We start from the raw sequence: 47,428 nt of genomic DNA on the forward strand, positions 1-47,428 counted from the left end.
TCCTTCACGGAGTAAACGAGACGCAACGACGCTGTGGCGTCTGCAGCCACGTGCGCGCGCACCATGGCGATCAGTGGCACAATTCCTGATCCACCGGCGATCAGTTGCACCGGCGAGGGGTCGGTGGCGTCCCAGACGAAGTACTGACCGAGGGGACCCTTCACCTCCATCTGATCACCGACGCGCACGTCTTCGACGAGGTAGGGGGAAACCTCCCCGTCCTCGACTTCATCGACGCCGAGCTCGACGGCTGTGCCCGAACCGAACGATGCGATCGAGTACGACCGCACCGCCTGATAACCGTCCTCGGCAGTCAGGCGAAGATCGAGATGCTGCCCTGGCAGGTTCCCCGGCCAGTCCGGAACGTCAAGGACGAGAGCGCGGGCCCCCAACGCGGCGGGGCGAACCTCCAGCACGGATGCTGCCAGCCAGGCTCCGACGCTCACCAATACCGTTCCTCGCGCCAGGGGTCGCCGTGCATGTTGTAGCCGTTTTGCTCCCAGAAACCCGGTTCGTCGCGGCGCAGGAGCGACAGTCCGCGGACCCATTTGGCGCTCTTCCAGAAGTAGAGGTGCGGCACCAGCAACCGCGCCGGACCGCCGTGCTCGGGGTCGATCGGCGCGCCGTCGAACTCCGTGACGACCCACGCCTTGCCGCCGAGAAGATCTGCGATCGGCACGTTGGTTGTGTACCCGCCGTAGCAGTGCGCCATCGCGGCCTCGGCATCCGTCTCGATGCCCGCCATGAGTGTGTCGACCGAGACGCCCCGCCACCTGGTGTCGAGCTTCGACCACCGTGTCACGCAGTGGATGTCGGTGTGGATGTCTTCGAACGGCAGTGCGTGGAACTCGTCCCAGGTCCAGGACCGAGACTCGCCCCGCTCGTCGCGGATCGCAAAACGCCACTCGACCGTGTCGAGGCGCGGTGTCGGCCCTGCCGAGAGCACCGGGAAGTCCGTCGTCAGATACTGCCCCGGTGGCAGCCTGTCGTTCGTTTCACGCCGACGAGCGCCGAATCCGCGGGAAACAGGCGCCATGAGCATCCTCCGATCCACCACCGATGCTCGCATCTTACGGATCACGCGGAGTCGGCGAAACAGCGCGGCCCTCGGGGGCGACAGATGTCGAGGATAGGCTCAGGAGGAAGCAGGCGGACGCCCGTGGACCCACGAGGAGTGAGCATGGCTGAGAGAACCGACCCGCGCGTGGCGGTGTATCTGGACTTCGACAACATCGTCATGTCCTGGTACGACACGGTGCATGGCCGCAACGCCTACGGCAGGGACCGGCAACGCATCGCGGCCGACCCGACCGAGCCCGAGATCGCCGAACGCCTCGCCGCCGCAACAGTGGATCTCGGCGCGATCATCGACTATGCGGCATCCTTCGGCACTCTCGTGCTCACGAGGGCCTACGCCGACTGGTCATCTCCCGTGAACGCGGAGTACCGCACCCAGCTCGTCGCGCGCGCCGTCGATCTCGTGCAGCTGTTTCCCGCTGCTGCCTATGCGAAGAACGGCGCCGACATCCGACTCGCCGTAGATGCCGTCGAAGACATGTTTCGCCTTCCCGACCTCTCGCACGTCGTGATCGTGGCGGGCGACTCCGATTACGTGCCGCTCGCGCAGCGCTGCAAGCGCCTCGGCCGGTTCGTCGTGGGCGTCGGGGTGGCTGGCTCCAGCGCGAGGTCGCTCGCCGCGGCCTGCGACCGGTTCGACACCTACGATGCCCTGCCCGGGATTGAACGGGAGCCCGTCAAGGATGCCGAGACCGCCGTCGCCGCCAAGACCCGCCGCAGCCGCAAGAAGGCCGCAGATCCCGGCGCCGAATTGCTCGAGCGCGCCCTGCGGCTCGAGGGCGACCGCGAAGGCACCGAGTGGCAGCACGCGAATGTGGTGAAGAGTCTCATCACGCGGCTCGATCCGGGCTTCAGCGAGCGAGCCTTGGGGTTCCGGAGCTTCACAGACTTCATCAAGGCCCACCCCAAGGTCGCCGAGATCGACGAAACCGAGAACATCGTGCAGATCCGGCTTGCCGCCGGGACGCGCTGAGCACCAGGCTGGCCCCACGGTGCGCTTGCGTCCCACGCCGACGGTGGCATACTGGGGGCGCACTCCTGCAGCATCCGCTGCTCGTGAGAGGGAGTGAACGGCAAGGAACAGACATGACAGGTTCGGGCTTCAGCATCCCCTGCTGACCGGCCCCCCTGCCCTTTCTGCGGACCCGTGTCAGCGTCCACCCTGACCTCGTCAGGAACCGACACGTTCTGGAGTTCCGCATGCCTGCCCCCATTCCTTCCGTCGTTCTTCACGACCTCACCTTCACCTGGCCCGACGGCCACCGTGTTCTCGACGCCGTGTCGGGTGCGTTCCCATCCGGCTCGACGGGTCTTGTCGGCCTCAACGGCGTCGGCAAGTCGACGCTGCTGCGTCTGATCGCCGGCGACCTCACGCCGACATCGGGTTCCGTGCAGGCTGCGGGTGTCGTCGACTATCTACCACAGCGAACGGATGCCGAACCCGGCCATACGCTGGTCGATCTTCTCGGCATCCGCTCGATCGTCGACGCGATCGCCGCCGTCGAGCGGGGCGAGATCGACCTCGCCCTCTTCGACGCGATCGGCGCAGACTGGGACGTCGAGGAGCGGGCAATTGCCGCTCTGAGCGCGGCTGGCGTCGACATCGACGACCTCGACCGCCCCGTCACGACGATCTCGGGCGGGGAAGCGACGGTTGCGGCACTCGTCGGCATACGGATGCGCGGAGCCGACATCGCCCTGCTCGACGAGCCGACCAACAACCTCGACGGCCACGGGCGGGCACGGGTCCACGACCTCATCGGCGCGTGGGACGGTCCCGTGATCGTCGTCAGCCACGATCTGGAGTTGCTGGAGCGCATGCAGAACACGGCTGAATTACGGGCCGGCGCGCTGATGCTCTTCGGCGGACCGTACTCAGAGTTCCGAGAGCAGGTTGCACGCGAACAGGAAGCAGCCGAGCGCGCGGCGCGGTCCGCAGAGCACGCTGTCCGCGTCGAGAAGCGGCAGCGGATCGCGGCAGCCGAGCGTATCGCGCACAGCGAGCGGCAAGGCAAGAAGGATGCCGCCAATCGCAAGTACATCGGGGCCGTCGTCAACGACCGGCGAAACTCGGCCGAGAAGACCCACGGAAGGCAGCGCGGACTGCTCGATGATCGGATGCAGGCGGCGCAGCGTTCACTGCAGGACGCCGAGTCACGCATCCGTGATGACGACCGGGTCAGCATTGACCTCCCCGACCCCGCCGTACCTCCGGGCAAGCGGATCGCCGAGTTCACGGGGAGCGACGGGCGAACGGTCATCGTCCAGGGACCGGAACGCGTCGCAATCACCGGCCCGAACGGGGTCGGCAAGAGCACGCTGCTGGAGGGGCTGGTTTCCGGCGTGGCTGCCGGCCCCGGCCGGGCGGTAGCCGTCGCGGACATTCATCGCATCGGCACGCTCTCCCAACGCCTCGACACCCTCGACGACGCGGCATCCGTTATCGAGAACGTGAGCCGAGTCTCGCCGCGCATTCCGCGAACGGAGCTTCGCAACCGGCTCGCGCGACTCCTCGTGCGCGGGGCCATGGTGGATCGGCCCGTCGGTGTTCTCTCGGGCGGCGAGCGGTTCCGGGTCGCCCTCGCGCAGGTGCTCCTCACCGATCCGCCACCTCAACTGATCGTGCTCGATGAACCAACCAACAACCTCGATCTCCAGACCACGGAGCAACTCATCGAGGCGCTCGGCGCCTACCGCGGCGCGATGATCGTGGTCAGCCACGACCGAGGATTCCTGGATCGCCTCGCGCTGGACGCTGAGGTCGCGTTGGATGCCGCGGGAGTGCTGACCGCGATGCGGTAGGCACCGAGCAGACGATGCGCTAGCGGCGTGCGATCGGCATCCAGAGCTCGGTCGTCGCCGTGCTGAAGTCGTCGGCGCGATCGAGTACGGCGACGATCGAGGGGCCAGGACGCAACTGCCAGAGGTTGGAGGGGAACCAGTCCGATGCGGATGCCGCGTAGGCCTCCTGGAGCGCTGCGGGGTAGGGGCCTGACGTGCGGAACACCGCCCACTCCCCCGCCTCGACTTCGATCACGTCGAGATCTGCGGGCACGGATGCCGCGGCATCCAGAGCGACGCCGTGCAGGTAGGTGAGCTCGGTTCCTTCTCGGTAATCCGGGTCGACGCCGTCGCTCACCTGCAGCAGCCCACCCGGCTCGGTGCTGCTGAGCTCCTTGAGGCGGGCGTGTTCGCGCGCGGGAAGTGCGGCGACGAACTGCTGGACGTGCGGATTGATTCCTTCGTGGATCAGCGGCACGCGAGCAGCGTGTCCGACGAGACGGAACGCGGGGCGTTCGGCGATGCGCGTGTCCATAGTGGTGTTCCCTTCGACGGTCAGGCGAAGCCTGAGTTTCGGTTGCGTGCGAAGGGGACCACCATTTACCCGCACCTCGGCGGGCGACGAACCGTGGACCGCGCGAAAAGCTCGGCCAAAGGCTTCGGTCGAGCCGTATCCGAACCGCACCGCGATATCGAGGAGCGGGTCGCCAGCGACCACGGCGGCGGCTGCGACCGTCATCCGTCGCCGGCGTATGTACTCCGACAGCGGCATCCCGACCAGCGACGAGAACATCCGCCGCAGGTGATACTCGGTCACGCCCGCCTCCCGCGCCAGCGCCCCGATGTCGAGGTCTTCGGACAGGTCGTCGTCGATGACATCGATCAGTCGATTGAGCTCCGCGATCATGGGGCCTCCTTCGACATCCAGCCTGCGAGATCCACGCCGCGCGTACCCGATCGTTCCGGTCCGGTTCGATCGCCCTACGCGGGTTCGGTCGTGCGTACCAGCCCGCATCTGACGCACGACCAGGCGACGAGGAATCGCTCATCGTCGAGGATCTCGTACCGTAGCCGATCACCGCACGTCGGGCACTCCCACGCCTGCGACTCGCGACTCGTCACAGCCTCAGCCTAGGCGCCCCCGATAGGGGCGGTCCGGGTACGGGACCTCTGGCCGGTGCCGTCGCGTCGCGCCCCGGCGACGATGGAGCCGTGGATGCCGAGCGCACCGATCGTGCGGATTTCTGGCGGCTTCCGGTCGGCGCCGGAGGAGTGATTGTGGCGCACACGAGCCGGTGGTGGGAGCTGCTGTCGGCGCGTCGCGACTGCCGCGCGCCGCAACAGCTCGTGCACGCGGCACTCGAGGTTTTCACGGGCGGCGAACGATACGTCATCGAGATGACGCCACAGTGGGGGCAGCCGCGCACGGCATCCGGGGTCGTGGCGATCGGGCCAGTGGGTCCGCCACCGCTCGGACGATTCCGGATGTTCCGCTATGTCGTTCGCGCCTGGCCGAACGGAGTACTCCCCGATCGGGCGTACGCCGTTGCAGCTCCGACCTCGATCCCGCTAGGCAGGACACAGGCGCAGGGGCTGCTCGACACCCTGCCCGACGTTCCTCTCCACACCTGGGGGCGCGCAGTTCCGCCGAGTACCGACATGTGGAACAGCAATTCGCTCATCGCGTGGGCGCTCCGTCGCGCAGGGGTCGACGCGGGTACGCTCGCTCCGCCCGCAGGTTGCAGGGCACCAGGGTGGGCAGCGGGCCTCGCGGCAGGGACGCGTCAGCGTCGTGGGTGTCGAGAGGTAGCGACGCGCAACCTGCGGCGCACAGCTCACGCGACAGATTCAGCCGCGCGCCACTGACGTTGGAGATCTCCGGCCGCGGGATTCCAGGAACGTCTCGATCTGCTGGCGCGTGTCGCTGAGTTTGGTGATCCGCTGCGTGAGTTCGTCGAGAACCACCTCAAGCTGGTCGGCAAGCGCGTCGTGGGTTGCCGCGGATGCCGGGCCGGCGCATGCGAGGACGGACTGCACGACGTCTCGAGGAAAGTCCATTCCGAACAGCATGTGGATGGTGCGCGCCTGTTCCACGGTCGACTCGTCGTAGTCGCGATACCCGTTGGGCTCACGATGCGCCGAGATCAAGCCTCGCTCCTCGTAGTACCGGAGCGACCTCTGGCTCACGCCGCTGCGCGCGCTCAGTTCACCGATCTTCATCGCCTTGACCTTGACATGATGTCAGACTATAGCGTCGTCCTCGAGGCAAGCGAGAGTCGCTCGCTCGGCGAAGGAATGACAATGCACGCAACGATCACGGTCGGCGCCCGCGCCCGCACGTACACGGTGGTCGGCGACCTCGACGGCCCCGAAGGCCGAGCGCTCGTTCTCGTCTTCCACGGCTCACGCCAGGACGGAGCGACGCACCGCGAGTTCACCGGCCACGTCCTGGACGACCTCGCGCACGATGGCCGCGCGGTCGTCGCGTATCTCGATGGGCACCGGGGCAACTGGAACGATGCGCGAGCCGAGAGCGCCTTCCCCGCGCGCAGAGACCAGGTGGACGACGTCGCGTTCGCGCGGGCACTTGTCGACGAACTCCAGCGCACCCACCACATCGACCGCGGCAGAGTCATCGGTCTCGGCTTCTCCAACGGCGGCCAGATGATCTTCCGACTGCTGCACGAGGCATCCGATCTGCTCGCTGGCGGTGTGATCGTGTCGGCAACGATGCCGGTCCGCGAGTCTTTCCTGAGCGGCTACGCAGAGACCGCCGAGCGCTCCGTGCCGATCACCCTCATTCATGGCACGACGGATCCGATCATCCCGTTCCAGGGCGGTCGGATGCCGTGGTGGGCGCGCAAGGTGTTCAAGGTCGACGGGGTGAGTCTTTCTGCGCCGGCAACCGCCGAGTACTTCGCTAGACGCAATGGCATCAGCGCCACACCCGAGGTCACCGCCCTCCCGCACCGCGGAGCAAAGCGGCGCCCCACCCGCGTCGAACGCGCCACGTACAGCGAGCCGAACAAATCCCCCGTGACCATCTACACGGTCATCGACGGCGGACACACGGTTCCCTCACCGAAGGCCGGGCCCGCGATCGTCGGCCGCACCGCGACCGACATCAGTATCGACGAGGTCGTGAGCGACCTGATCGACCTCATCTGAGTCGGGGTCACGCCACGCCGTTGCGTGTCGAGCGGCGCTCGATCACGACGGTGTCGCGCCACTGGCCGGCATGCGGTCCGAGCTGCGAGCGTGCGATTCGTTCGCGCCGGCCGACGACGCGGAACCCGTACTTCTCGTGGAGGCGCAGGCTCGCGGTGTTCTCGGGGAAGATGCTCGACTGGATTGTCCAGTAGCCGGCGGCGTCGGCATCCGTCACGAATCGACTCAGCAGCGCGCGCCCGACCTCTCGCCCCTGATGCTCGGGCGCCACATAGACCGAGTGCTCGATGACCCCGCGGTAGGCTGCCCGACTCGACACGGGCGAAGCAGCCGCACAACCGATGACCTCACCCGCGGAGCTGACGGCAACCAAGCGCGGCTCGGGGAGCTTGGCGACGTCGAACTCCGCCCAGCTCGGGGTCGCGACCTCGAACGTGGCTTCGCCTCCAGCGATGCCGTCGGCGAAGATGAGCTCGACTTGTCCCCAGTCCTGCGCGGTCATCGAGCGAACCGTGGCGCTCAACAGCACGATCCTGTGCCCGCGGCATCCGTCGAACACACACCCGTCGCGGGGAGGGTCAGCTGCACCGCGGATGCCGACGCGAGGTCACCCGAGAGCCACGCTGCGATCGAGCGCACCTGCTCGTACCCCGTCGCCAGCAGGAACGTCGGCGCCCGCCCGTACGACTTCATGCCGACGATGAAGAAGCCGCGCTCCGGATGCTGCAGCTCGGCGAATCCGTGCGGAGGCACCGTGCCGCAGGAGTGGATGTTGGGATCGATGAGGGGCGCGAGCCTGCGGGGCGCCTCCACGACATCGTCGAGCTCGAGACGGATCTCACGCAGCATCGCCAGGTCGGGGCGGAAGCCGGTGGCACTGACGACGTGATCAGTCTCGTGCACGGCAGGCTCGCCGTCTCGGGTGCCGATCAGTCGCACCCCGCTCTCGGTGCGCTCGGCGCGGGCGATCCGGAAGGAATCGACAAGCTGGATGCGGCCGGATGCAACGAGTTCGTCAGTTCGAGCCCCCAACCGCGCGCGGCCGGGGAGTTCGTCGGCCTCCGATGCCGTGACGCGGGTGGCCGAAGGTGTGCGCAACAGCCAGGTGACGCGGGTGCCGGGCACCTGGTCGGCAAGGTCGGCGAGAGCCAGCAGAGTGTTCGCCGCAGAGTGTCCCGCACCGACCACGGTGGTGTGCCGCCCGGCGAAGAGGTGACGATCCGCACCCGCGACGTCGGGAAGCGCGTGCGAAACCCGGTCGGCGATACTCGCGCCGCCCGGGAGGTCGAGCCCTGAGGAGGCAAGCGGATTGGGGGTCTCGTAGGTTCCTGATGCATCGATCACGGCTCGGGCCCGTAGCTCGACAGTCATCCCCTCGGCATCCTCGATCTGTAGGAGGAACGGGGTGTTCGCGCGTCCCTCCGTGCGGGTGCGATCGATGCCGTCCTTACCCACGGCAGCAACGCGCGTCGACAGTCGAATCCGCGAAGCGAGGGGATCGAGCGTGGCAAGCGGCTCGAGGTACTCGTCGATGAGTTCCTGGCCTGTCGGCATCCGGTCGAGATCAACCGGGTCGGTCCACCCTCCGGCCTCGAGCAGACGCCGCGCCGCGGGGTCTATCAGGTGCCGCCACGACGAGAAGAGCCGGGTGTGGCCCCACCGGCGGATCGAGGAAGCGACCTGCTCCCCCGCCTCGAGTACGACGACGTCGATGCCGCGCTCGAGCAGGTGAGCGGCGGCGGCGAGCCCGACGGGACCTGCACCGATGATGACCACGGGCAGAGTCGCGAGGCGGGCGTCGCTGGTTGGGCGGGCAGTGAGGTCGAGCAGTGTCACGGGAGTCTCCGGTCAACTTAGGCGAGTGTGGAGAGCCAGTATGCGACGCTATATCGATATCTGTCAATATTCACTATTATCGATGTATGACCTCCCTCGACATCCTTCCCCAGGCGGACCCCGCGGCGTGCTGCGCACCTCTCGCGCAGGCTCCGCTCTCTCGCACGGATGCCGAGGAGCTCGCATCCGCACTCAAGGCGCTTGCTGACCCGGCCAGGTTGCAACTTCTATCGATCGTCGCTGCCAGCGAGGACGGAGAAGCATGCGTGTGCGACCTGACCGAACCCGTGGGGCTGGCCCAGCCGACGGTGTCACATCACCTCAAGGTGCTGACGGACGCGGGATTCCTGACACGATCCAAGCGGGGCACCTGGGCGTACTACCGGCTCGTTCCGAGCGCCCTTGAGCGCGTAGCGCAGGTCGTTCGACCGAGCTAAGACGCCTCAGCCAGGTCGGCGAGCATACCCACGAGATCGTCACCACTGACGCCCCACTTCTCGGTGTCGAGTTGCCCGGCACGCTCCATCCCTGCCACACCGAGGGTGCCGCTCAGTAGCAGCGCTCCCATCCCGCGCGCCCGCGAGTCACCCACGACAGCGGCAACGATCGCGAGGAACTCGTCTTGCGAGGCGACAGCCGCGCGTGCCAGTGACTCCGGATCACGCTGCGGCGGCGTAAACATCAGTGCGTGAAGATGCGGCTGACGACGCGCAATGGTGAGCATGGCGGCGAGCGCAGACTCCAGACGCGAACGGGCGGAAAGCTCCTCTCGCGCCCGCAGCTGAGCCAAGTCATCCGCCAGGCGATTCCATCGCTCGATCGCGACAGCTGCCAGCAGCTCCTCCTTGTCGGCGAAGTGACCGTAAGGAGCTCCCCTCGACACCCCGGCACGAGCGCCGACGGCCCGCAGGGTCACGGCATCGACCCCACCCTCGTCCAAGAGTTCGGCGGTGGCCTCTAACAGGGCGCGACGTGTTGCCGCCGCGGACTCGATTCGAGCGATCATCGTCCGATTCTATTTGACAATGTCATCCGAAGTGCTATCGTCGCCCGCATGACACTGTCACATGAAAGTTCACAGCTTGCCGTCGTCAGCGGAGCCTCGACCGGCATGGGGCGGGCAACCGCTGTCGAACTCTCCCGGCGAGGATTCGACGTGCTCGCCGGAGTCAGGCGAGCTTCCGATGGCAAAGCCCTCCGACAGGCTGGCATCGAACCCGTCATCCTCGACATCACCGAACCCGACACGATCGCTGCTCTCCGCGATCGCATCGACTCGCACCACGACGAGCGCCCGCTACGTGTGCTGGTCAATAACGCGGGAATTGCGGCCAACGCACCCGTCGAAGCCCTGCCGCTCGAGGTATGGCGTCGCGTGTTCGAGGTCAACGTGTTCGGGCAGATCGCTCTCACACAAGCGCTCTTACCGGCGCTGCACCGAAGCGGCGGACGCGTCGTGGACATCAGCTCGACGGGCGGACGTATCGCGATGCCGGCGTATGGCGCCTATTCGGGCAGCAAGTTCGCGATCGAAGCCATCAGTGACGCGATGCGGCAAGAGCTCGCGCCTCAGGGCGTCCAGGTCGTCATCGTGGAACCGGGCGGCGTGCGCACGGCGATGGGAGACCGCGGCTCCGCCGTCGCCAGAGACCTCCACTCGCAGATGACCGTCGAACAGCACGACAGGTACGACCGGCTCATGGCAGCGTTCCTCAGCCACTCCGCGACGTTCGCAAGCGAGGGAGTGTCTGCAGAAGAGGCAGCCAAGGTCATCGCGCGAGCCGCAACGGACCGTCGCCCGCGGACCCGTTACACGATCGGGCGCGACGCCGCCCTTCTCACTCGCCTCGCCCGAATCCTCCCCGACCGCATGATGGACCGGGCGATCGCCCGCACGCTGCGGCCGCATTACCCGAAGGGCTGAGCCAGTCGTTCCTGCCGCACACTCATCGCTACGCCTCGGCGAGATTCGAGCCATTGCTTGCGCGGGTCGAGGCGGATCCCCTATGTTCCTGGTCAAGCGTCCAACTCTCACGCCCGCCATGCCCTCCCCGACCCGACGGCACCAGGAAAGGCATCCGATGTCGGCTAGGCACCACCCCACCGGCTCCATCCCGACGATCGATCTCAACGCTCAGCATGAGTGCTGACACCCCGGCGACCTCGGCGCCTACTCCCGAGATCCTCACCCGCGTAACACCCCGGTGGATCGTAGCCTTCGTGCTGGCCATGGTCGGCGTGGCTGCCGGGTGGTTCGGCCCCTTGCAGATCCTGCTTCCCGCGCAAGCCGCGGCGCTCGAATCGGCCGGAGTGCCCAAGGAGGCGATCCTGGCGGTTGTCACCGGTATCGGCGCCGCAGCTTCAATGGTCGCGAACCCACTCTGGGGCGCAATCTCGGACCGTACTCGGTCACGGTGGGGCAGGCGCCGCCCGATCCTCGTCGTCGGCACGGTGATGGGCTCGCTCGGCATGGTCATCCTTGCCGTGGCCCCCGACCCGGTCTGGATGGCTGTCGGGTGGGTCACTGTGCAGATCGGCCTGAACGGTCCTTTCGCCGCCCTCGCCGCTGTCATCGCCGATCGCGTCCCCGACGCTCAGCGCGGCCTTGTCGGCGCGTTGTTCGGCGTGGCCCAGACGATCGGCGTCGTTCTGGGCACCGCGATCGCCGTGCTCCTGGGCGAAGGAAGTCTCGGCTATGCGGCGCTCGCTCTCGCCGTACCGGCGCTCGTGCTCTCGTTCGCGATCGTCCATCACGAACCGCCCACCACCGATACCGTCACGAGCAGCAGCGGACGGCCGATGCGCACCTTCGTGGCGGGACTTCGCCCGACCGCGCACTTCAGCTGGATGTGGGCCATCCGCTTCCTCATGAATCTCGCCAACGCCCTGGTGCTGCTGTACATGTACTACTACCTGACCGACGGTGTCGGTCTCGTCGACGCCGGTGAATGGGTACTCATCATCACCCTCGTGAACGTGGTGGTAACCGTAGCCGTCGCAAGCGTCTTCGGTCCCCTGTCTGATCGCTGGGGGCGCCGCCTGCCCTTCGTCGCGAGCGCGGCGATCATCGTCGCGGCGGGCTCCCTCCTGCTGGCGTTCTTCCCAGCATTGCCCGTCGTGCTGCTCGCAGCCTCGCTCATCGGCATCGGCTGGGGACTGTACATCGCGGTCGAGCTCGCGATCATCACCTCGACCCTGCGCGCCGACAGCACGTACGCCACGATGCTCGGCCTGTCCAACATCGCCGCATCCCTCCCCCAGGTGCTCGCCCCCGTCGTCGCAGCTCCCATCGTGCTGCTCTGGGGTGGCTACACCGGACTCTACGGAGCAGCCGCGATCGCCTCCCTCCTCGCACTGGCTTGCGTTCCCGCGCTCCGCTCCCGCCCCTGAAAGGACTCCATGCCCAGCTCACTCGTCTTCCCCCCGGGCTTCCGCTTCGGAACCTCGACCTCGGCCTTCCAGATCGAAGGGGCAACGGATGCCGATGGCCGAGGAGTCAGCATCTGGGACGTCTTTGCGGCGGAGCCCGGACGTGTGCTTGGCGGCGACTCCCCTGCCGTGGGGATCGACCATTACCACCGCTACGCCGAAGACGTCGCGCTGCTGGCACAGCTCGGCGTGCAGGACTACCGCTTCTCGTTCGCCTGGCCTCGCATCCTGCCGACCGGTCGCGGCACGGTCGAAAAGCGAGGGCTCGACTTCTACGACCGGCTGATCGACGCGCTGCTCACGGCAGGCATCAACCCCGTGCCCACGCTCTATCACTGGGATCTTCCGCTGGCACTACAAGAAGCCGGTGGGTGGATGGCGCGAGAGACCGCCGAGGCATTCGCTGACTATGCCTCCCTCCTCGGCGAGCACTTCGCCGACCGCGTCACCGATTGGCTCACCCTCAACGAGATGAGCGTCCACACGCTGTACGGCCATGGTCTGAGCGAGCACGCGCCCGGTCTCGGGCTGGAACTTGCCGCACTGCCCGCGGCGCACTACCAATTGCTCGCACACGGCTTGGCTGTGCAGCGCTTGCGGGCTGCCGGGGCACAACGCATCGGCGTGGCCAACCAGCACTTCCCCGTCATCCCCGCCAGCGACGACGACGCCGACCTGATTGCCGCCCACGTCTTCGCCGACCTCACCAACTGGACTTTCGCCGACCCGATTCTGCGCGGCGTCTACCCGAGCGACGAGATCGCGGGAGGCATCCTGCAGCTGACCGGGGTGTCGCCGGAACAGCTGGCAGCCGACCTACGTGTGATCTCCGAACCGCTGGACGTCTACGGGGTGAACTACTACGAGCCGACCCGCATCGGGGCTCCCCAAGCCGATCGGGACTCGTCCGGCGTGCTCGAGGTCGACATCCCCGAGGGGCTGCCGTTTGCCGCCGTGCCCATCGAGGGTGTGGAGCGCACGGACTTCGGCTGGTCGATCGTGCCGTCTGGGCTGGGCGACATCCTCCGGCAACTGCGCGAGCGCTACCCAGAGCTGCCCCCGATCATCATCACCGAGAACGGGGCGTCCTTCTCGGATGGGCCGGGTGCGGATGGGCGCGTGCGCGACGAGCGACGCATTAGGTTCCTGGACGCGCATCTGCGGGCGCTCTCCGACGAGATGGCCGCTGGCGCGAACGTCGTGGGCTATTACGTCTGGTCGATCCTCGACAACTTCGAGTGGGCTGCCGGCTTCAGCGAGCGGTTCGGGCTCGTCCATGTGGATCTCGACACGCTCGCGCGCACTCCGAAAGACTCGTACTACTGGTACCGGGATCTCATCGAGGCCCAGAACCCAGCGCGGTCAGTCTGAGATCGATCGCGCGTGCGCGGCGAGTCCTGACGCCGCGAACTCGGCAGTGCGGCGCGCGGCGGCGCTGTCGCGGTCAGCCAGCCATGCCAGCGTGATCCCGTCGAGCAGCGCGACGAGCAGGCGGGCAAGCTCGTCCAGAGGCGAGGTCCACTCGGACCCCGTGAGCTCGGCCGCGTACGAGAGCATCTCGGCGGCAGATTCGAAGTACGTTGACCACTGGTCGCGCATCCCGTCCGCGGAATGACGTCGGGAGAACAACGCGAGCTCCATGAGCACGAGCTCACGCTCGGGATTTGCCTCCAGGAGACCGATGTAGGTCTCGAAGCCGCTGCGGAGGGCGCTCTCCAATGAACGGGCGTCCCATGACCCCGCTTGGGCAGCGAAGCGCTCCTGCTCGGTGACGGTGTCAACGACGGCGCGCATGAGCTCATCCTGCGTCGCGAAGGCGTAATGGAAAGCACCCAGCGGCATCTCTGCCTCAGCAACGATTCGTCGTGTGGTCGCTTTCGCTACGCCGTCACGAGAGATCACGCGGATCGCGGCTGCCACGAGCTCCTCGCGACGCTGCTCGAGCGGGATCCGACGGACCATCGTTGCCCTCCCCGCCACATTCCCGTAGACGCCGAAACCCGCGGAACTCCGCGGGTTTCTGTTGGCTGGGGTACCTGGACTCGAACCAAGAACAACTGAACCAGAATCAGCCGTGTTGCCAATTACACCATACCCCAAGGGTTCCCGCCGGAACGGGCGCCAAGGGTCAAGTCTAGACGACGCGAAACGCCCCGCCAAACCAGACCCGACAGCGGCGCGTCTCAGTTTGCGGCGAGGTGATCGACCAGCGCTCCAAAGCGGCGAACCGACGCATCCTTGCCCAGAAGCTCCATGGACTCGAACAGCGGCGGTGAGACGCGGCGGCCACTGAGCGCTACCCGCAGCGGCCCGTAGGCGACGCGCGGCTTGAGGCCGAGCACCTCGATGAGCGCCGCGGCGAGAGCCTCCTGAATCGCGGCGGCGGTGAACTCCGCCTCCGGAATCAGCTCGATCGCGCCCACACCGGCGACGAGGACCTCGCCGGCGTTCGCGGGCAGAGACGTCAGTGCATCGTCCTCGTAGGCGACGGTGTCCGTGAACAAGAAGCCGAGGAGGCCGGGGGCGTCACCGAGCAGCTGCATCCGCTCCTGCACGAGCGGGGCGGATGCAGCGAGCATCTGCGCCTGTGCGTCAGTCATCGGATCCGACACGACCCCGGCGGCGACCAGGTACGGAACGAGACGGGAAGCGAAATCCTCGGCCCCCAGCATCCGGATGTGGTCGCCGTTGATCGACTCCGCCTTCTTCTGGTCGAAGCGGGCCGGGTTCGGGTTCACGTCGGCGATGTCGAACGCAGCCACGAGCTCATCGAGCGAGAAGACATCGCGGTCGGGAGCGATCGACCAGCCCAGCAGAGCGAGGTAGTTCAGCAGCCCCTCGTGGATGAAACCCTTCTCGCGCTGCAAGAAGAGGTCGGCCTTCGGGTCACGCTTGGAGAGCTTCTTGTTGCCCTCCTCCCCCAGCACGAGCGGCATGTGGCCGAAGCGTGGCACGAATTCGGTGACACCGGCGGTCACGAGCGCGTCATAGAGCGCGAGCTGGCGCGCCGTGGACGGCATGAGGTCTTCCCCGCGGATGACGTGAGTGATGCCCATGAGAGCGTCATCGACCGGGTTCACGAACGTGTACAGCGGAACTCCGCCGGCGCGCACGATGACGAAGTCGGGGAAGGATCCCGCCGGGAAGGTCACCTCGCCGCGGATCAGATCCACGTAGGTGAGGTCGTGGTCGGGTACCCGCAGGCGCCAGGCGGGCTCGCGACCCTCGGCACGGAACGCTGCCTTCTGCTCATCCGTAAGGTCGCGGTCGTAGTTGTCGTAGCCGAGCTGCTTCGCGCGCCCCGCGGCCTCGTTTCGGGCATCGATCTCTTCGGCAGTCGAGTAGCTCTCGTACACGACACCGGCATCGATGAGCTTCTCGAGCACGCCTCGGTAGATCTCGTGGCGCTGCGACTGTCGGTACGGCGCGTGCGGACCGCCGACCTCCACACCCTCGTCCCAGTCGATCTTGAGCCACCGCAGCGCATCGAGCAGCTGGTGGTAGCTCTCCTCGGAGTCGCGGGCGGCATCCGTGTCTTCGATGCGGAAGACGAGCTTGCCGCCGTTGTGCCGCGCGTAGGCCCAGTTGAACAGCACGGTGCGCATCAGCCCGACGTGAGGCAGACCCGTCGGTGACGGGCAGAAGCGGACCCGAACGTCGGATCCGGTGGCGGTCGTGGTGGCGGGATGCGGCGTTCCGGGCATAGATACCGAGTCTAGTTGCGACGCGGACGCCACAACGCGGGGGTCGGGACGACTACGCCACCTGACGGATGCGACCGTACGGCGCGAGAAGCACCGTCGCGATCACGGCTACACCAACGACCAGCGCAAGCCCCGTGAACCCGATCCAGCCGAGGACGACGCCTGACGTGATCGCACCAATAGCGCCCACGAGACTCATCGAGAGGTCGTTGCGCCCCTGCCGTGTCGTGCGGCGCTCCTCCGACGACGATTCGGTCAGTAGCGCTGATCCAGCAACGGTGGCGGCACTCCAGCCCAGGCCGAGCAGAATGAGCGCGACGGTGACCGCCGTGTTGGACTCGGCGCCGAAGAAGACCGTGACAAGGGATGCCGCGAGCAGCGCCTGACCGACCATGATCGTGGGAATTCGGCCCACACGGTCGGCCAGGATGCCGAAGACGGGCGAGAGCGCGTACATCCCGGCGATATGCAGACTGATCGTCAGACCGATGATGGTCAGACTCGCCCCGTGATGCAGCATGTGCACGGGTGTCATCGCCATGATCGAGACCATGACGCCGTGCGCTGCGGCGTTCGCGAAGATCGCGTAGCGAGCAGAGACCGGCCGATCGGGCTTGACGATCTGCTCGACCACACGATCGCGGCGGCGCTGCGCCACCGCCTGGGCAACCAGGAGCGGATCCGGTCGCAGCGCGAACAGGTACACGACGATGCTCAGCGCCTGTGCCGCGATCGTGAAGACGTACGGTCCCGTCAGGGGCGGCATCCCCAGGGCATCGCCGATCGCCTGCCCCGGCTGTACGAGATTCGGTCCGAGAACGGCACCGATGGTTGTCGCCCACACGACGATCGAGAGGTCGCGGCCACGCGTGGCATCCGTCGCGAGATCAGCGGCAGCAAATCGGGACTGCAGGTTCGCGGTCTGCCCGGCCCCGACGAGCCCGAAGGCCAGCAGAAGCAGCGGAAACGACCGCAACGCCGCCGCGACCACGACCAGCGACACACCCACGAGCGCGATGGCCATTCCCGACGCCAGCGAGATTCGTCGGCCGCGCCGACGCGCGAGCGCAGCCAGCGGCACGGCCAGCGCGGCGGTGCCGAGGGTGACACCCGCAGCGGCCAGTCCCGAGAGGGACTCGTCACCGGCGATGTCTGCCGCAAGCACAGCGCCGAGGGAGACTGTCGCGCCGAACCCGAGCCCACCGAGCACCTGACCAGCCGAGAGAACCCAGACGGTGCGCCGCTGGATGCCGGCGAGCTCACTCGCCTCGTGATGGTCGTCGACCCAGTCCTCAGAGAGTGTCACTGACGCGGCTCCGCATCCCGCGCAGTGTTGCGCAGGATGCCGAGCCCGTCGATCTCGACCTCGACGACATCCCCAGCCACGAAGGGGCCAACGCCCGCCGGGGTTCCGGTGAGGATCACATCGCCCGGCAGCAGCGTGAACGCCGCCGACACGTACTCGATGATCGCTGGCACCGAATGGATCATGTCGCTGATCGCCCCGCGTTGACGGACCTCGCCGTTGACGCGCGTTGTCAGCTTTGCGCCGCCCGCGAGGTCGAACTCCGTCTCGATGACGGGGCCGAGCGGGCAGAACGTGTCGAACCCCTTCGCACGCGACCACTGGCCATCCGAGCGCTGCAGATCCCGCGCCGTCACGTCGTTGCCGATCGTGTAACCGAAAACGTAGTCCAGCGCAGCATCCGCCGTCACGTTCTTCGCGATGCGGCCGATGACAACGGCGAGTTCACCCTCGTAGTCGGTGCGCTCCGACTGCCACGGGCGCACAATCGGTTCGTCTGGCCCGATGACCGCCGTGTTGGGCTTCAGGAACAGCAGCGGCTCGCCAGGAGCGTCGCTTCCCATCTCCGCGGCGTGATCGAGGTAGTTCTTGCCGACGCACACGACCTTCGAGCGGGGAATGACCGGGGCGAGCAGCGTCACCTCACCGACCGGCACGCGCTCCCCCGTCGTCTCGTAGCCGGCGAACATCGGGTCGCCCGCGAGCACCACGAGTTCGCCCTCGTCGAGGATGCCGTAGGCGATCGCGTCCTCGTGCCGGAACCGCGCGATTCTCATGCCTGGGCGGGGGCGTCGAGGCGGTGCATCCAGCCGTGGCGGTCTTCGGCGTGGCCGTACTGGATGTCGGTGAGTTCCTGTCGCAGCTCGAGCGCGAGTGAGCCGACGGGCTGCTGGTCGACGAAATCGCGTCCCTTGAGCACACCAATCGGAGTCACAACGGCGGCGGTGCCGCATGCGAAGACCTCGACAATGTCACCGGATGCCACACCCTCGCGCCACTCGCGCAGCGTGATGTTGCGACCCTGCACGTGAAGACCGCGGTCGGCTGCCAGCTGCAGGATCGAGTCGCGGGTGACTCCCTCGAGGATCGAGTCCGACTGCGGCGTCACGACGGTGCCGTCCTTGAAGACGAACACGATGTTCATTCCGCCGAGTTCTTCGACGTTGCCGTCCTGATCGAGGAAGACCACCTGGTCGCACTCGTTCTCGTAGGCCTCTGACTGGGGAAGCAGGCTCGACGCGTAGTTGCCGCCGGTCTTGGCAGCCCCGGTGCCTCCCTTGCCGGCGCGCGAGTAGTCCTCGCTCAGCCAGATCGATACGGGGGTGACGCCACCCTTGAAGTAGGCACCCGCGGGGCTGGCGATGACGTAGTAGCCGACCTTGTTGGCAGGACGCACACCGAGGAAGGCCTCTTTGGCGAACATGAACGGACGCAGGTAGAGGCTCTGGTTCTCACCCGAGGGTACCCAGGCGCCGTCGACCGCGATGAGCTCCTCGAGCGACTGGATGAAGTACGACACCGGCAGCTCGGGAAGGGCCAGCCGCCGCGCCGAGCGCTGCAGCCTGCGTCCGTTCTGGTCAGGACGGAAGGTGTGGACCGAACCGTCGGCGTGACGGTAGGCCTTGATGCCCTCGAAGACCTCTTGCGCGTAGTGCAGAACTGCCGCCGCCGGGTCGAGCGAAAGCGGACCGTAGGGCTTCACCTGCGGGCGGTGCCACCCGCCGCCGACCGACCAGCAAATGTCGACCATGTGGTCGGTGAAGTGCTGACCGAAGCCGGGGTTGGCGAGAACCGCCTCACGCTCGGCATCCGTCTTGGCCTGCAGGTTCCGCATCACCTGGAACTGCAGGGGTGCAAGGCCGGCGTCGGGGTCGGTGTCAAGAAGTGTCATGTCGAAATCCAGTCGTTCGTGCGCGGCGGTGGCGGGTCCGTCCGGCGCGGCAAGGAGCCGAGTGGTTCCAGGCTACGCCTGCAGGCGGGCGACGATCGCGTCACCAATCTGCGCTGTTGTGCGAGCGGCCTCGCCCCGGGAAGCGATGTCCTCCTCCACTGCGCGGGTGACGCGGGCGGAATCGTCGTGCAGCCCGAGGTGATCGAGCAGCATCGCGATGGACAGAATCGCAGCGGTGGGGTCGGCCTTCTGCTGACCCGCGATATCGGGCGCCGATCCGTGGACGGGCTCGAACATCGAGGGGAACGCGCCGTCGGGGTTGATGTTCCCCGAAGCGGCGAGGCCGATGCCTCCGGTGACGGCGCCGGCCAAATCGGTGAGGATGTCGCCGAAGAGGTTGTCGGTGACGATCACGTCGAAGCGGTCAGGGTTTGTGACCAGGAAGATGGTTGCCGCATCGACGTGCAGATAGTCTACGGCGACCTCGGGGTGCTCTTCTGCCACCTCGCGCACGATTCTCTGCCAGATTCCGCCGGCGTGGACGAGCACGTTGGTCTTGTGCACGAGTGTCAGCTTCTTGCGGCGACGCTCAGCCAGCGCGAACGCGTACCTGACGACCCGCTCGACACCGAACGCCGTGTTGACGGATGTCTCGTTGGCTACCTCGTGCGGGGTGCCCGTGCGGATCGCGCCGCCGTTGCCGACGTAGGGTCCCTCCGTGCCTTCGCGGACGACGACGAAGTCGATCTCACCGGGGTTCGCGAGCGGGCCGGGAGCGCCGGGGTAAAGCTTCGAGGGCCGCAGGTTGACGTAGTGGTCGAGCTCGAAACGAAGCTTCAGCAGCAGCCCGCGCTCGATGTTGGCATCCTTCAGGCGCGGGTCGCCGGGAACACCGCCGACAGCTCCGAGGACGATCGCGTCATGCTCCTTGATCGCGTCGAGGTCGGCATCCGTCAGCGTGTCACCGGTCTCGAGGTAGCGCGCGGCGCCCAGCGAGAAGGGGGTCTTCGTGAAACGGATGTCGCTGCCTGCGGTCACCGCATCGAGAACCTTCATGGCCTCGGCGACCACCTCGACACCGATGCCATCACCGGGGATGACGGCTAGCTTCACCTCGCGCGACATTGTTCTCCTCGTTCTCGGATCGTGCCGCCTGACTCACAGATGACGGCGCCGATCCCAGCGTAGTGGCCGCGATCACGGCGGCCAGGACCATGAGACCGGCCCCGACGGCGGCAGTGACCGCAACACCGGAGTCGAAGGCCGTAGCCGCGGCGGCACGCAGCGCGTCAGCGATCGGTGCGGCGAGCTCGCCTGCCGCGACATACGCACCTCCGAGCGTTTCCCGCGCCTGCGCCGCGAGGTCGGTGGGCACTCCCGCGGGGATCGCGATGCCCGACCGGTACGAGGCGGTGAGGATGCCGCCGAGCACAGCAGTTCCGAGCACAGCACCCAACTCGTACGCCGTCTCAGACACGGCGCTTGCGGCCCCCGCCTTGCTCGGCGGAGCGCTCGCCAGGACGAGCTCGTTCGAGACGGTCTCGGCGGCACCGATTCCGATGCCCAGCAGCACACTTGCGAGCAGGAGCCAACCGAGGTTGCCGCCACCGGCCGTCACAGCCACGAGAAGGTAGCCGCTCATCGAGAACATGAGCGCCGCGGGCACCACGACACGGGGCGGAATCCGGGACGCGATAGGCACGACAAGCAGCCCTGCAAGGATGACCGAGGCCAGCGAGGGCACCAGCGCAAAGCCCGCCTGAACCGGGGAGAGCCCGACGATCAGTTGCAGATGCTGCGCGATGAAGAACATGAAGCCAACGAGCGAGATGACGCTCAACAGGTTCACGAGCAGGGCGCCGCTGAAGCTCCCCCGCGTGAACAGCCGCATATCCAGCATCGGTGAGCGGGCGTGCAGCTGTCGCCGCACGAACATGACGCCGAACCCCACCCCCGCGATTGCGGCAACGGCCACAGTGGCTGAGTACCCATCCACCGCGAACTCCTTGATGGCCCACACGATCGGCACCATCATCGCCATGGACAGCACAATGCTGACGGCGTCGACGCGTCCGGCATCCGGGTTGCGGCTTTCGGGCACGAGCAGCGGCGCGAACACCAGCAGCGGGACGAGCACGGGAACCGCCATGAGGAACACGGATCCCCACGAGAAGTGTTCCAGCAGCACTCCCCCGACGATCGGGCCGAGCGCCGCCCCTGCCGAGAACATCGAGGCCCAAATGGCTATCGCGAGGCGTCGCTGCGCGCGGAGGGTGAAGATACTGCGCAGCAGCGCAAGCGTCGAGGGCATGATCATGGCACCGAACAGACCCATGGCGGCACGCCCCGCGATCAGCCATTCGGCCGAGGGCGCAAAGGCCGATAGCGCCGACACGGTAGCGAATCCAGTGGCGCCGATCAGCAGCATCCGTCGCCGACCGAACCGGTCGCCAAGAGTTCCCATCGTGACCAGCAGGCCTGCCAGAACGAGCGGGTAGGCGTCGATGATCCAGAGCTGCTGCGCGGCTGTCGGCGCGAGCGCGAGCGCGATCTCGGGCAGCGCGAAGCTCAGCACCGTGTTGTCGACCGAGATCAACAGCACGGGCAGCATCAGCACCACCAGTGCGGCCCAGCCGCGCCAGGTCACCGGCCGCCCTTCGCTCTCGGCGATGCGGATGTCTTCGGTCAGGGTTGTCATGGTGTCACCGTCAGAATTTCTATACCGTCTGGCTGGTATAGTAACAGACATGGGGTCGACCTGGCTAGCCTTGAGCGCATGAGTCGTCCCCCGCACGCCCGCGAGAAGGTGCTCGACGCGTTCGAGGCTCTCCTCATCGCCGAGGGTGAGCGCGCCGCCACAATGGACGCCATCGCCCGAGCCGCCGGAGTCTCCAAGGGCGGCCTTCTCTACCACTTCGCCTCGAAGGAGGCGCTCGAAGCGGCGTTGCTCGCACGGCTCGAGGAGCGCGTCGACGACGATCTGGCCCGCATGACCTCCGCCGAAGAAGGACCGGTTGCGTACTACGTACGGACCTCGGCGATGGACGGCACGGCCCTCGACCGCGCGATCCTCGCGGTTTCACGCCTCGCGCAGGCCGGGCGCAGCGCCGCGAGCGACGCGCTGCGCTCGGTGCGAGAGCGGTGGGCCGAGACGCTTCGCCCGCACGTCGCCGACAAGACCGCGCTCGACCTCGTCATGCTCATCAGTGACGGCGTCTACTACAACAACGCACTCCAGCACGACGGGCTGGCAACGCCAGTCCCCCGCGATGCCGAGATGGATGCCTTGGTTCAGCTCATCGCGCAGGCAACCGCTCCGCGCTAGGGTTCGACGATCTCGATCTGGCAGAACAGGTCAGCACCGACGGCCTGACGCATCTGGTCGAGCAGCTCGTCCGGCACCGCGGCGTCCACCGTCAGCACCGAGAGTGCGTGGCCGGAGGCATCCGGGTGCGCAACCTGCAGCCCTTCGATGTTGATTCCCGCGTCACCGAGCGTCTTCGCATAGATCGCGACGATGCCCGGGCGGTCCTGATAGCGCATCACGACGTGGTGGCCGGCGATCGGCACCTCGATGTCGTAGCCGTTGATAGCGACGATCTTCGGGACCATGCGCGTGCCGGCGAGCGTTCCCGCAACGCTCAGCGTCGTGCCGTCTGACATGGTGCCGCGCAGCACCGTGAGGTTCCGGTACTGGGGGCTGTCGGCCTCGACGATCATGCGGGTCTCGATGCCGCGCTGCTCAGCGAACAGGGGCGCATTCACGTACGACACGTTCTCGCTGACGATGTTCGTGAAGATGCCCTTGAGCGCCGCGAGCCGATAAACGCTGACATCGAACGCGGCGAGTTCCCCGCGGACTTCGATATCCAGCGAGGTGAGCGCACTGTGCGTCAGGCCCGTGAAGTACTGTCCGAGCATTTCGACCAGCCCTATACCGGGCCGCACGAATGGGTCGATCACGCCCCCGGCGACGTTGACGGCATCCGGAACCAGGTCGCCCTCGAGCGCAAGTTTGACCGATTTCGCAACCGAAACGCCGGCCTTCTCCTGCGCCTCGTCGGTGGAGGCACCGAGGTGCGGCGTTCCGACGACGTTGGGAAGAGCAACGAGCTTCGCCGCCGCCGAGTCCGGCTTCGGCGGCTCAGCGGTGAAGACGTCGAGCCCGGCTCCGGCGATCTGTCCGGTGGTGAGAGCTTCCAACAGCGCCTCTTCGTCGAACAGGCCGCCGCGGGCGACGTTGATGACGTAGGCCGTGGGCTTCATCGCAGCGAGCTGTTCGGTGCTGATCATGCCGGTCGTCTCGGGAGTCTTCGGCATGTGCACCGTGAGGAAGTCGCTCTCGCGAACGACGTCGTCGATGCTGAGAAGCTCGACACCCAGCTGCTGGGCCCGGGCAGGGGTCACGTAGGGGTCGTAGCCGACCAGGCGCACACCAAAGGCTCGCAACCGCTCGGCAACAAGAGCACCGATGCGACCGAGGCCCAGGATGCCGACGGTCTTCTCGTAGAGCTCCGCACCCGTGAACGAGCTGCGCTTCCACTGGCCCTGCGCGAGCGAGGCGTGGGCGGCGGGGATGTGGCGGGCAAGACTCAGGATGTGTCCGACCGTGAGCTCCGCGGCCGAGATGACGTTGGAGGTCGGCGCGTTCACGACCATGACGCCGGCAGCAGTGGCCGCCTTGATGTCGACATTGTCGAGTCCGACGCCGGCGCGAGCGATCACTCGAAGCTTCTGCGACGACGCGATGGCTTCGGCATCCATCTTCGTCGCCGAGCGGATGAGAACCGCGTCAGCCTCGGCAAGAGCCGCGAGCAGCGCGGGCCGGTCAGTGCCGTCGACGTTGCGGACATCAAAGTCCGGGCCGAGGGCCTCGATCGTGGCGGGGGACAGTTCTTCGGCGATCAGCACGACCGGTTTGGACACGGGTGGATCCTTCGGAGCAGACGCGCACGCATGAACCGTGCACAGGATGACGGGGATGCCGCGCCGCACGCCATGACGACGGGCCGCCGCCAGCCTATCGTGGGCGCGCCCGTCGTCCCGACCAGATGACGGGGCTTAGGAAGCTAGAACTGCGCGGACGAAGTCAACCGTCACATAGGCAAGGACGTTGAACCAGAACACCGCGACCAAGCCGAGCCCCGTCAGCATGACCAAGGAAAAAGCCCCAGCGCGGCGCTTCCACCCGATCGCGAAGGCCATGGCGAAGACAACGAAGGGGAAGACCACTGCGGCAAGCACCAAAGCCCAACCGCCGCCGCTAAGGCCTGATGCCTGGGATATGAGGAAGGCTAAAGCATTCCACACCGCGTACGCGTAGAAGAGACCGAAGAAGCCCGCGATCGTCGCGATCAGCCAGACCGGAAGTGCGGCGCGGCGCGGCGGCACGGATACCGGGGCCTCCGTGCCGGTGACCGGGTTGGTGTTCTCGCTCATTGTCCGATCGCCCCCACCAAGATGAATGGCCACGGCAGCAGCAGGAGGGCTCCTGCCAGTAGAAGGAGCACCCGGAGCCACGTTCGCGCGCGCCGCGTGAGGACCAAGACGGTTACGAACCATATCAGCGGCGTCAGCACCGCCAGCCACAGGCTCACCTGATAGGCCAGCGGCGCAACGAGGAACTCCGCGTACTGCTGCAGCCGCAGGCCGCCGATGATCCACCCGATGCTCTCGAGGGCGTAGACACCGCCGAAGACGCCGAGGATGATGAGCGCCGCGTTGCTCAGTCCCGCAGCCGGCGCAGTGTCACTGTCCGCACCGCCCGGGTCACTCTGCGCAGGCAGAGCATCAGCTTCCGAGGCGACACCACCATCAGCAGCTGCCCCGGGCTTCGGCGCGATCGCCTCGCTCCCCTTGCCGACGGCCACGTAGCCCGGGGGCAACGTGGGGCCCGCATCGAGCGTCGGGTCGTCATCCCCCCACGAGAGGGCGTCGTCGTCGCGGTCGGTGCTCACGAGTTCAGCCTACCGACGACCGAACCCACACGCCCCGGAAGGACGTGTGGGTTCGGCGGAAGGGGATGAGATCAGCGCGCGGCCGAGCCCTCCACGTAGTCCTTGTCCTGCTGCTTCCACGAGAAGAGCGAACGCAGGTCCTTGCCGACGGCCTCGATGGGGTGCTTCGCGGCCTTCTCGCGCAGCTCAAGGAATTCAACGGCGCCGTTGTCCTGGTCGGTGATGAACCGCTCGGCGAACGCACCAGAACGGATGTCGGCGAGAACAGCCGCCATGTTCTCCTTGACGTGCGGGTCGATGACGCGCGGGCCCGAGACGTAGTCGCCGTACTCGGCGGTGTCCGAAACGCTCCAGCGCTGCTTGGCGATGCCACCCTCCCACATGAGGTCGACGATGAGCTTGAGCTCGTGCAGCACCTCGAAGTAGGCGATCTCGGGCTGGTAGCCGGCCTCAGTGAGGGTCTCGAAGCCGTACTGGATCAGCTGCGAAACGCCACCGCAGAGAACTGCCTGCTCGCCGAAGAGGTCGGTCTCGGTCTCTTCCGTGAACGTCGTCTTGATGACGCCGGCGCGCGTGCCGCCGATGGCCTTCGCGTACGACTTCGCGAGATCCCAGGCGCTGCCCGAGGCATCCTTCTCGACAGCAATGATGTCGGGGATGCCGCGGCCGGCGACGTACTCACGACGAACCGTGTGGCCGGGAGCCTTCGGGGCGATGAGGATGACGTCGACACCCTCGGGGGCCTCGATGTAGCCGAAGCGGATGTTGAAACCGTGCGCGAATGCGAGGGTCTTGCCGGGCGCGAGGTTCGGCTTGATCTCGTTGTTGTAGATGCCGCGCTGGTGCTGGTCGGGCGCGAGGATCATGATGACGTCGGCCCACGCGGTCGCGTCGGCGACGGACTTGACCTCGAAGCCGTCCTCCTGTGCCTTCGGCGCGGACTTCGAGCCGTCCTTGAGGGCAATGACGACCTCGACGCCCGAGTCGCGCAGGTTCTGCGCGTGTGCGTGGCCCTGCGAGCCGTAGCCGACGATGGCGACCTTCTTGCTCTGGATGAGGGCGAGGTCGGCATCCTGGTCGTAGATCATTTCGGCCATGGGGTGTCTCTCCTTGACTGTGCGATTGTGGTCGTTTGTTCTCGCCGAGCCCGCTCAACGACCGGGAGCGGATCGGCGTGGTCGTATCAGCCCCGCAGGACCCGTTCGGTGATGCTCTTGCCGCCGCGGCCGATGGCGAGCATGCCCGACTGGGCGAGCTCCTTGATGCCGAACGGCTCGATAGCGCGCAGGAACGCCTCAACCTTGCCCTTGTCGCCGGTGATCTCGACCACCATCGCCTCGGGAGCGTAGTCCACGACTGACGCGCGGAACAGATTGATGACCTCGAGCACGCTGGAACGGGTCGCATTGTCGGCGCGCACCTTCACGAGCATGTGCTCGCGCTGCACGGATGCCGCGGGGTCGAGCTCCACGATCTTGATGACGTTCACGAGCTTGTTCAGCTGCTTGGTCACCTGCTCGAGCGGGAGCCCTTCGACGTCGACGACCACCGTGATGCGGGACAGCCCCGGCACCTCGGTGACTCCCACGGCAAGGGATTCGATGTTGAAACCGCGGCGAGCGAACAGGCCCGCGACGCGGGTCAGCAGGCCGGGCTTGTCTTCAACGAGAAGGCTCAGCACGTGGCTTGTCATGGCTCAGTCCTCCTGATCGAAGCTCGGGGCGTGCTCACGCGCGTACTGGATCTCACTGTTTCCGACACCCTGCGGCACCATCGGCCACACCATGGCGTCGGCCGACACGACGAAGTCGATGACGACGGGGCGATCGTTGGTCTCCAGTGCGGTGCGAATCGCGTCGTCGATCTCGTCTTCCTTCTCGACGCGCAGCGCGAGGCATCCGTACGCCTCAGCCAACTTGACGAAGTCCGGTACCCGCGCGGTGCCGTGACCTGTGTTCAGGTCGGTGTTGGAGTGGCGGCCGTTGAAGAACAGCGTCTGCCACTGACGCACCATCCCGAGTGACGAGTTGTTGATGATCGCGACCTTGATCGGGATGTCGTTGAGCACGCAGGTGGCGAGCTCCTGATTGGTCATCTGGAAGCATCCGTCACCGTCGATCGCCCACACGACACGATCCGGCTCGGCGACCTTCGCGCCCATCGCGGCGGGAACCGCGTAGCCCATGGTGCCGGCGCCGCCCGAGTTCAGCCAGGCGTTGGGGCGCTCGTACTTGATGAACTGGGCAGCCCACATCTGGTGCTGACCGACGCCTGCGGCGTATACGGCCTCGGGGCCGGTGAGCTCACCGATCCGCTGGATGACCTGCTGCGGCGCCAGGAGGCCGTCGGTTGTGGGGGCGTAGCCGAGGGGGAACTCGTTGCGCAGGCCCTTGAGGTAGGCCCACCACTGGGTGATGTCGGCGCGGCCGGCGTCGGTGTTGGCGCGGAACGCGGCCTCGAGATCAACCAGCACCTCACGCAGGTCACCCACGATCGGAACGTCTGCAGCGCGGATCTTCGAGATCTCGGCGGGGTCGATGTCGACGTGGATGACCTTCGCGTGCGGCGCGAAGTGCGACGCCTTGCCGGTCACACGGTCATCGAATCGGGCGCCGAGAGCCACGATGAGGTCGGACTCCTGCAGCGCGAGCACGGCGGGAACCGTGCCGTGCATGCCGGGCATGCCGAGGTTCTGCTCGTGCGAGTCGGGGAACGCACCCCGAGCCATGAGCGTCGTGACAACCGGCGCACCGGTCGCCTCGGCCAGCGCGAGCAGCTGCTCAGAGGCGCGGGAGCGGATGATGCCGCCGCCGACGTACAGAACCGGCTTCTCGGCTTCGGCGATCAACTGCGCAGCCGCTTGGATCTGCTTGCCGTGCGCTTTGGTCACCGGCCGATACCCCGGCAGATCGATCTGCGGCGGCCAGACGAACGGCGCCTCGGCCTGTTGGGCGTCCTTCGTGATGTCCACCAGGACGGGACCGGGACGACCCGTCGAAGCGATCTCGTAGGCTGCGGCGAGCGCGCCAGGGATGTCTTCGGCGCGCTTCACGAGGAACGAGTGCTTCGTGATCGGCATCGTGATTCCGACGATGTCGGCTTCCTGGAACGCGTCGGTTCCCATGAGGTTCGAGAAGACCTGGCCCGTGATGCACAGCAGCGGAACGGAGTCCATGTAGGCATCCGCGATCGCCGTGACGAGGTTGGTCGCACCCGGCCCCGACGTCGCGATGGCGACACCGACCTTGCCGGATGCCGAGGCATATCCTTCGGCGGCGTGACCTGCGCCCTGCTCGTGGCGAACCAGAATGTGGCGAACTGCCTCATCGTCCATGAGCGGGTCGTAGACGGGCATGATCGCGCCGCCGGGCAGCCCGAACACATCGGACACACCCAGCAGATCGAGGGAACGGACGACCGCCTCAGCCCCGGTCATCACAGGCGCCGAAGCGCCGCGAGCGGGGGGCCGGGGCACGGCCGTGGCGATGTCGGAAGACATGATGATTCCTTGCGATGGATGTCGAGAGTTGCGAGAGAGAACGCCTAGTTCGTCGTCGCGCCTTCGGATGCCGAACGCACGAGTCGCGTGTACTTGGCGAGAACGCCACGGGTATAGCGCGGAGGAAGCGGCTCCCAGCCCTGCCGGCGGGAACTCAGCTCAGCTTCGTCGACGAGTAGGTCGAGGGAGCGAGCTGCGATATCGACCCGTATCAGATCACCATCGCGCACGAAGGCGATCGGACCTGCGTCGACCGCTTCGGGTGCTATGTGGCCGATGCACAGGCCGGTTGTGCCGCCCGAGAATCTGCCGTCTGTCAAGAGTAGTACATCTTTTCCGAGCCCAGCGCCCTTGATGGCAGCCGTGATCGCGAGCATCTCCCGCATACCGGGACCACCCTTAGGCCCCTCGTAGCGGATGACGACAACATCGCCCGCAGAGATCTCGCCAGCCTCGAGGGCATCCATCGCGGCGCGCTCGCGCTCGAAAACCCGTGCGGGGCCCTCGAAGACATCACCGTCGAAGCCTGCGGACTTCACGACGGCTCCCTCGGGGGCCATCGTGCCGTGCAGGATCGTGATGCCGCCTGTCTCGTGGATGGGGTTGTCAAACGCGTGGATGACGGTGCCGTCCACCGGGTCGGGGTTCAAGTCAGCGAGGTTCTCGGCAAGAGTCTTGCCGGTCACGGTGAGCGCGTCACCGTGCAGCAGCCCCTCATCGAGCATCGCCCTCATGATCACCGGGATGCCGCCGTGGCGGTCGACGTCGTTCATGACGTACTGCCCGAACGGCTTCATGTCGGCGACGTGGGGAACCTTGTCGCCGATGCGGTTGAAGTCGTGCAGATCGAGGTCGACGTCAGCTTCACGCGCGATCGCGAGGAGGTGCAGCACGACATTCGTCGAACCGCCGAGGGCCATCGCGAGGGCGATCGCATTCTCGAACGCTTCCTTCGTCAGGATGTCGCGGGTCGTGATCCCAAGCTTCAGCAGGTTGACGACAGCCTCGCCCGAGCGATGCGCGTACGCGTCGCGGCGGCGGTCAGCCGACGGCGGTGCCGCAGAACCCGGGAGGCTCAGCCCGAGGGCCTCGGCGACCGAGGCCATCGTGTTGGCGGTGTACATGCCGCCGCACGCTCCCTCACCGGGGGCGAAGGCGCACTCGATGCGCTTGAGGTCTGCTTCGCTCATGCGGCCCGACAGGCACGCCCCGACGCCCTCGAACGAATCGATGATCGTGATGTCCTTCTCGGTGCCGTCCGAGAGCTTGACCCAGCCCGGCGCGATGGAACCGGCGTAGAGGAAGACGCTCGAAAGGTCGAGGCGCGCGCTGGCCATCAGCATCCCGGGGATGGACTTGTCGCAGCCAGCCAGCAGCACGGTGCCATCGAGGCGTTCTGCCATGACGACAGTCTCGACAGAGTCGGCGATGACCTCACGGCTCACGAGAGAGAAGTGCATTCCCTCGTGGCCCATCGAGATGCCGTCGGAGACGGAGATGGTGCCGAACTGGAGCGGGTAGCCGCCACCGGAGTGCACACCCTCTTTCGCTCCCTGAGCGAGGCGATCCAGGCTCAGGTTGCAGGGGGTGATCTCGTTCCAGCTCGAGGCGATGCCGATCTGGGGCTTCTCCCAGTCCTCGTCACCCATCCCCACGGCGCGGAGCATTCCGCGGGAGGTGGTGGCTTCGATGCCGTCGGTGACGACCCGGCTCCGAGGTTTGATGTCAATGGTGCTGTCGTGCGGGGCCATGCTCGAAGTCTATTCCTGCGCGTGGCGCCGCTGCTCCGCGAGCTCCGCCAACGTTGCGGCCATCGCAGGGATGTTGGGCACACTCACCCGCGCAGCAGTCTCACCATCGCCGACGTGGATGCCGAGATCCTGTGGCTGCAGGCTGCGCAAGGCATCCTCATCAGTCGTGTCGTCACCGGCGAACAGCACGGCGTCGGCATGGACGCGCTCACGAAGGTTCGCGATGGCGCTGTCTTTGCCCTCGTGACGGAACGCATACTCCACGATCTTCTTGCCGGTTCGGCGCCGCCAGTCGGGAGCTGCGCCGGCGACCATCTCGTCGACGGCGGCGGCTGCCTTCTCGCCGGCCTCCTCGGTGGCATTGCGGGTGTGGACGCCGAACCCGAAGGTCTTCGGCTCGATCCACACGCCCTCGTAGTCCGCAGCGATCTCTTCAGCGCGAGCGCGCAGCAGATCGCGCAGGCCCCGCTCCGCGTCATCCTCGGCCGGCTCGACGGCACCCTCGCCCGGGAACCAGTACTCGGCACCGTGCGAGGCGGCCAGGGTGATCGGCGAGTCGTCTGTGTGCTCGGCGATGATCCGCAGGTCAACCAGACTGCGTCCCGACACCAGGGCCACGACCGTGTTCGGCAGCGCGGCCAGCGCAGTGACCGCGTCGCGCGCCGCGGGCAGCATCCGGGCCGTCATGGGGTCTTCGACGTGCGGCGAGAGCGTGCCGTCGAAGTCGAGGGCGACCAGCAGGGTCGGGACACCCGCGACAGTGGCGAGAGCTTCTCGCACCTCTGGGGCGACAGCGTCGGAGACGGGATGGGCGTCGGGAGTCGTCATCTCGGGCTTTCGGGTTCGGACGTTGGGGTGTCTCAGCGCTTCGCGGCGGCGAGCGCTTCCAGGAAGGACTTGGACCAGTCGCTGACGTCGTGTTCGAGCACGCGCCGTCGCAATGATCGCATCCGTCGCCCCTGCTCAGCACCGGGCATCTCGATCGCGCGCATGATCGCGTCCTTCATGCCACCGATGTCATGCGGGTTGATGCGGATTGCCGACCCCAGTTCGTCGGCGGCACCGGCGAACTCGCTCAACAGCAGCACCCCGCGGTTGTCGATGCGGCTCGCGACATACTCCTTGGCGACCAGGTTCATACCGTCGCGCAGCGCCGTCACGAGCATGACATCGGCGGCGAGGTAGAGCGCGACCATCTCTTCGCGCGGGAAAGCCTGGTGCAGGTAGCGGATGGCGGTGTGATCCATCGTGTCGAAGTCGCCATTGATGCGCCCGACCGTGAGTTCGATCTCATCGCGCAACTGAATGTAGGCCTCGACGCGTTCGCGGCTCGGGCTCGCGACTTGGACGAGAGTCGCGTCCTCCACGCTGAGCCTGCCGTCTTGGAGAAGCTCGCCGAACGCCTTCAGGCGGTGGCGGATGCCCTTCGTGTAGTCCAGCCGGTCGACGCCGAGCATCACGGTCTTGGGGTTGCCGAGGCTCTCGCGGATCTCCTTGGCGCGTGCCTGGATCTCGGGACGCTGGGCGAGTTCGATGTACGACTCGGCGTCGATCGAGATCGGGAACGCCTTGGCGAGAACGTTTCGCGTGCTGCCGTCGTCAAGGGGGACGGTGATGCCCGAGGCCTTGGTCGTGTAGTGAAACTGGCGACGCACGGCGCGGGCGAAGTTGCCGGCATCCGCCACCCGCTGGAAGCCGACGACGTCAGCCCCCATCAGTCCCTCGAGCACCTGACGCCGCCAGGGCAACTGCGAGAACAGGCCGTATGCCGGGAACGGGATGTGGTGGAAGTAGCCGATCGTGAGGTCGGGTCGAAGCTTGCGCAGGAGCGCAGGAACCAGCTGCAGCTGATAGTCCTGAACCCACACGGTGGCGCCCTCGGCGGCGGCCTTCGCCGATGCTTCAGCGAATCGCCGGTTGACGTCGACGTAGGCATCCCACCACACGCGGCGATAGCGCGGCGCCGCGATCACATCGTGGTACAGCGGCCAGATCGTGTCGTTCGAGAAGCCCTCGTAGTAGTTCTGCACCTCGTCGGCGCTGAGGGTGATGGGCACAAGATGCGTGCCGTCGAAGTTGAACGGTTCCAGGTCGAGCCCAGGCTTGCCAGCCCATCCGACCCAGGCACCCTCGGTCTTGCGCATCACGGGCTCGAGCGCTGTGACCAAACCACCCGGGGAGCGCCGCCAACCGCCGTCGTCGTCGCGGTCCACAGGCAGGCGGTTGGCAACGACGACGAAATCAGCTTGCGACACGCGAGCTCCTTCTGGGTGGCGGACGCGGGCACTCCCAGGCTAGCCGCTTGACCGGGATGCCCGCCGGGGGTGGACAGTGGCGACCGGATGTGTACCGTGGGTCGCATGGGCAAGTACCTCTTCGGAACCGGCATCATCGGCGCAGTCATCTCGGGCTTCTCGCTCCTTCGCGCACTCCGGGAGGAAACCTTCACCTGGCGTACCGCGCTGGCGTGGATCAACTGGGCCATCACCGTCGCGCTGGCTGTCGGGGCGATCATCGACATGCGTCGCATCGACCAGGGCAAGCCGGTCCCCGCCGACTCCCCCGCTGCGCGGCGCCTCGAAGACTGAGCGCGTACGGATCCTCGTTCAGCGCTTGAGGATGAGCGCGTCGCCCTGTCCGCCCCCGCCGCACAGCGCGACGGCTGCCGTGCCGCCACCGCGGTGCAGCAGTTCATACACGGTGTGCACGACGAGCCGGTTGCCCGATGCGCCGATCGGGTGACCGATCGCGATGCCGCCACCGTGGATGTTGACGACCTCGTCGGGGAGGCCGAGCTCTGCTTGAGAGCGCGCAACCACGGCACCGAACGCCTCGTTGATCTCGACGAAGTCCAGATCGGAAGCGGTGATCCCCTCGCGTTCGCACGCGGCGAGGATCGCCCGGGCGGGCTGGGCGTGAAGGGTGTTGTCGGGGCCCGCGACCTGACCGGCCGACCCGATGACGGCGAGCACCGGCCAGCCGTTCTCGTCGGCGTGAGCGCGGCTCGTCACGATCACGGCCGAGGCGCCGTCGGAGATCTGTGACGAGTTACCCGCCGTGATGGTGCCGTCTTTCGAGAACGCCGGGCGAAGCCCCGCAAGAGTGTCAACTGTCGTTTCGGGACGGATGCCCTCGTCACGGGTCACCAGCTTCGGGTCGCCCTTGCGCTGCGGAATCTCGACCGGGACGATCTCGTCGGCGAACACGTCTGCTTCCCACGCGGCAGCCGCGCGCTGGTGAGAGCGGGCGGCGACGGCATCCTGGTCTTCGCGGGTGACCTCGTAGCGGGCATTGTGTCGCTCGGTTGAGCCGCCCATGCTCTCGCGATCGAACGCGTCAGTCAGGCCATCGTGGGCCATGTGGTCGAGCACCTCGATGGATCCGTACGACCAGCCTTCGCGCGAGCCCATGAGCAGATGCGGTGCCTGCGACATCGACTCCATGCCCGCCGCGACGACAACCCGGGCATCTCCGAGGCGCACCATGCGGGCGGCATCGATGACGGCGGTCAGCCCCGAAAGGCACACCTTGTTGATCGACGATGCGTGAACATCCCAGCCGATACCTGCATCGATCGCGGCCTGGCGCGCGGGGTTCTGGCCCGCACCAGCGGGAAGGACCTGACCGACCAGAACCGCATCCACGGCCTCGGGACCGATGCCGGCTTTCTCGAGCGCACCGCGGATTGCGATGCTTCCCAGGGCCGTGGAGGGCAGCGATGACAGCTGCCCCTTCAGCCGACCCTGCGGGGTGCGTGCGGCACCGACGATGACGACATCCTCGTGGTTCATGCCTCCACCTTAAGGTCGCGCGAAACGGTGATCTCGGGCTCGGTCGCAGCGACGACGTCCTCGACGCTGACACCCGGTGCAAGCTCGACGAGAACAAGACCCTCGGGCGTCACATCGAGAACCGCAAGGTCGGTGATGATGCGGTCGACGACGCCCTTGCCCGTCAGCGGCAGCGAGCAGTCGGTGACGATCTTCGGCGTCCCGTCTTTGGCGACGTGCTCCATCAGAACGATCACCTTCGCGGCGCCGTGCACGAGATCCATCGCGCCGCCGGGGCCCTTCACCATCTTTCCGGGGATCATCCAGTTGGCAAGGTCACCGGATGCCGAGACCTGCATCGCCCCGAGGATGGCGGCGTCGATCTTGCCACCCCGGATCATGCCGAAGCTCGTCGCGGAATCGAAGAACGCGGCGCCCGGCAGGGTCGTCACGGTCTCTTTTCCTGCGTTGATGAGGTCGGGATCGACATCCGCTTCCTGCGGGTAGGGACCCACACCCAGGATGCCGTTCTCAGACTGCAGCACGACGGTGACGCCGTCTGGAACATAGTTGGGCACGAGGGTCGGCAGGCCGATGCCCAGATTGACGTAGGCGCCGTCGGCTAGTTCCTGGGCGGCTCGGGCGGCCATCTCGTTGCGGCTGAGTGCCATCTCAGGCTCCTTCCGGGTTCACCGAGACGGTGCGTCGCTCGATGCGCTTTTCGATGTCGGAACCGACCTCGACGATGCGGTGGACGTAGACGCCGGGCAGGTGCACGGCATCCGGATCGATCTGACCCGGCTCGACCAGCTCCTCGACCTGCACGATGCAGATCCGGCCCGCCATCGCCGCGAGGGGGTTGAAGTTTCGAGCCGCCTTGTTGAAGACGAGGTTGCCGTGGCGGTCACCCCGCAGCGCGTGGACGAGGGCGTAGTCGGTGACGATCGCTTCCTCGAGCACATACTCGCGCTCGCGACCCGACACCGCGAACGTGCGGACATCCTTCACCGGCGAAGCGACGGCGACGCCACCGGACCCGTCGTAGCGCCGAGGCAGTCCGCCTTCGGCGACCTGAGTGCCGACCCCAGTCTGGGTATAGAACGCGGCGATCCCGGCGCCACCGGCGCGGAGCTTCTCGGCGAGCGTCCCCTGCGGGGTCAGTTCGAGCTCGAGTTCGCCCGAGAGGAACTGCCGCTCGAACTCCTTGTTCTCGCCGACGTACGACGAGGTCATCTTGCGGATGCGCTTGTCGGCGAGCAGGATGCCCAGGCCCCAGTCATCCACGCCGCAGTTGTTGGACACGATCGACAGGTCGCCGATGCCGCGGGCGTGCAGGGCCTCGATCAGTGCCATCGGGTTGCCCGACAGGCCGAACCCGCCGACGGCGAGGGTCGCGCCTTCGGGGATGTCGGCAACGGCCTCGGCCGGCGACTCCCAGGTCTTGTCGATCACGGATGAGCTCCTTCGGTCTGCCGGTGCGTTCCGGGTCGCCGCATCATGGCGCGCCCGCATGGCCATCGTCGCTGCCGGGCGCGCGCCGACGCCACCATCCGCTTGCGATGTGGACACCACCCCGGCTACCGTCCACATCATGGACAGTGCTCGTTCCGTACCGGGTGCGCAGGCGATCGCGCGCGCAGCCTCTCTGCTGCGCCTGGTGTCGGCAGGGGGCGCCGCTGGACTGACCGTGTCGGAGCTGGCGCGGCGGGCCGACCTCACTCGACCGACCACCCACCGACTCCTCACAGCGCTGCGTCACGAAGGGCTCGTCGACCAGGACGAAGCGCGCGGCACGTGGATGCCTGGTCCCGAGCTCTATCTCATGGGTGCTGCCGCCGCATCGCGGTATGACATCACGAGCCTCGCCCGAGACATCGTGCGCTCGCTGGCGGTGCGCACCGAGGAGAGCGCCTTCCTCTCGGTCCGCCGGGGCGACGAGACAGTATGTCTGCTGCGCGAGGAGGGCAGCTTCCCCATCCGCTCGTTCGTGCTGGCGGAGGGCGTGCGGTTTCCCCTGGGCGTCGCCTCTGCGGGCCTCGCGATTCTGTCTTTCCTCCCAGACCACGATGTGGACGCCTATTTCGAGCGGCATCCCGAGCTCCCAGAGCGGTGGGGTGCCGCGCACGCGCCTGCGCGGCTTCGAGGGCGCCTGCGTGAGACGCACGAGCGCGGCTACGCCGTCAACCCGGGCCTGATCGTCGAGGGAAGCTTCGGAGTGGGAGCTGCCGTCTTCACCCGCGAGGGGCACCCACAGTGGGCGCTGAGCCTCACGGGAGTTGAATTCCGTTTCGGTCCCGAGAGGCTCCCCGAGCTTGGCCGCATCCTGCTAGCCCACGCGCACCAGCTCACGACGCGGGTCGCGGCAGCCCGCGGCTAAGGCGGCTCGGGCGAACGGTGGACTCCGTCACCCCACGGGATGCCGGTGTGCGACGAGCTGTCGAACGGCTTCACCGACGACGCGCGCACCCGGCTCACTCATCACGATCGTGTAGTGGTTGAGGTCATCGAGCCGCGTGTGCTGAATGCGCGGATACGCCGCTAGAACCCCCTGGAGGTACTCCGGCGCGTAGAGCCCCGGCTCCTCGTTCTGCAGTCCGCGCGGCACCGTGATGAGGGCAGTCGGATGCCGCAGGTCGGCGAGCGCCTCGGGCAGCGAGGTTCCCGTGTTCATGTCGACCGTGTCGTCGACCATCGTCGCGTAGCTCGTCGCCGGTCGCAGCATCCCCGATCCGTCCTCGACGAGGTCGTACGCGAAGTAGCTCTCGAGCTCGGGAGACCACGCGTGCGCGAAGGCGGGGTGTGGGCGCCAGAACTCGAGATAGTCATCGATCGATGCGAACCGCATCGACAGTCGCGCCGCGGTGGGACCGAGCACGTAGGCGGCGACAGCGTCGGCATCCATTCCCGCGGGTACGTCCAGCGGCAGACCGCCGTCGATGAGCAACAGGCTTTCGACGCGAGACGGATGCCGGTGCGCGAAGACGACGGAGACGAAAGCGCCCATGGAGTGACCAACGACCGGGATGCTCTCGATTCCGAGGTCATCGAGCACAGCCGCCAGGTCGTCGGCATGGGCTGCGAGACCCGCGGCGCCGGAAACCTCGTTGCTGCACCCACGCCCGCGGAGGTCAGGTGCGATGGCACGGATGCCGGGGAGCTCTTCGACCACGAACGGCCATGCCAGGTGCGACGAGGTGACCCCGTGAACGAGCAGCACCTGCGCGGTCTGCGGAGCCACCGGATCCCAGACACCGACGTGCAGGTCTCCCCCGGGGACAGCGACCTCGATCGTGCGATACGTGTGGGCACTCATCGTGCGGTCCACCCGCCATCCATCGTGTATGAAGCGCCGGTGACCATGCCGGCCTTGTCGGAGGCGAGCCATCCGGCAAGCGAAGCCACTTCGTCCGACTCCACGAGACGCTTCACGGCGGTCTCGGTGAGCATGATCTTCTCGACGACCTCGTCTTCGGGAATCCCGTGGACCTTCGCCTGATCAGCGATCTGCTTCTCGACGAGCGGTGTTCGCACGTAAGCCGGGTTGATGCAGTTGCTGGTGACGCCGTGCGGGCCACCTTCGAGCGCCGTCACCTTCGAAAGCCCCTCCAGCCCGTGCTTGGCAGACACATATGCGACCTTGAACGGACTCGCGCGCAGCCCATGCGCGCTGGAGATGTTGATGATCCGACCCCACCCCTTCGCGTACATGTGCGGAAGTGCGGCGCGCACCAGCAGGAACGGCGACTCGAGCATCAGCCGCATCATCATTCGATACGTTCCCGGGTCGAACTCGGCGATGGGGCTCACGCGCTGGATGCCGGCATTGTTGACCAGGATGTCGACCTCGAGGCTCAGGTCATCGAGCGCTTCCGTCTCGGAGAGGTCAACGACCCACGCCTCGCCGCCGATCTGCTCGGCTGCTGCGTGAGCAGCTTCGGCGTTGAGGTCGGCGACGACGACGGTGGCACCCCGGGAGGCGAACTCTGTCGCGCACGCGAGGCCGATGCCGCTCGCGCCACCGGTGACCAGGGCGCGTCGCCCCGCAAGGTCTTTCTCGGTCATCGGGACTCCTTCGTGCTTGTCGGCCCGCCCATCCGGGGTGCGAGCGCGTTGTCGATGAGCGTCGACATCGACGCCATCACGGCGGGGTCAAGCTGGGCGGGTGGCCTACCCTCGGCATCCCGCTCCCAGAGCAGGAACCGCATTCCGATGAGCTCCCCCATGCCCATGAGCGCCCAGGCGGTGACCTCGGGATCAAGCGCAGCGTCGACATCCCCACTCGCCTGTGCGGCACGCAGCCCCGCCTCGTACCCCTCGACGATGCGTGTGTAGTGCAGTCGCAGCGTCTCGGGCGAGACGAACTCCGCCTCGCGCACGACGCGGTACAAGGCAGGATGCGCCGCCGTGAACCGGAAGAATCCGGCAAAGCCCGCGCGTTCGGCTTCGAGCCGGCTCGACGCTCCAGCCATCGCCTCCGACATCGAGTGCCGCACCCGCCGGTTCAGGTCAATCACGAGCGCTTCGAAGATCGCCTGCTTGCTGTCGAAATACAGATAGAACGTTCCGAGCCCGATGCCAGCACGCTCGGTGATCTTGACGATGGATGCCTCGTGATACCCCTGGTCTGCAAACACCGTTTCGGCAGCCTCGAGAAGCCGGCGCCGCGTTGCCTCGCCGCGCTTGGTCAACGGACGTCCGGTCGCCGATGAGACCGGTGCAACGTCCTCGTCCTCAACGGGAACGCTCATGCGACACCTCCTGAGCCGATGCGACGATCGCGCTGGCACGCTCGTGGAGGCGCGACCTGGCCAACTTGTCGATCGATGACCGCGGCAGCCGCTCGACGATCTCCACGGCGATTGGCACCTTGAAGGCCGCGAGGGTGCGCCGCGCGTGGGCGAAGATCTCGTCCTCGGAGACGAGAGCGCCGGTTCGAAGCGTAACGAAAGCAACGCCCCGTTCGCCCCATACCGGGTCGGGCACGCCGACCACGGCAGCACCGGTGATGAGCGGATGCAAACACAGTGCGTGCTCGACCTCGGCGGGCGCGACGTTCTCGCCGCCCGAGATGAAGATGTCCTTGAGCCGGTCGACGACCGTGAACACGCCGTCTCGGTCACGGTGCACGAGATCGCCGGTGCGCAACCAGTCCCCGTGCATGGCCCGGGCCGTGGCATCCGGGTCACCCAGGTAGCCTGCGAACACGCTCGGCCCTCGCACCCAGAGCTCGCCCGTCGCCTCCCCCCGCAGGGGAAGCAGCGTGTCGGGATCGACGACCTGGACGCTGACATGAGGATACGGCCGACCTACCGCACCTTCATGGCCACCGGTACGACCAGTCGGACAATGCAGCACGTTGGGGCCCGCTTCGGTGAGTCCGTAGCCCTGCACCAGCTCGACCCCCCGGGCCTGCCAGGCGTCCCGAACCGCACTGGGAAGCGTGGCACCACCCACGAGCGCGAGGCGAATCGATGACAGGTCGCTGGCTTCCCAGCCACGAGACTCGGCGAGCATCGCGTACTGGGTCGGCACGCCCATCATCGCGGTGACCCGACGATCTCGGATGAGCTGCAGCACCCGCTCGGTGTCGAACGAGCGCTCGAGCACGACGGTCGCCCCGCCCCACCACGCCAGCAGCGGCTGACAGTTCCACGCGGCGACGTGGAACTGCGGCAGGACGGTGAGGACGACATCCCCCTCCCCCAGGGGCAGGGCGCGACCCAGGGCCAGGTTGTTCCAAAAGCAGTTGGCGTGGGTGAGGATGACGCCCTTGGGCGCGGCTTCGCTCCCCGAGGTGAACACGATCAGCAGCGGGTCGTCGTCACGCACCGGCCGGGCCTGCCGAGGATCCCGCGCCGGTGGCACCGCCCGCTCGATCCCTGCGGTGCCCAGCGCGACAAGCAGCGGCGGCTCGGCCAGTTCGCGGATGACCTCGGCTGCGGATGCCGCGAACTCGTCATCCACGACCAGCAGCTGCGGGTCGCTGCGCCCGAGCGTGTCGACGAGCTCGCGCGTGCTCTGGCGCCACGACAGCGGAACGAACGCGACACCGACCAGCGCGCATCCGAAGAAGAGCACGACATGGTCGATGGAGTTGCCTGCAAGGGTCGCAATGCGTGATCCCGGGCCGAAGCCCGCAGCGGCGAGGCTCCCGGCGAGCTCCCGCGCCCGGTCGGCCAGCTCGCCATAGGTGATCGTCACCCCGCGATCATCGATTGCAACACGATGCGGTGTATGCGCGGCGCGCTCGATCAGCCACCGGCCGATCGTGTGCGACTCGTCTTGTACGTCGTTGCTCACGCTCGAACCTCCGAGGCACCGACCGCGTCGGCATCTGCCTCCGCGTCGTCGATGCTCCGCAGACTATCGCGCACGTGGCGTTCGCCGTGACGACGACGCCACCAGGCATCGATCGTGCCGGCGATGCCACCGGGCAGGAACATGACGACGATGATGAACAGTGCACCAAGCAGGAACAGCGGCTCCGACAGGGGGATGCGCAGGAAGTCGGGAAGCGACGCGATGGCTTCAGAGCCGGCGAGCACTGTGAGCCGCTGATCGAGCAGGGTGTACAGCACTCCCCCGACGATCGCACCCCACCGGAATCCGACGCCACCGAGCACGACCATGACGAGCACCGTGATGGTGAGATCGGCAGAGACGGAGCGCGGAACTGTTCCCGACTGCAGCAGCATGTAGGCGACCCCGGCCAGGCTCGCGAGCACCGCGGCGATCACGAAGACGATGAGTCGCACCCTGTAGGGCCGCAGGCCCAGGACCCGAACGCGCTGCTCGTTCTCGCGGGTGGCCCGGGCGAGGTGACCGAGGCGAGAGGTATCGACCCAGAGCGTCACGAGGTACACGATCACCAATACCGCTAGGGCGAACCAATACAGGTTGCGCGTGTTGATCACGCCGACGAGGAAGTCGGGAACCTGCTCGGTGTTGAGGCTCAGCCCCTCCTCACCGCCCGTGATCGCGGAGTTGCGGCGGACGAGCACGGAGCCGGCCTGCGCGAACGCGAGCGTGACCATCGCGAAGGGGATTCCCGAGACGCGCATGGCGACCGCGCCCGTGACGAAGGCGATGATCATTCCTCCGATCAGGGCCACGAACACGCCGGGGAACAGGGGTACCCCGAAGTGCTCGAGCGCGATGCCGAGGCCATAGGCACCGGCGCCGAAGTAGAGGGCGTGCCCGAAAGACAGCATCCCGGAGGTCCCCAGCAGCAGGTTGTACGACAGTGCGAGCGAGGCGAACACCATGCACAGCGAGAGCAGCGCGAGGGTGCCGGGCTGGTAGGTGGGGGTCGGAAGGATGCCGGGAATCGAGATGTTCAGCAGCGGCAGAACCGCCATGAAGATCACGAGCCCGACGCCGACGAGGGCCGGCCAGTATCGACGGATGCTCATGCCTTCCTCCCGAGAAGTCCAGAGGGTCGTACGAGCAGCACGACCGCCAGCAGGATGACGACGATGAAGTCTCCGGTGCCGCCGAGGTAGAAGTTCGCGAACTGCTGCAGCACGGCAACCAGCACGGATGCCACCGCCGCCCCAGTCAGCGACCCGAGGCCGCCGACGACCGTGACGATGAACGCGAAGATCAGCAGCGTCGATCCGAGGTGCGCCGAGACGAAGGTCGAGTAGTGCATCGCCAGCACGCCGCCGATGCCGGCAGCTGCCCCACCGATCGCGAAGACGAGTGTGAACGAGCGCCGGACGTCGATCCCGAGCGCCGTCACCATCGAGCGGTTCTCGACGCCGGCGCGGATGATCATGCCGTACCTCGTCTTCTTGAGGAACAGCACCAGTGCTGCCAGAACGAGTCCGGCGGCGAGCATCAGGATCCAGTACACGTTGGGGATGCGTGCACCGAGGATCTCGGTCGTTTCTTTGAGCCACGGCGGCCCCGAGATCGGAATGGCGTCAGTGCCCCACACCCCTTCGAACAGGGCGACGGCGGCGAACGAGAGTCCTACCGTGACGAGCACTTGCTCGATGTGTCGCTCGTAGAGGGGGCGGATCAGGACGAGTTCGGTGAGAGTCGCGAAAACGGCACCGACGGCGGCGCCGACCAGGATCGAGACCAGGAACGACCACCAGGACTCGGTCCCGAGCGCCTGCGCGACCATCCATCCGAGGAAGGCGCTGAGGGTCAGGAACGCACCGTGCGCGAAGTTGAGGACGTGCATGAGGCCATAGATGAGGCTGAGCCCCGAGGCGACGAGGAAGTAGAGGGCGCCGAGACCGACACCGGTCACGAGCGTCAGGATGATGGTGCTCACGAGTGCGCCTCCGAGGATGGTGCGGTTCCGGCATCCGCCTGCCGCTCGGCGTGGACACCGAGCAAGCGCTGGGTGAGGTCCTCGTCGTCGAGGATCTCGCGGGCGGGTCCGACGTGGACGACGCGGCCACTGTCGATGACGATCGCATCGTGCGCGAGGCGCTTCACGACCTCGAGGTTCTGTTCGACCAGCAGGATCGGCACCGTCTTGGCAGCCTCTTCGAGGGCGTCTGCCACCTCGGTGACGATCTTGGGGGCGAGGCCTTTGGTCGGCTCGTCGACCAGCAGCAGTTGGTTGTCGTTCATCAGTGCGCGGGCGACCGAGACCATCTGCTGCTGTCCGCCAGACAGCGTGCCCGCCATCTGATCGCGACGGTTCACGAGGTCAGGGAAGAGCTCGGCGACGAACTCGCGGCGCGGGTTGCGCTGCCGTTCGGCCAACGCAAGATTCTCGGCGACCGTGAGCTTGGCGAACACTTCACGGTCTTCCGGGACGTACCCGACGCCGCGCTGGACGATCCGGTGCGTGGGGAGCGTGTCGATCCGTTCGCCGGCAAGACGGACCTCGCCGCGGCGATGAATGAGTCCCAGGATGCCGCGCAGCGTCGAGGTCTTGCCGACGCCGTTGCGCCCGAGAACCGCGGTGATTCCGGTGGCCGGAACCGAGAAGGTCACGCTCTCGACGACAGGTTGCCCGGCGATCGAGCAGCGCAGGTCGCTGACGTCGAGGATGGCGCTCATGCGGCGTTCCCGAGGTAGGCGCTCTGCACGAGCGGGTTGGCCATGATCTCTGCGGGTGAGTCGAACGCAATGATCGAGCCGAAGTACATCACGGCGACCTTCTCAACGAGCCCCATCAGCACGTCGATGTGGTGTTCGACCATCAGAACCGTGCATCCGGTTCTTTCCTGCAGCTCACGGATGTTGTCGACCAGGCCCGCGACATCGCCGGATGCCACGCCGGCCATCGGCTCATCGAGCAGCACGATCTTCGAATCCATCGCCAGGAGCACCGCGATCTCGAGCTTGCGCTTGTCACCGTGCGAGATGTCTCCCGCTGGCGTCAGGAGCTTGTGTGTCAGGCCCACTTCTTCGAGGTTCTGCAAGGCGCGCCGGGTCGCGGCATCCTTGCTCGCCGGAAAGTGGAAGAGCGAGTAGTCGTGCCCGACAGCCACCTGGGCGGCGAGCCTCACGTTCTCGAGCACGCTGAGCTTGGGAAACAGGCTCGAGGTTTGGAAGGTGCGCCCCAGCCCCGCCCGCGCCCGGGCAGGCACAGACATCCTCGTGATGTCTTCACCGTTCATCAGAACCCGACCTGCTGTGGGGGTCATGATGCCGGAGACGACGTTGAACAGCGTGGTTTTGCCCGCACCGTTCGGCCCGATGACGCCTACCAGGGAACCCGGGGCCACATCGAGGTCGACATCCTTCAGAATTGTCGCGCCGCCGATCTGCAGACCCAGCTTCTCCACCCGCAGGGCAGAGGGAGCCGGATGCTGCGCGGGCGCGGACGGAACCGGAGTGCTCATTGGTTCTCGGCCTTACTGCGCTTCGGCGGGGGCTACCGCGTCGGCAGACACCGTGTCGATCAGCTCGGGAACGAAGCTGCCACCGTCGGCGACGAGCTTGACCTGGTACATCTCCTGCAGCAGCGCGTGGTCACCCGCGCGCACAGTCAGGGTGCCCTTCGGACCGTCGAAGGAGTAGCCCTCGAGGGCCGCGATCATCGCATCGACGTCACCCTGGCCCTCGTCGATCGCGTGAACGATCATGAGCGCCGCGTTGAAGCCGTCGGGGCTGAAGAGATCGGGCGTGCAGCCGTCCTCTTCGAGCAGGCTGATCATCTCGGTGTTGACGGCGTTGTCGGGGGCGCCGGGGAAGTAGTAGTTCAGGAAGTTGATCTTTTCCGAAGCCTCACCGTACGCGCCGAACGTCGCGGAGTCGCCGAGGCCGGTGACCACCGGAATCGCGTCGAGCACACCTTGCTGGCTCATCGCCTGCCACATCGCGCCCGAGGTGGCACCTGCCCATGCGACGAAGACGAGGTCGGGGTTGCCTGCGAGCACCTGCTGCGCGAACGGTGTGAACTCCGTGACGTCCTCGGCAACGAGCACCGAGTTGACCGTCGCACCCTGGCCACCGAGGATCGACTCGACCGCGGCGACGTTGCCCTGACCGAACGCGGTGTCTTGCGCGAAGACGGTCACCGTCTTGCCTTCGATGTCGTCGAGGAAGGTGCCTGCCGTCGCAACATCCTGCGAGCTCTGGCGACCCGAGCGGAACGTGTAGTCGTTGATGCCGGTGATCGCGTCAGCCGCTGCGGGGCCGGAGATGTAGAGCACCTTGTTCTGGGCCGCCTGCTCGGCAACGGCGAGCGCAACGCCCGACGATGCGGTGCCCGCGATGATGTTGACGCCGTCACCGATGAGTTCCTTCACGGCGGTCACGGCCTTGTCCGGATCGCCCGCGTCATCGCGGTATTCGACGTTGATGGTCGTCCCGTTGATCTCGTTGGTCCCGTCGGTCGCGTAGGACATTCCGGCCCGGAACCCGCAGAGGTACTGCTCGCCGTAGCTGGCCAGCGGTCCGCTCTCGCTCGAGACGATCCCGACAGTGACCTCTGAGGGTCCAGCCGTCTCGCCGCCGGCGTCGCCGCCGTCGGCCTGCGGCGCACAGGCCGCCATAACAAGGGCGCTGGTGGCGACCACCGTGCCCAGGAGCAACTTCTTCGTAACCCGCATGTGCGTGCCTTTCACCGTTGGAAGGGGGCATACCTGAAAGCTGATTCAGGTGGCACCTACAGTAGGCGACGGGCGAACAAGGGGCAAGTCATGGCTGCGGGATGTCGTCATCCGTTACCGATTCGCGATCGGATCCGAATTACATGCCTTAGTTATATATCTGAGGTATATAGTCGAGATCGTGACGGACGCTGGCCCCATCGAGACCATCATCAGCGCGGCCTACTCACTGGGTCGCATCGCAGCACACCGCACCGGCAACGACACCCCCGCGGCGCAGTGGCGAGCCCTTGCCACCCTGGAGCGGGAGGGTGCGCTTCGGATCGGCGAACTCGCTTCGGCGGCGCGAACGACACAGCCCGGGATGACGCGGCTGATCGGCCAAATGGCGGATGAGGCGCTGGTGACCCGATCCCCCGATCCCGATGACTCCCGGGCGACCGTGGTGCGCATCACCGCTGATGGACGCGGAGCCCTTCAGCGCTGGCGGGCGCAGCTGAGCGAGACACTCGCGCCCCTGTTCGCCGACCTCACCGAAGCCGACCGTGCTGCGCTCGAGCGCACCGCTCAGCTACTGCGCGAGCGCACGATCGATGTTCCCCTCAACATCTCAGGACGGAACCAATGACCGCATCCACGCACGCCCCGACATCCACCTCATCGGTCTGGCGCCAGCCGGCACAGGTGTGGGCTGTCGCGTTCGCCTGTGTTGTCGCATTCATGGGAATCGGCCTGGTCGACCCGATCCTGCCCGCGATCGCCGCCTCGCTCGACGCGACACCCGTGGAGACCGAGCTGCTGTTCACGAGCTACCTGCTTGTCACGGGGCTCGCGATGCTCGTCACCAGCTGGGTTTCGAGCCGCATCGGCACCAAGGCCACGCTTATGACGGGGCTCGGACTCATCGTGGTCTTCTCTCTGCTGTCGGCGCTGTCCGGCAGCGTCGACGCGATCATCGGCTTCCGCGCCGGCTGGGGACTCGGCAACGCCCTGTTCATCTCCACCGCCCTGGCAACGATCGTCGGGGCGGCTGCAGGTGGCAGCGGCGCGGCGATCGTCCTCTACGAAGCCGCCCTGGGCCTCGGAATCGCGATCGGGCCGCTCCTCGGCGGTCTTCTCGGTGAGGTCAGCTGGCGCGGGCCGTTCTTCGGCGTGGTGGCCCTCATGGCGATCGCCTTCATCGCCGTCGCCGTGCTCGTTCGCGGGACCGGCGAGCGGCGAACCCCCATCCCACTGTCGGCTCCGATCCGCGCGCTGCGCACCCCCGCCCTTGCCGTGCTGGCAACAGCTGCCCTGTTCTACAACATCGGATTCTTCATCCTGCTGGCCTTCTCACCCTTCCCGCTCGGCTTCGGCGCGATGGGCATCGGGCTGACCTTCTTCGGCTGGGGCGTTGCGCTCGCAATCACGAGCGTCTGGGTCGCGCCAGCCCTGGCACGACGGATGCCGCGCACCACGATCATGCAGGGCACGCTCGTGCTGCTTGCCGTGGACCTGCTCATTGCCGGGCTGCTGGTCGCGTCGGCAGCGGCGCTGGTCACCTGCATCGTCATCGGAGGTCTCCTGCTTGGCGTCATGAACACGGTGCTGACGGAGTCGGTCATGGAGGCCACAGACCACCCGCGGGCCGTCGCGTCGTCCGCGTACTCTGCGGTCCGCTTCCTCGGCGGCGCCGCCGCTCCCCCGCTGGCCGCTCTGCTGTGGCACGGGTTCTCGGCGAGCGTTCCGTACTACGTCGCCGCCGTCGCGGTGCTGCTGTCGGGGCTGATCATCCTGCTCGGGCGCGGCGCGCTCACCCGCATCGACGGTCACGTCGCGGATGCACAAGAGGAAGGCGCCGCTGTGCTCATCGGAGACGCCGGCTGAGACATCCTGCCGACGGGTTCGCCCGAAGACAGAAATGCGGCCCGGAGAGAACCTCTCACCCGGGCCGCCATCTTCGCGGTTACCCGAATACCGCGAAGGTGTTGCTCTGCCAACGAATCTACCCTTGGTGCCCGCTATGCGAACGCTATGTGAGAGCACTCTCACGCGAGGCGGACGGATGTGTCAGCGTTCGCGTGTCGCAGAACGAACACGCGACCGCGCTTGGGCGTGAGGAACGAATAGGTGACAACCTGAACTGCCCCACGGGTTTGGTGGCTCTTCGGACATTCGGTGGGGGTGAGGCTCGCCGGGTGAGGTTCGGCGGGTAGGGGTCGAGGTCCCCGAGGATCAGTAGCGCCAACTGCTGCT

Annotated in this window: 49 protein-coding genes and 1 tRNA gene (1 of these 50 cut by a window edge); 13 read left to right on the forward strand and 37 right to left on the reverse strand. The window is 66.9% G+C overall.

From position 1 onward, the window contains the following. Together AB0O89_RS10700 and AB0O89_RS10705 are read right to left on the reverse strand one after the other, a co-directional pair. Window positions 1-446, reverse strand: partial view of an FAD-binding oxidoreductase gene (locus AB0O89_RS10700; protein ID WP_292712273.1) — the 5' portion only. Its footprint begins 280 nt before the window's first position; only the first 446 of its 726 coding nucleotides appear in the window; its start codon is at window positions 444-446; its stop codon lies beyond the left edge, outside the window. Continuing rightward, a complete protein-coding gene (locus tag AB0O89_RS10705; protein ID WP_363497286.1) occupies window positions 443-1,036 on the reverse strand; it encodes a sulfite oxidase-like oxidoreductase in 594 nt (197 codons plus the stop codon). The genes AB0O89_RS10700 and AB0O89_RS10705 overlap by 4 nt, the downstream gene beginning before the upstream one ends. 144 nt (window positions 1,037-1,180) lie before the next feature. On the opposite strand from AB0O89_RS10705, the gene AB0O89_RS10710 reads away from it, so the two are divergent. Together AB0O89_RS10710 and AB0O89_RS10715 are read left to right on the forward strand one after the other, a co-directional pair. Next, window positions 1,181-2,050 carry an NYN domain-containing protein gene (locus tag AB0O89_RS10710; protein ID WP_292712270.1) on the forward strand — a complete coding sequence of 290 codons (870 nt, stop codon included), beginning with the start codon at window positions 1,181-1,183 and terminating at the stop codon, window positions 2,048-2,050. Window positions 2,051-2,277: 227 nt separating this feature from the next. After that, window positions 2,278-3,879, forward strand: a complete 1,602-nt coding sequence (locus AB0O89_RS10715; protein WP_363497289.1) for an ABC-F family ATP-binding cassette domain-containing protein — start codon at window positions 2,278-2,280, stop codon at window positions 3,877-3,879. Between the two features lie 19 nt (window positions 3,880-3,898). Here AB0O89_RS10715 and AB0O89_RS10720 read toward each other — a convergent pair whose 3' ends face one another. Both AB0O89_RS10720 and AB0O89_RS10725 read right to left on the reverse strand, forming a co-directional pair. Next, window positions 3,899-4,765 (reverse strand): AraC family transcriptional regulator, encoded by an 867-nt coding sequence (locus tag AB0O89_RS10720; RefSeq protein WP_292712266.1) that lies wholly within the window; start codon window positions 4,763-4,765, stop codon window positions 3,899-3,901. A 74-nt stretch (window positions 4,766-4,839) separates the two neighbouring features. Next, a complete protein-coding gene (locus tag AB0O89_RS10725) occupies window positions 4,840-4,980 on the reverse strand; it encodes a hypothetical protein (protein WP_363497293.1) in 141 nt (46 codons plus the stop codon). Window positions 4,981-5,070: 90 nt separating this feature from the next. Here AB0O89_RS10725 and AB0O89_RS10730 point away from each other — a divergent pair, with 90 nt between their 5' ends. Then, window positions 5,071-5,724 carry a hypothetical protein gene (locus AB0O89_RS10730; protein ID WP_363497295.1) on the forward strand — a complete coding sequence of 218 codons (654 nt, stop codon included), beginning with the start codon at window positions 5,071-5,073 and terminating at the stop codon, window positions 5,722-5,724. On the opposite strand, the gene AB0O89_RS10735 is transcribed toward AB0O89_RS10730, so the two are convergent. Next, complete coding sequence (locus AB0O89_RS10735; protein ID WP_300591160.1) at window positions 5,707-6,078, reverse strand: MerR family transcriptional regulator; 372 nt, start codon at window positions 6,076-6,078, stop codon at window positions 5,707-5,709. The two genes, AB0O89_RS10730 and AB0O89_RS10735, sit on opposite strands and share 18 nt — an antisense overlap. Before the next feature lie 81 nt (window positions 6,079-6,159). On the opposite strand from AB0O89_RS10735, the gene AB0O89_RS10740 reads away from it, so the two are divergent. Then, window positions 6,160-7,026, forward strand: coding sequence for an alpha/beta hydrolase (locus AB0O89_RS10740; RefSeq protein ID WP_300591159.1), 867 nt, complete (start codon window positions 6,160-6,162; stop codon window positions 7,024-7,026). 7 nt (window positions 7,027-7,033) lie between these two features. Here the strand turns inward: AB0O89_RS10740 and AB0O89_RS10745 are convergent, their stop codons facing one another. Together AB0O89_RS10745 and AB0O89_RS10750 are read right to left on the reverse strand one after the other, a co-directional pair. After that, window positions 7,034-7,528, reverse strand: a complete 495-nt coding sequence (locus AB0O89_RS10745; protein WP_363497299.1) for an N-acetyltransferase family protein — start codon at window positions 7,526-7,528, stop codon at window positions 7,034-7,036. 17 nt (window positions 7,529-7,545) lie between these two features. Next, on the reverse strand, window positions 7,546-8,862 hold the full coding sequence (locus AB0O89_RS10750) for an FAD-dependent oxidoreductase (RefSeq protein WP_363497302.1): 1,317 nt from the start codon (window positions 8,860-8,862) through the stop codon (window positions 7,546-7,548). Window positions 8,863-8,948: 86 nt separating this feature from the next. Between AB0O89_RS10750 and AB0O89_RS10755 the strand changes: the two genes are divergently transcribed. Beyond that, on the forward strand, window positions 8,949-9,299 hold the full coding sequence (locus AB0O89_RS10755) for a metalloregulator ArsR/SmtB family transcription factor (RefSeq protein WP_300591156.1): 351 nt from the start codon (window positions 8,949-8,951) through the stop codon (window positions 9,297-9,299). Here AB0O89_RS10755 and AB0O89_RS10760 read toward each other — a convergent pair. Further along, a complete protein-coding gene (locus AB0O89_RS10760) occupies window positions 9,296-9,868 on the reverse strand; it encodes a TetR/AcrR family transcriptional regulator (protein ID WP_300591155.1) in 573 nt (190 codons plus the stop codon). The two genes, AB0O89_RS10755 and AB0O89_RS10760, sit on opposite strands and share 4 nt — an antisense overlap. A 48-nt stretch (window positions 9,869-9,916) precedes the next feature. Here AB0O89_RS10760 and AB0O89_RS10765 point away from each other — a divergent pair, with 48 nt between their 5' ends. From AB0O89_RS10765 to AB0O89_RS10775, 3 genes are all read left to right on the forward strand, one after another. Then, window positions 9,917-10,786, forward strand: coding sequence for an SDR family oxidoreductase (locus AB0O89_RS10765; protein WP_363497305.1), 870 nt, complete (start codon window positions 9,917-9,919; stop codon window positions 10,784-10,786). 215 nt (window positions 10,787-11,001) lie between these two features. Beyond that, complete coding sequence (locus AB0O89_RS10770) at window positions 11,002-12,252, forward strand: MFS transporter (RefSeq protein WP_292712245.1); 1,251 nt, start codon at window positions 11,002-11,004, stop codon at window positions 12,250-12,252. Between the two features lie 9 nt (window positions 12,253-12,261). After that, on the forward strand, window positions 12,262-13,662 hold the full coding sequence (locus tag AB0O89_RS10775) for a GH1 family beta-glucosidase (protein ID WP_292712243.1): 1,401 nt from the start codon (window positions 12,262-12,264) through the stop codon (window positions 13,660-13,662). On the opposite strand, the gene AB0O89_RS10780 is transcribed toward AB0O89_RS10775, so the two are convergent. From AB0O89_RS10780 to AB0O89_RS10815, 8 genes are all read right to left on the reverse strand, one after another. Then, window positions 13,654-14,253 (reverse strand): TetR family transcriptional regulator, encoded by a 600-nt coding sequence (locus AB0O89_RS10780; protein ID WP_363497310.1) that lies wholly within the window; start codon window positions 14,251-14,253, stop codon window positions 13,654-13,656. The genes AB0O89_RS10775 and AB0O89_RS10780 overlap by 9 nt on opposite strands. A 62-nt stretch (window positions 14,254-14,315) precedes the next feature. Next, a tRNA-Gln gene (locus tag AB0O89_RS10785) sits at window positions 14,316-14,390 on the reverse strand. An 84-nt stretch (window positions 14,391-14,474) separates the two neighbouring features. Next, window positions 14,475-15,995: a glutamate--tRNA ligase gene (gene gltX / locus AB0O89_RS10790; protein WP_292712240.1), complete on the reverse strand. Its 1,521-nt coding sequence runs from the start codon at window positions 15,993-15,995 to the stop codon at window positions 14,475-14,477. A 52-nt stretch (window positions 15,996-16,047) separates the two neighbouring features. Next, window positions 16,048-17,301 carry an MFS transporter gene (locus tag AB0O89_RS10795; protein ID WP_363497313.1) on the reverse strand — a complete coding sequence of 418 codons (1,254 nt, stop codon included), beginning with the start codon at window positions 17,299-17,301 and terminating at the stop codon, window positions 16,048-16,050. Then, window positions 17,298-18,077, reverse strand: coding sequence for a fumarylacetoacetate hydrolase family protein (locus AB0O89_RS10800; protein WP_363497316.1), 780 nt, complete (start codon window positions 18,075-18,077; stop codon window positions 17,298-17,300). The genes AB0O89_RS10795 and AB0O89_RS10800 overlap by 4 nt, the downstream gene beginning before the upstream one ends. Beyond that, entirely contained in the window at window positions 18,074-19,192 is a 1,119-nt protein-coding gene (locus AB0O89_RS10805; RefSeq protein ID WP_363497319.1) for a branched-chain amino acid aminotransferase, read from the reverse strand. Before AB0O89_RS10805 ends, AB0O89_RS10800 begins: the two co-directional genes overlap by 4 nt. Before the next feature lie 72 nt (window positions 19,193-19,264). Further along, window positions 19,265-20,317 carry a 3-isopropylmalate dehydrogenase gene (locus tag AB0O89_RS10810; protein ID WP_363497322.1) on the reverse strand — a complete coding sequence of 351 codons (1,053 nt, stop codon included), beginning with the start codon at window positions 20,315-20,317 and terminating at the stop codon, window positions 19,265-19,267. After that, entirely contained in the window at window positions 20,280-21,890 is a 1,611-nt protein-coding gene (locus AB0O89_RS10815; protein ID WP_363497325.1) for an MFS transporter, read from the reverse strand. The genes AB0O89_RS10810 and AB0O89_RS10815 overlap by 38 nt, the downstream gene beginning before the upstream one ends. A 78-nt stretch (window positions 21,891-21,968) precedes the next feature. Here AB0O89_RS10815 and AB0O89_RS10820 point away from each other — a divergent pair, with 78 nt between their 5' ends. Beyond that, window positions 21,969-22,517 carry a helix-turn-helix domain-containing protein gene (locus AB0O89_RS10820; RefSeq protein WP_363497328.1) on the forward strand — a complete coding sequence of 183 codons (549 nt, stop codon included), beginning with the start codon at window positions 21,969-21,971 and terminating at the stop codon, window positions 22,515-22,517. On the opposite strand, the gene serA is transcribed toward AB0O89_RS10820, so the two are convergent. From serA to AB0O89_RS10865, 9 genes are all read right to left on the reverse strand, one after another. Continuing rightward, window positions 22,514-24,118, reverse strand: coding sequence for a phosphoglycerate dehydrogenase (gene serA, locus AB0O89_RS10825; protein WP_292712228.1), 1,605 nt, complete (start codon window positions 24,116-24,118; stop codon window positions 22,514-22,516). The genes AB0O89_RS10820 and serA overlap by 4 nt on opposite strands. A gap of 135 nt (window positions 24,119-24,253) precedes the next feature. Continuing rightward, complete coding sequence (locus AB0O89_RS10830) at window positions 24,254-24,631, reverse strand: bacitracin resistance protein (protein WP_292712226.1); 378 nt, start codon at window positions 24,629-24,631, stop codon at window positions 24,254-24,256. Then, window positions 24,628-25,149, reverse strand: coding sequence for a DNA polymerase III subunit gamma/tau (locus AB0O89_RS10835; RefSeq protein ID WP_363497333.1), 522 nt, complete (start codon window positions 25,147-25,149; stop codon window positions 24,628-24,630). Before AB0O89_RS10835 ends, AB0O89_RS10830 begins: the two co-directional genes overlap by 4 nt. A 71-nt stretch (window positions 25,150-25,220) precedes the next feature. Then, window positions 25,221-26,246, reverse strand: coding sequence for a ketol-acid reductoisomerase (gene ilvC / locus AB0O89_RS10840; RefSeq protein WP_363497336.1), 1,026 nt, complete (start codon window positions 26,244-26,246; stop codon window positions 25,221-25,223). Window positions 26,247-26,332: 86 nt separating this feature from the next. Further along, the gene (gene ilvN, locus AB0O89_RS10845; RefSeq protein ID WP_363497339.1) at window positions 26,333-26,842 is read right to left on the reverse strand and encodes an acetolactate synthase small subunit; all 510 of its coding nucleotides are present in this window, start codon (window positions 26,840-26,842) and stop codon (window positions 26,333-26,335) included. Between the two features lie 3 nt (window positions 26,843-26,845). Continuing rightward, window positions 26,846-28,648 carry an acetolactate synthase large subunit gene (locus AB0O89_RS10850; protein WP_292712220.1) on the reverse strand — a complete coding sequence of 601 codons (1,803 nt, stop codon included), beginning with the start codon at window positions 28,646-28,648 and terminating at the stop codon, window positions 26,846-26,848. 44 nt (window positions 28,649-28,692) lie between these two features. Beyond that, the gene (gene ilvD, locus AB0O89_RS10855) at window positions 28,693-30,399 is read right to left on the reverse strand and encodes a dihydroxy-acid dehydratase (protein WP_363497342.1); all 1,707 of its coding nucleotides are present in this window, start codon (window positions 30,397-30,399) and stop codon (window positions 28,693-28,695) included. Between the two features lie 9 nt (window positions 30,400-30,408). After that, window positions 30,409-31,227 (reverse strand): trehalose-phosphatase, encoded by an 819-nt coding sequence (gene otsB, locus AB0O89_RS10860; protein WP_363497345.1) that lies wholly within the window; start codon window positions 31,225-31,227, stop codon window positions 30,409-30,411. A 32-nt stretch (window positions 31,228-31,259) separates the two neighbouring features. Further along, window positions 31,260-32,654, reverse strand: a complete 1,395-nt coding sequence (locus AB0O89_RS10865; RefSeq protein ID WP_363497348.1) for a trehalose-6-phosphate synthase — start codon at window positions 32,652-32,654, stop codon at window positions 31,260-31,262. Between the two features lie 105 nt (window positions 32,655-32,759). Here AB0O89_RS10865 and AB0O89_RS10870 point away from each other — a divergent pair, with 105 nt between their 5' ends. Next, window positions 32,760-32,987 (forward strand): hypothetical protein, encoded by a 228-nt coding sequence (locus AB0O89_RS10870; protein WP_363497351.1) that lies wholly within the window; start codon window positions 32,760-32,762, stop codon window positions 32,985-32,987. 18 nt (window positions 32,988-33,005) lie between these two features. Here AB0O89_RS10870 and AB0O89_RS10875 read toward each other — a convergent pair whose 3' ends face one another. The 3 genes from AB0O89_RS10875 to AB0O89_RS10885 are packed head-to-tail and all read right to left on the reverse strand — an operon-like array spanning window position 33,006 to window position 35,621. Then, on the reverse strand, window positions 33,006-34,190 hold the full coding sequence (locus AB0O89_RS10875; RefSeq protein ID WP_363497354.1) for an acetyl-CoA C-acetyltransferase: 1,185 nt from the start codon (window positions 34,188-34,190) through the stop codon (window positions 33,006-33,008). Further along, window positions 34,187-34,840: a CoA transferase subunit B gene (locus AB0O89_RS10880; RefSeq protein ID WP_363497357.1), complete on the reverse strand. Its 654-nt coding sequence runs from the start codon at window positions 34,838-34,840 to the stop codon at window positions 34,187-34,189. The genes AB0O89_RS10875 and AB0O89_RS10880 overlap by 4 nt, the downstream gene beginning before the upstream one ends. 1 nt (window position 34,841) lies before the next feature. Then, window positions 34,842-35,621, reverse strand: a complete 780-nt coding sequence (locus AB0O89_RS10885; protein WP_363497360.1) for a CoA transferase subunit A — start codon at window positions 35,619-35,621, stop codon at window positions 34,842-34,844. A 139-nt stretch (window positions 35,622-35,760) separates the two neighbouring features. On the opposite strand from AB0O89_RS10885, the gene AB0O89_RS10890 reads away from it, so the two are divergent. Further along, window positions 35,761-36,546, forward strand: coding sequence for an IclR family transcriptional regulator (locus tag AB0O89_RS10890; protein WP_363497363.1), 786 nt, complete (start codon window positions 35,761-35,763; stop codon window positions 36,544-36,546). A 27-nt stretch (window positions 36,547-36,573) separates the two neighbouring features. Here AB0O89_RS10890 and AB0O89_RS10895 read toward each other — a convergent pair whose 3' ends face one another. Genes AB0O89_RS10895 through AB0O89_RS10935 form a run of 9 tightly spaced genes read right to left on the reverse strand, consistent with a single transcriptional unit; the run spans window position 36,574 to window position 45,193 of the window. Then, window positions 36,574-37,482: an alpha/beta fold hydrolase gene (locus AB0O89_RS10895; protein ID WP_363497366.1), complete on the reverse strand. Its 909-nt coding sequence runs from the start codon at window positions 37,480-37,482 to the stop codon at window positions 36,574-36,576. Next, on the reverse strand, window positions 37,479-38,231 hold the full coding sequence (locus AB0O89_RS10900; RefSeq protein WP_363497369.1) for a 3-hydroxybutyrate dehydrogenase: 753 nt from the start codon (window positions 38,229-38,231) through the stop codon (window positions 37,479-37,481). Before AB0O89_RS10900 ends, AB0O89_RS10895 begins: the two co-directional genes overlap by 4 nt. Beyond that, window positions 38,228-38,917 carry a TetR/AcrR family transcriptional regulator gene (locus AB0O89_RS10905; RefSeq protein WP_363497372.1) on the reverse strand — a complete coding sequence of 230 codons (690 nt, stop codon included), beginning with the start codon at window positions 38,915-38,917 and terminating at the stop codon, window positions 38,228-38,230. The genes AB0O89_RS10900 and AB0O89_RS10905 overlap by 4 nt, the downstream gene beginning before the upstream one ends. Next, on the reverse strand, window positions 38,901-40,469 hold the full coding sequence (locus tag AB0O89_RS10910; RefSeq protein ID WP_363497375.1) for an AMP-binding protein: 1,569 nt from the start codon (window positions 40,467-40,469) through the stop codon (window positions 38,901-38,903). Before AB0O89_RS10910 ends, AB0O89_RS10905 begins: the two co-directional genes overlap by 17 nt. Further along, window positions 40,466-41,581, reverse strand: coding sequence for a branched-chain amino acid ABC transporter permease (locus tag AB0O89_RS10915; RefSeq protein ID WP_363497378.1), 1,116 nt, complete (start codon window positions 41,579-41,581; stop codon window positions 40,466-40,468). The genes AB0O89_RS10910 and AB0O89_RS10915 overlap by 4 nt, the downstream gene beginning before the upstream one ends. Continuing rightward, window positions 41,578-42,453: a branched-chain amino acid ABC transporter permease gene (locus AB0O89_RS10920; protein WP_292712193.1), complete on the reverse strand. Its 876-nt coding sequence runs from the start codon at window positions 42,451-42,453 to the stop codon at window positions 41,578-41,580. Before AB0O89_RS10920 ends, AB0O89_RS10915 begins: the two co-directional genes overlap by 4 nt. Beyond that, window positions 42,450-43,193 carry an ABC transporter ATP-binding protein gene (locus tag AB0O89_RS10925; RefSeq protein ID WP_363497383.1) on the reverse strand — a complete coding sequence of 248 codons (744 nt, stop codon included), beginning with the start codon at window positions 43,191-43,193 and terminating at the stop codon, window positions 42,450-42,452. The genes AB0O89_RS10920 and AB0O89_RS10925 overlap by 4 nt, the downstream gene beginning before the upstream one ends. Continuing rightward, window positions 43,190-43,981 carry an ABC transporter ATP-binding protein gene (locus tag AB0O89_RS10930; RefSeq protein WP_292712189.1) on the reverse strand — a complete coding sequence of 264 codons (792 nt, stop codon included), beginning with the start codon at window positions 43,979-43,981 and terminating at the stop codon, window positions 43,190-43,192. Before AB0O89_RS10930 ends, AB0O89_RS10925 begins: the two co-directional genes overlap by 4 nt. 12 nt (window positions 43,982-43,993) lie before the next feature. Continuing rightward, window positions 43,994-45,193 carry a substrate-binding domain-containing protein gene (locus AB0O89_RS10935; protein WP_363497387.1) on the reverse strand — a complete coding sequence of 400 codons (1,200 nt, stop codon included), beginning with the start codon at window positions 45,191-45,193 and terminating at the stop codon, window positions 43,994-43,996. A 181-nt stretch (window positions 45,194-45,374) separates the two neighbouring features. Here AB0O89_RS10935 and AB0O89_RS10940 point away from each other — a divergent pair, with 181 nt between their 5' ends. Next, window positions 45,375-45,821, forward strand: coding sequence for a MarR family transcriptional regulator (locus AB0O89_RS10940; RefSeq protein ID WP_363497390.1), 447 nt, complete (start codon window positions 45,375-45,377; stop codon window positions 45,819-45,821). Beyond that, window positions 45,818-47,059, forward strand: a complete 1,242-nt coding sequence (locus AB0O89_RS10945; RefSeq protein ID WP_363497393.1) for an MFS transporter — start codon at window positions 45,818-45,820, stop codon at window positions 47,057-47,059. Before AB0O89_RS10940 ends, AB0O89_RS10945 begins: the two co-directional genes overlap by 4 nt. Window positions 47,060-47,428: the final 369 nt, after the last annotated feature.

This window comes from Microbacterium sp. NPDC076895 (assembly GCF_040687115.1).
In the GTDB taxonomy this organism is placed as follows: Bacteria; Actinomycetota; Actinomycetes; order Actinomycetales; family Microbacteriaceae; genus Microbacterium.

What these genes read in the sequence shown, in the direction of transcription:
- AB0O89_RS10710 (WP_292712270.1), top strand. Translation starts at nt 1,181, where the DNA reads ATGGCTGAGAGAACCGACCCGCGCGTGGCGGTGTATCTGGACTTCGAC.
- AB0O89_RS10915 (WP_363497378.1), bottom strand. Translation starts at nt 41,581, where the DNA reads ATGAGCATCCGTCGATACTGGCCGGCCCTCGTCGGCGTCGGGCTCGTG.
- AB0O89_RS10800 (WP_363497316.1), bottom strand. Translation starts at nt 18,077, where the DNA reads ATGAGAATCGCGCGGTTCCGGCACGAGGACGCGATCGCCTACGGCATC.
- AB0O89_RS10945 (WP_363497393.1), top strand. Translation starts at nt 45,818, where the DNA reads ATGACCGCATCCACGCACGCCCCGACATCCACCTCATCGGTCTGGCGC.
- AB0O89_RS10755 (WP_300591156.1), top strand. Translation starts at nt 8,949, where the DNA reads ATGACCTCCCTCGACATCCTTCCCCAGGCGGACCCCGCGGCGTGCTGC.
- AB0O89_RS10715 (WP_363497289.1), top strand. Translation starts at nt 2,278, where the DNA reads ATGCCTGCCCCCATTCCTTCCGTCGTTCTTCACGACCTCACCTTCACC.
- AB0O89_RS10810 (WP_363497322.1), bottom strand. Translation starts at nt 20,317, where the DNA reads ATGTCGCGCGAGGTGAAGCTAGCCGTCATCCCCGGTGATGGCATCGGT.
- gltX (WP_292712240.1), bottom strand. Translation starts at nt 15,995, where the DNA reads ATGCCCGGAACGCCGCATCCCGCCACCACGACCGCCACCGGATCCGAC.
- AB0O89_RS10895 (WP_363497366.1), bottom strand. Translation starts at nt 37,482, where the DNA reads ATGAGTGCCCACACGTATCGCACGATCGAGGTCGCTGTCCCCGGGGGA.
- AB0O89_RS10820 (WP_363497328.1), top strand. Translation starts at nt 21,969, where the DNA reads ATGAGTCGTCCCCCGCACGCCCGCGAGAAGGTGCTCGACGCGTTCGAG.
- ilvD (WP_363497342.1), bottom strand. Translation starts at nt 30,399, where the DNA reads ATGGCCCCGCACGACAGCACCATTGACATCAAACCTCGGAGCCGGGTC.
- AB0O89_RS10765 (WP_363497305.1), top strand. Translation starts at nt 9,917, where the DNA reads ATGACACTGTCACATGAAAGTTCACAGCTTGCCGTCGTCAGCGGAGCC.
- AB0O89_RS10830 (WP_292712226.1), bottom strand. Translation starts at nt 24,631, where the DNA reads ATGAGCGAGAACACCAACCCGGTCACCGGCACGGAGGCCCCGGTATCC.
- AB0O89_RS10745 (WP_363497299.1), bottom strand. Translation starts at nt 7,528, where the DNA reads ATGACCGCGCAGGACTGGGGACAAGTCGAGCTCATCTTCGCCGACGGC.
- AB0O89_RS10905 (WP_363497372.1), bottom strand. Translation starts at nt 38,917, where the DNA reads ATGAGCGTTCCCGTTGAGGACGAGGACGTTGCACCGGTCTCATCGGCG.
- AB0O89_RS10930 (WP_292712189.1), bottom strand. Translation starts at nt 43,981, where the DNA reads ATGAGCACTCCGGTTCCGTCCGCGCCCGCGCAGCATCCGGCTCCCTCT.
- AB0O89_RS10770 (WP_292712245.1), top strand. Translation starts at nt 11,002, where the DNA reads ATGAGTGCTGACACCCCGGCGACCTCGGCGCCTACTCCCGAGATCCTC.
- AB0O89_RS10805 (WP_363497319.1), bottom strand. Translation starts at nt 19,192, where the DNA reads ATGACACTTCTTGACACCGACCCCGACGCCGGCCTTGCACCCCTGCAG.
- otsB (WP_363497345.1), bottom strand. Translation starts at nt 31,227, where the DNA reads ATGACGACTCCCGACGCCCATCCCGTCTCCGACGCTGTCGCCCCAGAG.
- AB0O89_RS10760 (WP_300591155.1), bottom strand. Translation starts at nt 9,868, where the DNA reads ATGATCGCTCGAATCGAGTCCGCGGCGGCAACACGTCGCGCCCTGTTA.
- ilvN (WP_363497339.1), bottom strand. Translation starts at nt 26,842, where the DNA reads ATGACAAGCCACGTGCTGAGCCTTCTCGTTGAAGACAAGCCCGGCCTG.
- AB0O89_RS10900 (WP_363497369.1), bottom strand. Translation starts at nt 38,231, where the DNA reads ATGACCGAGAAAGACCTTGCGGGGCGACGCGCCCTGGTCACCGGTGGC.
- AB0O89_RS10735 (WP_300591160.1), bottom strand. Translation starts at nt 6,078, where the DNA reads ATGAAGATCGGTGAACTGAGCGCGCGCAGCGGCGTGAGCCAGAGGTCG.
- AB0O89_RS10870 (WP_363497351.1), top strand. Translation starts at nt 32,760, where the DNA reads ATGGGCAAGTACCTCTTCGGAACCGGCATCATCGGCGCAGTCATCTCG.
- AB0O89_RS10890 (WP_363497363.1), top strand. Translation starts at nt 35,761, where the DNA reads ATGGACAGTGCTCGTTCCGTACCGGGTGCGCAGGCGATCGCGCGCGCA.
- AB0O89_RS10850 (WP_292712220.1), bottom strand. Translation starts at nt 28,648, where the DNA reads ATGTCTTCCGACATCGCCACGGCCGTGCCCCGGCCCCCCGCTCGCGGC.
- AB0O89_RS10880 (WP_363497357.1), bottom strand. Translation starts at nt 34,840, where the DNA reads ATGGCACTCAGCCGCAACGAGATGGCCGCCCGAGCCGCCCAGGAACTA.
- ilvC (WP_363497336.1), bottom strand. Translation starts at nt 26,246, where the DNA reads ATGGCCGAAATGATCTACGACCAGGATGCCGACCTCGCCCTCATCCAG.
- AB0O89_RS10775 (WP_292712243.1), top strand. Translation starts at nt 12,262, where the DNA reads ATGCCCAGCTCACTCGTCTTCCCCCCGGGCTTCCGCTTCGGAACCTCG.
- AB0O89_RS10875 (WP_363497354.1), bottom strand. Translation starts at nt 34,190, where the DNA reads ATGAACCACGAGGATGTCGTCATCGTCGGTGCCGCACGCACCCCGCAG.
- AB0O89_RS10705 (WP_363497286.1), bottom strand. Translation starts at nt 1,036, where the DNA reads ATGGCGCCTGTTTCCCGCGGATTCGGCGCTCGTCGGCGTGAAACGAAC.
- AB0O89_RS10720 (WP_292712266.1), bottom strand. Translation starts at nt 4,765, where the DNA reads ATGATCGCGGAGCTCAATCGACTGATCGATGTCATCGACGACGACCTG.
- AB0O89_RS10815 (WP_363497325.1), bottom strand. Translation starts at nt 21,890, where the DNA reads ATGACAACCCTGACCGAAGACATCCGCATCGCCGAGAGCGAAGGGCGG.
- AB0O89_RS10780 (WP_363497310.1), bottom strand. Translation starts at nt 14,253, where the DNA reads ATGGTCCGTCGGATCCCGCTCGAGCAGCGTCGCGAGGAGCTCGTGGCA.
- AB0O89_RS10925 (WP_363497383.1), bottom strand. Translation starts at nt 43,193, where the DNA reads ATGAGCGCCATCCTCGACGTCAGCGACCTGCGCTGCTCGATCGCCGGG.
- AB0O89_RS10740 (WP_300591159.1), top strand. Translation starts at nt 6,160, where the DNA reads ATGCACGCAACGATCACGGTCGGCGCCCGCGCCCGCACGTACACGGTG.
- AB0O89_RS10935 (WP_363497387.1), bottom strand. Translation starts at nt 45,193, where the DNA reads ATGCGGGTTACGAAGAAGTTGCTCCTGGGCACGGTGGTCGCCACCAGC.